The sequence below is a fragment of the Kitasatospora sp. NPDC050463 genome (assembly GCF_040655255.1).
In the GTDB taxonomy this organism is placed as follows: domain Bacteria; phylum Actinomycetota; class Actinomycetes; order Streptomycetales; family Streptomycetaceae; genus Kitasatospora.
Genome location: NZ_JBFAJO010000052.1, coordinates 1 through 55969 on the forward strand (window position 1 = coordinate 1; position 55969 = coordinate 55969).

Annotated in this window: 53 protein-coding genes (1 of these 53 cut by a window edge); 23 read left to right on the forward strand and 30 right to left on the reverse strand. The window is 69.7% G+C overall.

Translation table 11 applies throughout. The annotated features are described in order from the left end of the window. Nucleotides 1-89 precede the first annotated feature (89 nt). Together AB0J08_RS27920 and AB0J08_RS27925 are read right to left on the reverse strand one after the other, a co-directional pair. Nucleotides 90-338 carry a Txe/YoeB family addiction module toxin gene (locus AB0J08_RS27920; RefSeq protein ID WP_360640074.1) on the reverse strand — a complete coding sequence of 83 codons (249 nt, stop codon included), beginning with the start codon at nucleotides 336-338 and terminating at the stop codon, nucleotides 90-92. Next, the gene (locus tag AB0J08_RS27925) at nucleotides 335-616 is read right to left on the reverse strand and encodes a type II toxin-antitoxin system prevent-host-death family antitoxin (protein WP_360640077.1); all 282 of its coding nucleotides are present in this window, start codon (nucleotides 614-616) and stop codon (nucleotides 335-337) included. The genes AB0J08_RS27920 and AB0J08_RS27925 overlap by 4 nt, the downstream gene beginning before the upstream one ends. Nucleotides 617-1025: 409 nt before the next feature. On the opposite strand from AB0J08_RS27925, the gene AB0J08_RS27930 reads away from it, so the two are divergent. The 3 genes from AB0J08_RS27930 to AB0J08_RS27940 are packed head-to-tail and all read left to right on the forward strand — an operon-like array spanning nucleotide 1026 to nucleotide 2571. Further along, nucleotides 1026-1412, forward strand: coding sequence for a CPCC family cysteine-rich protein (locus AB0J08_RS27930; protein WP_360640080.1), 387 nt, complete (start codon nucleotides 1026-1028; stop codon nucleotides 1410-1412). Then, on the forward strand, nucleotides 1409-2203 hold the full coding sequence (locus tag AB0J08_RS27935; protein WP_360640083.1) for a HEAT repeat domain-containing protein: 795 nt from the start codon (nucleotides 1409-1411) through the stop codon (nucleotides 2201-2203). The genes AB0J08_RS27930 and AB0J08_RS27935 overlap by 4 nt, the downstream gene beginning before the upstream one ends. Then, entirely contained in the window at nucleotides 2161-2571 is a 411-nt protein-coding gene (locus AB0J08_RS27940) for a DUF6000 family protein (protein WP_360640086.1), read from the forward strand. Before AB0J08_RS27935 ends, AB0J08_RS27940 begins: the two co-directional genes overlap by 43 nt. A 25-nt stretch (nucleotides 2572-2596) precedes the next feature. Here AB0J08_RS27940 and AB0J08_RS27945 read toward each other — a convergent pair whose 3' ends face one another. The 5 genes from AB0J08_RS27945 to AB0J08_RS27965 all read right to left on the reverse strand — a co-directional run bounded on the left by AB0J08_RS27945 (nucleotide 2597) and on the right by AB0J08_RS27965 (nucleotide 10566). Further along, the gene (locus AB0J08_RS27945) at nucleotides 2597-4342 is read right to left on the reverse strand and encodes an ABC-three component system protein (RefSeq protein ID WP_360640089.1); all 1746 of its coding nucleotides are present in this window, start codon (nucleotides 4340-4342) and stop codon (nucleotides 2597-2599) included. Then, on the reverse strand, nucleotides 4320-4586 hold the full coding sequence (locus AB0J08_RS27950) for an ABC-three component system middle component 6 (RefSeq protein ID WP_360640092.1): 267 nt from the start codon (nucleotides 4584-4586) through the stop codon (nucleotides 4320-4322). The genes AB0J08_RS27945 and AB0J08_RS27950 overlap by 23 nt, the downstream gene beginning before the upstream one ends. Then, the gene (locus AB0J08_RS27955; protein WP_360640095.1) at nucleotides 4583-5527 is read right to left on the reverse strand and encodes an ABC-three component system protein; all 945 of its coding nucleotides are present in this window, start codon (nucleotides 5525-5527) and stop codon (nucleotides 4583-4585) included. Before AB0J08_RS27955 ends, AB0J08_RS27950 begins: the two co-directional genes overlap by 4 nt. A 258-nt stretch (nucleotides 5528-5785) precedes the next feature. After that, nucleotides 5786-6472, reverse strand: coding sequence for a hypothetical protein (locus tag AB0J08_RS27960; protein ID WP_360640098.1), 687 nt, complete (start codon nucleotides 6470-6472; stop codon nucleotides 5786-5788). Continuing rightward, a complete protein-coding gene (locus AB0J08_RS27965) occupies nucleotides 6469-10566 on the reverse strand; it encodes a CHAT domain-containing protein (RefSeq protein WP_360640101.1) in 4098 nt (1365 codons plus the stop codon). The genes AB0J08_RS27960 and AB0J08_RS27965 overlap by 4 nt, the downstream gene beginning before the upstream one ends. Before the next feature lie 670 nt (nucleotides 10567-11236). On the opposite strand from AB0J08_RS27965, the gene AB0J08_RS27970 reads away from it, so the two are divergent. Beyond that, the gene (locus tag AB0J08_RS27970) at nucleotides 11237-12286 is read left to right on the forward strand and encodes a ParA family protein (RefSeq protein ID WP_360640104.1); all 1050 of its coding nucleotides are present in this window, start codon (nucleotides 11237-11239) and stop codon (nucleotides 12284-12286) included. A 6-nt stretch (nucleotides 12287-12292) separates the two neighbouring features. Further along, a complete protein-coding gene (locus AB0J08_RS27975) occupies nucleotides 12293-12892 on the forward strand; it encodes a HEPN domain-containing protein (RefSeq protein WP_360640107.1) in 600 nt (199 codons plus the stop codon). Between the two features lie 127 nt (nucleotides 12893-13019). Here AB0J08_RS27975 and AB0J08_RS27980 read toward each other — a convergent pair whose 3' ends face one another. Genes AB0J08_RS27980 through AB0J08_RS28005 form a run of 6 tightly spaced genes read right to left on the reverse strand, consistent with a single transcriptional unit; the run spans nucleotide 13020 to nucleotide 17763 of the window. Then, nucleotides 13020-14156, reverse strand: coding sequence for a hypothetical protein (locus AB0J08_RS27980; RefSeq protein WP_360640110.1), 1137 nt, complete (start codon nucleotides 14154-14156; stop codon nucleotides 13020-13022). Between the two features lie 9 nt (nucleotides 14157-14165). Next, entirely contained in the window at nucleotides 14166-14840 is a 675-nt protein-coding gene (locus tag AB0J08_RS27985; protein WP_360640113.1) for a histidine phosphatase family protein, read from the reverse strand. 10 nt (nucleotides 14841-14850) lie between these two features. Further along, entirely contained in the window at nucleotides 14851-15846 is a 996-nt protein-coding gene (locus tag AB0J08_RS27990) for a nucleotidyltransferase domain-containing protein (RefSeq protein WP_360640116.1), read from the reverse strand. 34 nt (nucleotides 15847-15880) lie between these two features. Beyond that, nucleotides 15881-16783 carry a phosphotransferase gene (locus AB0J08_RS27995; RefSeq protein WP_360640119.1) on the reverse strand — a complete coding sequence of 301 codons (903 nt, stop codon included), beginning with the start codon at nucleotides 16781-16783 and terminating at the stop codon, nucleotides 15881-15883. Continuing rightward, complete coding sequence (locus AB0J08_RS28000; RefSeq protein ID WP_360640121.1) at nucleotides 16784-17488, reverse strand: ATP-binding protein; 705 nt, start codon at nucleotides 17486-17488, stop codon at nucleotides 16784-16786. After that, on the reverse strand, nucleotides 17485-17763 hold the full coding sequence (locus tag AB0J08_RS28005) for a hypothetical protein (RefSeq protein WP_360640124.1): 279 nt from the start codon (nucleotides 17761-17763) through the stop codon (nucleotides 17485-17487). Before AB0J08_RS28005 ends, AB0J08_RS28000 begins: the two co-directional genes overlap by 4 nt. A gap of 252 nt (nucleotides 17764-18015) precedes the next feature. Between AB0J08_RS28005 and AB0J08_RS28010 the strand changes: the two genes are divergently transcribed. Together AB0J08_RS28010 and AB0J08_RS28015 are read left to right on the forward strand one after the other, a co-directional pair. Beyond that, nucleotides 18016-19290 (forward strand): helix-turn-helix transcriptional regulator, encoded by a 1275-nt coding sequence (locus tag AB0J08_RS28010; protein ID WP_360640127.1) that lies wholly within the window; start codon nucleotides 18016-18018, stop codon nucleotides 19288-19290. After that, nucleotides 19287-19838, forward strand: a complete 552-nt coding sequence (locus AB0J08_RS28015; RefSeq protein ID WP_360640130.1) for a flavoprotein — start codon at nucleotides 19287-19289, stop codon at nucleotides 19836-19838. The genes AB0J08_RS28010 and AB0J08_RS28015 overlap by 4 nt, the downstream gene beginning before the upstream one ends. Nucleotides 19839-19926: 88 nt before the next feature. On the opposite strand, the gene AB0J08_RS28020 is transcribed toward AB0J08_RS28015, so the two are convergent. The 5 genes from AB0J08_RS28020 to AB0J08_RS28040 all read right to left on the reverse strand — a co-directional run bounded on the left by AB0J08_RS28020 (nucleotide 19927) and on the right by AB0J08_RS28040 (nucleotide 25590). After that, entirely contained in the window at nucleotides 19927-21660 is a 1734-nt protein-coding gene (locus AB0J08_RS28020; RefSeq protein WP_360640133.1) for a relaxase/mobilization nuclease domain-containing protein, read from the reverse strand. Nucleotides 21661-21665: 5 nt separating this feature from the next. After that, on the reverse strand, nucleotides 21666-22232 hold the full coding sequence (locus tag AB0J08_RS28025) for a MobC family plasmid mobilization relaxosome protein (RefSeq protein ID WP_360640136.1): 567 nt from the start codon (nucleotides 22230-22232) through the stop codon (nucleotides 21666-21668). 414 nt (nucleotides 22233-22646) lie between these two features. Then, nucleotides 22647-23522, reverse strand: coding sequence for a DUF2637 domain-containing protein (locus AB0J08_RS28030; protein ID WP_360640139.1), 876 nt, complete (start codon nucleotides 23520-23522; stop codon nucleotides 22647-22649). A 430-nt stretch (nucleotides 23523-23952) separates the two neighbouring features. Beyond that, nucleotides 23953-25251: a DUF3631 domain-containing protein gene (locus AB0J08_RS28035; protein WP_360640244.1), complete on the reverse strand. Its 1299-nt coding sequence runs from the start codon at nucleotides 25249-25251 to the stop codon at nucleotides 23953-23955. 138 nt (nucleotides 25252-25389) lie between these two features. Beyond that, complete coding sequence (locus tag AB0J08_RS28040) at nucleotides 25390-25590, reverse strand: helix-turn-helix domain-containing protein (RefSeq protein ID WP_360640142.1); 201 nt, start codon at nucleotides 25588-25590, stop codon at nucleotides 25390-25392. Between the two features lie 126 nt (nucleotides 25591-25716). On the opposite strand from AB0J08_RS28040, the gene AB0J08_RS28045 reads away from it, so the two are divergent. Beyond that, entirely contained in the window at nucleotides 25717-26214 is a 498-nt protein-coding gene (locus AB0J08_RS28045) for a helix-turn-helix transcriptional regulator (protein WP_360640145.1), read from the forward strand. A 24-nt stretch (nucleotides 26215-26238) separates the two neighbouring features. Beyond that, complete coding sequence (locus tag AB0J08_RS28050; protein WP_360640148.1) at nucleotides 26239-27363, forward strand: site-specific integrase; 1125 nt, start codon at nucleotides 26239-26241, stop codon at nucleotides 27361-27363. Nucleotides 27364-27470: 107 nt separating this feature from the next. Here AB0J08_RS28050 and ychF read toward each other — a convergent pair whose 3' ends face one another. Continuing rightward, a complete protein-coding gene (gene ychF, locus AB0J08_RS28055) occupies nucleotides 27471-28544 on the reverse strand; it encodes a redox-regulated ATPase YchF (protein WP_360640151.1) in 1074 nt (357 codons plus the stop codon). Between the two features lie 75 nt (nucleotides 28545-28619). Further along, entirely contained in the window at nucleotides 28620-29009 is a 390-nt protein-coding gene (locus AB0J08_RS28060) for a VOC family protein (protein WP_360640154.1), read from the reverse strand. 115 nt (nucleotides 29010-29124) lie between these two features. On the opposite strand from AB0J08_RS28060, the gene AB0J08_RS28065 reads away from it, so the two are divergent. Next, on the forward strand, nucleotides 29125-29835 hold the full coding sequence (locus tag AB0J08_RS28065) for a DUF6542 domain-containing protein (protein WP_360640156.1): 711 nt from the start codon (nucleotides 29125-29127) through the stop codon (nucleotides 29833-29835). A gap of 132 nt (nucleotides 29836-29967) precedes the next feature. Here AB0J08_RS28065 and ppgK read toward each other — a convergent pair whose 3' ends face one another. Further along, nucleotides 29968-30717, reverse strand: a complete 750-nt coding sequence (ppgK, locus tag AB0J08_RS28070) for a polyphosphate--glucose phosphotransferase (RefSeq protein ID WP_360640159.1) — start codon at nucleotides 30715-30717, stop codon at nucleotides 29968-29970. 133 nt (nucleotides 30718-30850) lie between these two features. Next, complete coding sequence (locus tag AB0J08_RS28075) at nucleotides 30851-31825, reverse strand: 4-hydroxy-3-methylbut-2-enyl diphosphate reductase (RefSeq protein ID WP_360640162.1); 975 nt, start codon at nucleotides 31823-31825, stop codon at nucleotides 30851-30853. Nucleotides 31826-31912: 87 nt separating this feature from the next. Here AB0J08_RS28075 and AB0J08_RS28080 point away from each other — a divergent pair, with 87 nt between their 5' ends. The 4 genes from AB0J08_RS28080 (at nucleotide 31913) to AB0J08_RS28095 (ending at nucleotide 35565) form a co-directional block, all read left to right on the forward strand. Next, nucleotides 31913-33256, forward strand: a complete 1344-nt coding sequence (locus tag AB0J08_RS28080) for an APC family permease (protein ID WP_360640166.1) — start codon at nucleotides 31913-31915, stop codon at nucleotides 33254-33256. Between the two features lie 51 nt (nucleotides 33257-33307). Beyond that, the gene (gene xseA, locus AB0J08_RS28085) at nucleotides 33308-34522 is read left to right on the forward strand and encodes an exodeoxyribonuclease VII large subunit (protein ID WP_360640169.1); all 1215 of its coding nucleotides are present in this window, start codon (nucleotides 33308-33310) and stop codon (nucleotides 34520-34522) included. 76 nt (nucleotides 34523-34598) lie between these two features. Further along, nucleotides 34599-34850: an exodeoxyribonuclease VII small subunit gene (locus AB0J08_RS28090; RefSeq protein WP_360640172.1), complete on the forward strand. Its 252-nt coding sequence runs from the start codon at nucleotides 34599-34601 to the stop codon at nucleotides 34848-34850. Between the two features lie 112 nt (nucleotides 34851-34962). Continuing rightward, entirely contained in the window at nucleotides 34963-35565 is a 603-nt protein-coding gene (locus tag AB0J08_RS28095; RefSeq protein WP_360640175.1) for a malonic semialdehyde reductase, read from the forward strand. Nucleotides 35566-35640: 75 nt separating this feature from the next. On the opposite strand, the gene AB0J08_RS28100 is transcribed toward AB0J08_RS28095, so the two are convergent. Continuing rightward, nucleotides 35641-36156, reverse strand: a complete 516-nt coding sequence (locus AB0J08_RS28100; RefSeq protein WP_360640178.1) for a DUF4245 domain-containing protein — start codon at nucleotides 36154-36156, stop codon at nucleotides 35641-35643. A gap of 236 nt (nucleotides 36157-36392) precedes the next feature. Between AB0J08_RS28100 and glpX the strand changes: the two genes are divergently transcribed. Further along, nucleotides 36393-37433, forward strand: a complete 1041-nt coding sequence (gene glpX, locus AB0J08_RS28105) for a class II fructose-bisphosphatase (protein ID WP_352289981.1) — start codon at nucleotides 36393-36395, stop codon at nucleotides 37431-37433. A gap of 224 nt (nucleotides 37434-37657) precedes the next feature. Here glpX and AB0J08_RS28110 read toward each other — a convergent pair whose 3' ends face one another. Then, nucleotides 37658-37999 carry a WhiB family transcriptional regulator gene (locus tag AB0J08_RS28110; protein WP_360640247.1) on the reverse strand — a complete coding sequence of 114 codons (342 nt, stop codon included), beginning with the start codon at nucleotides 37997-37999 and terminating at the stop codon, nucleotides 37658-37660. 309 nt (nucleotides 38000-38308) lie between these two features. Further along, nucleotides 38309-39049 carry a DUF1707 domain-containing protein gene (locus AB0J08_RS28115; RefSeq protein ID WP_360640181.1) on the reverse strand — a complete coding sequence of 247 codons (741 nt, stop codon included), beginning with the start codon at nucleotides 39047-39049 and terminating at the stop codon, nucleotides 38309-38311. A gap of 156 nt (nucleotides 39050-39205) precedes the next feature. Here AB0J08_RS28115 and AB0J08_RS28120 point away from each other — a divergent pair, with 156 nt between their 5' ends. Beyond that, nucleotides 39206-40873: a fumarate hydratase gene (locus AB0J08_RS28120; protein WP_360640184.1), complete on the forward strand. Its 1668-nt coding sequence runs from the start codon at nucleotides 39206-39208 to the stop codon at nucleotides 40871-40873. A 109-nt stretch (nucleotides 40874-40982) separates the two neighbouring features. On the opposite strand, the gene AB0J08_RS28125 is transcribed toward AB0J08_RS28120, so the two are convergent. Continuing rightward, entirely contained in the window at nucleotides 40983-41741 is a 759-nt protein-coding gene (locus tag AB0J08_RS28125; RefSeq protein WP_360640187.1) for a GntR family transcriptional regulator, read from the reverse strand. A 203-nt stretch (nucleotides 41742-41944) separates the two neighbouring features. On the opposite strand from AB0J08_RS28125, the gene AB0J08_RS28130 reads away from it, so the two are divergent. Beyond that, complete coding sequence (locus AB0J08_RS28130; RefSeq protein WP_360640190.1) at nucleotides 41945-42262, forward strand: hypothetical protein; 318 nt, start codon at nucleotides 41945-41947, stop codon at nucleotides 42260-42262. A gap of 120 nt (nucleotides 42263-42382) precedes the next feature. Here the strand turns inward: AB0J08_RS28130 and AB0J08_RS28135 are convergent, their stop codons facing one another. Beyond that, entirely contained in the window at nucleotides 42383-42655 is a 273-nt protein-coding gene (locus AB0J08_RS28135) for a hypothetical protein (RefSeq protein WP_360640193.1), read from the reverse strand. A gap of 195 nt (nucleotides 42656-42850) precedes the next feature. On the opposite strand from AB0J08_RS28135, the gene AB0J08_RS28140 reads away from it, so the two are divergent. The 3 genes from AB0J08_RS28140 to AB0J08_RS28150 all read left to right on the forward strand — a co-directional run bounded on the left by AB0J08_RS28140 (nucleotide 42851) and on the right by AB0J08_RS28150 (nucleotide 49215). Next, on the forward strand, nucleotides 42851-45829 hold the full coding sequence (locus tag AB0J08_RS28140) for a BTAD domain-containing putative transcriptional regulator (protein WP_360640196.1): 2979 nt from the start codon (nucleotides 42851-42853) through the stop codon (nucleotides 45827-45829). A 583-nt stretch (nucleotides 45830-46412) separates the two neighbouring features. Then, nucleotides 46413-47180 carry a class I SAM-dependent methyltransferase gene (locus tag AB0J08_RS28145; RefSeq protein ID WP_360640199.1) on the forward strand — a complete coding sequence of 256 codons (768 nt, stop codon included), beginning with the start codon at nucleotides 46413-46415 and terminating at the stop codon, nucleotides 47178-47180. A 79-nt stretch (nucleotides 47181-47259) separates the two neighbouring features. Continuing rightward, nucleotides 47260-49215 carry a SpoIIE family protein phosphatase gene (locus AB0J08_RS28150; RefSeq protein ID WP_360640202.1) on the forward strand — a complete coding sequence of 652 codons (1956 nt, stop codon included), beginning with the start codon at nucleotides 47260-47262 and terminating at the stop codon, nucleotides 49213-49215. 80 nt (nucleotides 49216-49295) lie between these two features. Here the strand turns inward: AB0J08_RS28150 and AB0J08_RS28155 are convergent, their stop codons facing one another. Continuing rightward, nucleotides 49296-51539 (reverse strand): MMPL family transporter, encoded by a 2244-nt coding sequence (locus AB0J08_RS28155; protein WP_360640205.1) that lies wholly within the window; start codon nucleotides 51537-51539, stop codon nucleotides 49296-49298. A 155-nt stretch (nucleotides 51540-51694) separates the two neighbouring features. Here AB0J08_RS28155 and AB0J08_RS28160 point away from each other — a divergent pair, with 155 nt between their 5' ends. Beyond that, nucleotides 51695-52321: a TetR family transcriptional regulator gene (locus AB0J08_RS28160; RefSeq protein ID WP_360640208.1), complete on the forward strand. Its 627-nt coding sequence runs from the start codon at nucleotides 51695-51697 to the stop codon at nucleotides 52319-52321. Between the two features lie 112 nt (nucleotides 52322-52433). On the opposite strand, the gene AB0J08_RS28165 is transcribed toward AB0J08_RS28160, so the two are convergent. Then, nucleotides 52434-53384 carry a LysR substrate-binding domain-containing protein gene (locus AB0J08_RS28165; RefSeq protein WP_360640211.1) on the reverse strand — a complete coding sequence of 317 codons (951 nt, stop codon included), beginning with the start codon at nucleotides 53382-53384 and terminating at the stop codon, nucleotides 52434-52436. A 186-nt stretch (nucleotides 53385-53570) separates the two neighbouring features. Between AB0J08_RS28165 and AB0J08_RS28170 the strand changes: the two genes are divergently transcribed. Then, nucleotides 53571-54122: a peroxiredoxin gene (locus AB0J08_RS28170; protein ID WP_360640214.1), complete on the forward strand. Its 552-nt coding sequence runs from the start codon at nucleotides 53571-53573 to the stop codon at nucleotides 54120-54122. A 5-nt stretch (nucleotides 54123-54127) separates the two neighbouring features. Next, nucleotides 54128-54670: an alkyl hydroperoxide reductase gene (locus tag AB0J08_RS28175; RefSeq protein WP_360640217.1), complete on the forward strand. Its 543-nt coding sequence runs from the start codon at nucleotides 54128-54130 to the stop codon at nucleotides 54668-54670. Nucleotides 54671-54777: 107 nt separating this feature from the next. Here AB0J08_RS28175 and AB0J08_RS28180 read toward each other — a convergent pair whose 3' ends face one another. After that, on the reverse strand, nucleotides 54778-55969 hold the 3' portion of the coding sequence (locus AB0J08_RS28180; protein WP_360640220.1) for an AI-2E family transporter. The gene runs 278 nt beyond the window's last position; the window shows 1192 of its 1470 coding nt (coding positions 279-1470); its start codon lies off the right edge, out of view; it ends in the stop codon at nucleotides 54778-54780.

The following is a 55969-nucleotide window of genomic DNA, read 5'->3' on the forward strand; positions in this document are numbered from 1 at the left end:
CCGCCGCCCTGCGCGTACCTCATGCCCCAGGGCTACCGGATCCACAGCCCCACCGTCAGGCGAACAGCCCCGACATCACCCAATCAAGTTCAGTAGCGGGCCGCCAGGATGATGATTTCCCGGTCAGTGACCAGGTAGACGAGGCGATGCTCGTCATCGATCCGCCGCGACCAGGCCCCTGGCAGGTGGTACTTCAGCGGCTCGGGCTTGCCGATCCCGGTGAACGGATCGCGCAGGACGTCCTCGATGAGCTTGTTGATCCTCGTGAGCGTCTTGCGATCGTTCTTAAGCCAGGACGTGTAGTCCTCCCAGCCCTGTTCTTCGAAGACGAGCCTCACTCGACACCCCGCCCGGCATCAGCCGAGTCGGGGTCGATGAGCGTGCGCTCGGAGAGCCCTATGCCGTTCAGCGCATTGTCGTACGCCTTCAGTAGGCGGCGCGCATTCACCGGCGAACGCAAGAGATAGGAGCCCTCGCGCAAGGAGGCGTAATCCTCGGCGGAGACGAGCACGGCATTTCCGTGCTTGGACACGATCTCGATGGCGTCATGATCCTCGTTGACCTTCTTGATCAACGGGAAGAGATCCCTGCGGGCCTCGCTCGCGGTGATGGACATGGCGCATACCCCCTTCGGCGAGTAGTACCGAATAACGTACCACTCAAGCGAGGGCTTCCGGGCGGATCAGCGGCCGATACGGACTCCCGCGAGTCCCACGTCAGCACGGGAATGAGGAGAGGGTCGGACTCCATGGATGGAGTCCGACCCTCTCCGACCTGCACGCTTGCCCAAAACAAGGGACATGCAGTGGCGAGCTGATCACACGTTGAAGCGGAATGTCTGCCCTCCGATCCTGACCTGCGGCGGAGCCGCATACAGCGCCCTGACCAGGCATTTCTCCGTTGGCGTGCGTTGGGGCCCGACGGTCGCTTACAGGTGTCCTGCGGACTGTCTGCGGACTGGCCGGGTACGCCGAAGCGGCGGAAATCCGTGGCACACCGACCGGCCCGTCGACGAGACTACGCAGGTGAGCCACCACTACCCCTGTCCCTGCTGCGGGCACCTCGTGCTCGACGAGATGCCTGGCTCGTACGAGATCTGCCCCGTCTGCTTCTGGGAAGACGACGGGGTCCAGTTCCGGTGGCCGACCATGGCCGGAGGGGCGAACAAAACCCCCCTGATCGAGGCCCAGCGCAACTACCGGGACTTCGGTGCCTGCGACCAGCGCAGCCGGAAGCAGGTACGTCCGCCGACGGCAAACGAGCCGCTCGATCCGGCCTGGCGTCCCATCGACCCGACGCGCGATTTCTTCGAGGACTGGGAAGCCGAGGAACGCGCCGCATGGCCGGCCGACCGCTCGGTGCTCTGCTGGTGGCTGCCGACCTTCTGGCGCCTGGACCACTCGGCATCATGACGTCCAACATCGAGGCACTCGTCCAGCAGTTGGACGGAGAGGCCGGCGCATCGTACGACGCCCGCGCGGAGCTGATCTGGGTCGGCCGCGCCGCCATCCCCGCAATCATCGACGGGCTGCCCGCCCTCGGCAGCTTCGGCCAGTTGACCGCCATCGAGGTCTTCGAAGAGGTCGCGGACCCTCAGTGCGGCCCGGCCCTGATCGGCCTGCTGGACAGCGAGAACCCCACCGTCCGTGAATGGGCAGCGATGGCCCTGGCCAACCTGGAGATCGACGGCGCCGTCGAACCCTTGCGCCGCGCCTACCGCGCTTGCCTGGAACGGGCGACCCCGCCGGACTGGTCCGAGCCCGTCGGCATCCGCTGGGCCCTGACCGATCTCGGCGCCCGCACCCCCGTCATACCCCCGCTCACCGCCCGCCTCCGCGCCGCTGCCGGCGCAGGCAGCCCCGGCTGGCCCACAGCCCACTTCGCAGAGATCATCAACGACCTCGCCGACCACGACCAGCTGATCCTCTACTCCCAGTTCTGGACCTGGGCGGGCGAGCAGACGTACGGGATCTCGGGCCCCGGCCTGGACTGGCAGCTCGACTGGACCGCGCCCTGGGAGGACCTGGTCGAGGAGGCCCGCGCGTGGTCCCTACTGGAGGCCACTGAAGCGCCCATCGGCGAGAACGTCTTCGTCTCACCCACGTGGATCGACCGCACGGACCTCCACCCTGAGCCCAGACACGCAAGAGAGGTGACGACATGCCGTTCCAGCACCCGGAGGAGCTCGGCTACGCCCACGTGATCAAGCGCTACGTGACGAGGAAGGACTCGGACCACCCGCGCTACCCCGAACTGAACGGCTCCCGCTTCCTGCGACCCGGGTGGCCACACGCCAAACGCTTTGGCCGACACCTGATCGACGACGCGGCCACGATCACCGACGCCGAGCTGGAAGCTCTTCTCGCCTACGAGTGGCGCGCACGCCTCACGGCCGCCTGGCTGATCGGCATCGGGCGGCGCGACGCATTCCGCCAGCGCATCGGCGGCCTGCTCCTGGACAGCGAGGTCTGCTACTCCGGCATGGGCTTTCGGTACCGGACCAAGGTTCTGCAGACTGGAAAAGGTTCCCTTGGAGCCGAGCGCCGCTCCAGCTGTCGCGATCAACCCTGACTCGCTATCACGCGGCAGCCGCGGGTCAGAACCGGAAGCCGAATAAGCCACCATTCTCATACGCGTCGGTCAGTCGCGGCTCTCGAAGATAAGGCCCGGCTTCGAAGCCCCGCAGCTGGGCCTTAGCCAGATCGTCCGAGTTCAGCGTGACGATGTATTGGAGTCCTTCGGCGTCTGCAACTTCGGCCGCTAGATTTAGTGCAGCCGTGAGCTGGCGGTCGTCTACTCCATCAAAGAGATGACTGTCGTGTACCAGGAAATCAGGTCCACGCCTGTGTCGCTTGGCGAGGACTGCAAGCATCAGGTCGAAGCAGAAGATCACCATATTGCCGATGCCGCGACTCTCGTCGCTGTCGATTCGCGGAATAACCGTCAGACTGTTCGACGCTGCGTCGATCGCAAGATATCCGCGGCGTCGATCTTGACCGTAAAGCCGCTGGGCATACTCAGCAAACAGGAGTGTGGCCTCGGCAGTCTGGAGCTGGCGGTCCTCGAGATCGACAGCCATTTCCTGCTGCAGTCGAGCGCGTTCTGCGGCAATCTTCCTGGAACTGCTTTCGAGGGCTTGCGCTGAAGCATAGCGACTTCGGAGAGCCTCAAGGGCGGCCATTTCTCGAGCGAGAATCTGCTGCAGGCCGGTGAGGGCCTGCAATGCTCCACCTTCCTGCAAGGTGCGGAGCACTTCAGTCAACTCTTCGCCGAGGGCAGCCCTCTCTTGCTTGCGCTGGGCAAGACGGCCGCGAAGCTCCGTAATCTCATCTTCCAGGTAGCGACGGCGATTACGGACGATTGAAGCATGGAAATTCTCTACTTGGTCGAACCGCTTCCTGACCTGCTCGCCTAGGAGAATTCCCAACTCCTCGTACACAGGCTCCAGATAGGCGACCTCGGTGTCAGCTGTCTCATTGACGGCGCGCTCGAGCTCGTCGAGGTTGCGAACATCGATGACGTCCTGTTCGCCCAAGCGCTTGATGAGACGGTCGATCTCGTCAGCGCGTGCTCTGTGTTCTTCGTAGGCGGGGACGATCTGGAAGTCGCCAATCCGCTCAGTCAGGCGTGCGACTTCAGCCTCTGCCAGGACAATCTGCCCACGCAAATCTGCTGTGCTGCCCACGATCTGGCCCCACGCAGGATCGTTAACCGCTTTCCGCAGCTGGCGTCGGGTGGCTTCCTTCGCCGCGAGGATTCGGTACTCAGATGCCAGTCGTGAGTCCAGACCAAGGAGGTACGCGAGGTTGGTAGTAGCGTCGGGTTCGCTTTGCTGACGATGCGTTCTGACGGCTTCGTTAAAGCCATGAGCGGAGACTCTGCGCATTAGAAATGACAACAATGTGCGTCCGCTGACGCCGGGGTGGGGCCCACGAAGTCCAAAGAGGTCCCGCTCGATCAGCTCCTGCCACTCGGAAAGGTGAACCGCTCCCTGACCCGGAACTGGCAGCCTCCCCGAGGCGGCTACTGAAATGTCTGGGTCCAGGTTCACGACAGTGGGTCGAGCCCCTTGGCGCTTCACAGTTAGGCCGTCAGGGCAATGAGGCCAGTCCAGTTCCAGAGAGAACATGATATTGCGCAACGCTGGCCGCGTAGCCAAGTGCTTGGACGCTTGCGCACCCAAAAGGAAGTGCAGGATCTCGACCAAGCTCGACTTACCGCTGCTGTTGCGACTGTCTGTGAGCGTAGAGTCTGCGGTGGTGTCCGCTACGACAAGGTTCAGCCCGGGAGAAAAGGTGACTGTCCTGAATCGTGCATCGTCAGCCGACAGTCGTCGCAGCATGGGCCCTCCCCCGCACGATCAGGTCTTGTTCCATGCGGACGGTACCAAGGGCGTAGAGAACGTCCAGGGCGAGAACGAACCAGCCGAAGGACAGGGGCGACCGGTGATCATGGGCTTCGCGCCACGACCTCAGCCGAGCCCACGCCTGGCTGACGGTGAGCGGTTCATCCAGTTGCAGCAGGATCTGCGCGCCCACAGCCAGCAGAGCTCGGTCCGGCGCGATGCCCTTGGTCGGTGTGATCACGCGGAGCCCCCTGCCATGGTGCTGGAGACCCAGCCCGCCGGCGGGGCCTCGAAGATGTCGCAGCGCTCAAAGAAGTGTGCCAGCACCACCCAGGCCGCTGACAACTGCCGGGGCAGCGGCATGCCGTTACCAAGGATGAACTCGAGGAGTTCGAGCAGAATCACCTCAGGGTCGGAGGTTTGAGCCCTGAACTCGCCGTAGTAGGCCTTGAAACGTGCCGCAACCTCGTCGTGCTCGGCGATCTGCGAGATGCCCCCGTAGTACAGGTCGACAAGATGGCTGGAGCGCAGCCCCCGGACCAGGTACTCCAAGAGCTCCCCGTCGATACCGTTGTAGTGCAGCTTCTGCTCGCTTACCTCAGCGAGACTGATCATCGCGTTGGCAGGGACTCGATGCTGCTTGAGATGCTCCAGCAGCGGCGTCAGGTCTTCCAACCCGATGCCGTACACCAGATCCGTGATCGGTATCTCGCAACCGAGCAGGGTCTCCGCACTCACCAGGTCCAATCGAACAAACCTCTGCCAAAGTCCAACCGGATCTAGGACCTCAAATTTCAACGTGGGGTGGGTCTTGGCTGCAGTGGTCAGCAGGGTGGCCACCTCGGGGTGAACGGCACCTCTGGCGTCGTTCAACACGAAGACGAAGGTTGTGAACTGGCCTTTGCGCTTCTCCAATGCCTTCGCAAGGTCGGAACGGAACTTCGTACGGATGTCTGCTACAGAGCCTGTCTGAGAGGAGTAGCAAGCGTAAATTTTGCCATCATGCAGAGTGAAGCCGTCGGAGCCCTGGTCACCGATGTTGCCATGGGTTCGAACAGCCACGAAGTCGGGCGACACCGCACGCATGAGCGCATGGAAGAAGTCCTCAAAGCTCTCGCCGTGGACCTCGGACAGCTTCTCTTTGAAGAGCACATGCGCGTAGGCCCGCTGCACGAACTTCACCTGGCACCCCCTAGATCCATGCCGTGGGCAACGTTCCCACGAAAGCGCTGCTGCCGACAAGGACGGAGAGATCGATAGGCTGCCGCGGGGCGCCCTTAGGCCGCCGGGCTGCAGGCCGGGGCCCCTCAAGGGAACCGCTGATGCCCGCTCCCACCGGGTCCGCGGTGGCTGGCCGACGGATTCTATCCGAGGGCTGCGGCTCGCTCGTCCGAGCCGACGGCAACTGCGGACCGCGAGCAGAACCTCCGGTAGCCACCATCACCGGAGATCGATTGTCCGTAGCGCCGGGGGCAGGTCCGCGCGATAAGGAAGCAGGCCGAGGCGTCGCTGCTTGACAGTGGCCGCCACCGAGACATGTGCCCGGACGGGCGAGCCAGAAGGAGTCTTGACGACGATGCTCAGTGTCTCGTCTCCGATCAAGGGGACAGCGCTCGTGGCGCGAAACCTCCACTCAGGGTCGCTGTCGCGCTCGCCCATGCCCACCAGGAACAGCTGCTCTCTCTGCTGGTCGGGAGTGATGTCCAAGCTGGACTCGACGATAGCGAGTTTGGCGGTCAGCGTGATCCGCCCCATCCGACCTGCGGGGGCAAGACGCTTCTTGGGCGCGATGGACCACGCGATTGGCTGCCGGTCGCTTGGTTCGTCAGGTGCCTCCAGCCGGATACCCACACCGGCGTCGACGAACGGGTCGTCGTTGTCGGCGGGCCGGAAGGCGCAGACCAGGCTGAGAAGCAGATAGTCGCTGTGCGCCGATTCCGACTCCAGGAAGTCGCGCCAGCCTTCATCCCCTGCGGCAGCCTCCTCAGCGCTGAGTCGACGCACTACGGCCGCGCCCAAGGACACCCGCCCCCGCAGGCGAGCCGATGGCGCCGGCGCGTTCAGCCGAGGGACGGGCAGCAGGTCGATGTCCTGCAGGCTGACTACATCGCTGTCGAGGTGGTTCACTGCACTGCTCCTTGAGTCGTATGGGCGGTACGCCAGTCGCCGATGAAACAGAATGAACCCCAATCCCGGTATGCAGGATGCTTGTTGCGCGTATGGCGCTGAGCGGTCCGGAAGGCGGCACGCAGGTCGGAGCCACTCGAGAGCTGTTCATAGAGCTTGCCGAAGAAGTCGGTGGCCACGTCCGGATGGACCGGCCACAGGCATCCGATGACGGCCGACGCGCCGGCTGCAAGGAACGCGGCTGGTAGACCGCGCAGGTTGTCGTTCGCATCGAACCGGCCCAGCGCCGACTCGCATGAACTCATGGTGACGAGCTCAACGCCGCGCAGGTCGGCCCGGAGGATGTCGTGTGCGAATACCCTGCCGTCGTTGTCAGGGTCGGGTGCCAGGAACAGGCACTGATACCAGGGGGCCCACTCGTTGTGTGCGCCGTGCGCCGCCACGTGTACATAGCGGGCATGGTCGAGTTCGCGGAGAAAGCGACGAGGCGTGGCAGCACCTCCCAGCACGGCTTTGCCATCCATAGCGCCCGCGACCGCCGCCGCATGGCGCTCCAGGGCCTCCTCAGCGATCAGTCCGTGCTCGGCTCCTCCGGCTGCCGATCCGAACGCGACCATGTCTCGGCCTGCCACGTGCGGTGTCCCCTTGGCCCCGGTCGATCGGAGCGAGCCCAGGCTCGGGATCTGGGTGACCGTCCAGTCGTCCGCGATGAGTCCCTCTTCGGTGGGCAGCAGCGGGAAGGGCACGAAGTGCAGTGGTCCGTTCGGCCAGATGCACAGGTGGCGTTTCCCTTGGGCGTGCCAGCGGCCCAGTAGCTTCGTGAAGCCCGCCAGACAGTGAGCAGCGGCACCCTCGAGTTCGGCTTCCGCCTCGCGACTCACCATACGGTGCAGGGGGTCAGCGGTGACGGCTTGGCGGAGTAGGGCGATGGGGCCGGCTGACGGATGCATCAGAAGCGTGTGCCCGCCACGGGTGAGACGGAGCAGTCCGCCATCAACGTCCTTCAGCACCATGCTCCGCAGGCTCACCTCTTCGCGAGTCACCGCCAGGCCCAGCATTCCGCTGTGGACATCTTCCTGGCTCGCACTCTGAAGATGCCCGAGGAAGAGCGACAGGAGCACGGTGTCCTCGGGCAACAGCGCCTGCACCTCATCCAGCCCCAAGAGGTCATTGCGCGAGAAGTTCCGAGTCAGGTGGAGTTCTTGGCTGATCCGACGGTCGGCGGCTCGCTGCAGGTTGCGCTGCCACGCGTCGAGGTCGCTCTCGGGCTCGGCCTCACCGGAGCCGACGTAGTAGAGCATGATGGCCTCGGCGCCGAACGGATCTTCAGCATCCGGTGGTTGGGAGGCACTGGTCCTGATCCTGTCGAGCAGCCCTGCGAGTCCACTCGACGGAACGAACGGACCCAGACGCTCTGTGGCGATCGTGAAGTCCATCCCTTTGGCTGCCTGGTGGAGAAGGAACGCGGCGCCGGCATCGACGCTGGTACCGGCATACAGGGTGTAGCCGAGGGACTGGTAGAGGTCTCGGAGCTTCCAGCCGATCCCCTCCTCTGTGCTCGCCCGCAGCGAAGTCGATCCCTGGACCAACGCGTTGGCAGCCCGACTCGCTGCCGGACCATCACACCGCTGCACGCAGCGCAGTCCGGCGTCGAAGGTATCGAGCGCCAGATCGTCCTGTGCGCAGATCACATACTGGGCGCCGGCCATGGCGAAGTACTCGGCAGCCGCCTCCCAGTCCTGTCCGCTCTCGGCGCGTACGGCCAGGTCGTACGCCAGGCGGGCGTACAGGTAGGCCGATGCCTCGATGTGCTCGTCGAACCACTCCGTGGCCGTTCGAGCGGCCTCCGTGATCAGCCTGCGGCCCAGGTCCTGTTCGTCGTCCTCGCCGGAGTGGGCGGCGAGGTGGACGAGGGTCGCCGCGCGCTCGGCCGGCTGCCACGCCTCGGCTTCCATCACTGCCCGCAGCTGCACCTCGACCGCCCGGGTGCCTTCCGGAGGGGGACAGTCGAGCCGGTTCTCGCAGAGGAGGTGCACCTCGCTGCCCCATCGCAGCCTGAGCTGAGCAGGTTGCCGGAGCCGGAGCCCCGTACGGTCAGCCTCGTCGAGGAGTTCGGCCTCCAGGTCACGGCGTCCGGCGGCTGCCGCGAGGGTCAGTGCTTCAGCGAAGAGACTCGCGGCCTCCTGCTCCCCGTGCTGGTCCCGAACCTCATCAAGCGGTACCGGGAGCAGGCCGTCGAGCTCGCCCGGCAACGCCAGTTCGCCGACCATGAACAGGACTCTCAGCAGATACAGGTAGCCGAGCGGATCACGCAGCGAATCCAGCGCCTCGATCGCCTCTCGAGCCGCAACCGTGATCTCCCGATCGTGCGACTCCCCTGTCAACCCGGCCAGCAACGAGAGAGCTTCGGCGAGAGCCTTGAGGGCACGACCACGCTGATGGCCCTCGGAGAGCCCAGCCGCCTCTCTCAGCCGGACGACCGCCTCCTCCACTGCAGTTCGTGGGTCCGGCATCGCGGAGCCCTCCCGATCAGCGGCATGAGCGGCCCGCTGCCGAGCCTCACGGTCGAGCCAGAGCTGCTGGGCTGCTGCGAACGACAGGTCCGCCAGTTCCCCGGTGTACGGAGTTACGCACAGCAGCCCGTCAGCGAACAGGGTCTCCGCGAGTTCCGTCGCGTCCTCGGCGGCATCGCTGCGCCGCAGTGCGTCGATCTGCCGGCCGACCACCTCGCGTGCACGGTCCAACAGTGCACCGTCCGGCAGCTCGACCAGGGCCAGCCGGGCGGCCTCGACATAGGCGTCGGCCACCGGCCACCAGGGGGTGTGCCGGTCCGGCCCCCACCGCCGATGCGCGGCCTCCAGGGCGAGAGTGAGCAGCGTGACCGCGCGGCGGGGCGAGCCCGAGCGGACCAGGTCCAACGCGGTGGCCACGACCGCGTGCACAGCGAGTTCCGACAGCTCGAACGACGGCTCACCGACCTGCCGCAGCGCCTCATCCTCGGCGACCACTCGCTGGGCCACCTCCCCACCGAGGTCGATCAGTGCGCGCGCCTGCACCCTGACCTCGGGCCGCAGCGGCGCCTGGGCTGCCTTCTCGTCGGTGTCCTCGCCGCTGTCGTAGACAGCCGCCCTGGCGCGGCTCAGCCGGAGGGACCTCTCCAGGAGGAGACCAGTCGCCTTCGCCAGGTTGGCAAGCTCCCGCCTCCGGCCGTTTTCCAGGTCAATGTCGGCCGCCCTCCGCAACCAGACAACTGCCTCTCCCAGCAGGGCGACGGCATCGGCCGGTTCGCGGTCCGCCAACTCCGCCTGACGTCCGAACACCACCCCGATGCCAGCCATCGCCCCCGCCTGCTCAGCCGACCCCGACACGGCCTTCTCCAGCGCTCGACGGAACGAAGTCGCCGCGACGGCCAGATCCCCAGGGAATGCGGAGACCTCGAACCGGCAGGCCTGGGCACCACCGAGCGTCAACAGACGTTGGGCGGTGCGCAAAGCGGATGGCCCAGGCAGTGCCGCCACCCGGCTTAACAGGTCGACGGCGCGGTCCGCATCGGCTTCCCGCGCGATGGGAGACCGGTCCATCGACGTCGCCCGATGCTGGTGCGCCAGACCCAGCAACGTGTCCTGGTAGGCGCCGTCTCCGCTGCGGGGCAGAGCTTTCAGGAGCTCGACGGCCTGATCAAGGACACGCCAGTCCAGGTGCTCCTCGAAGTCCAGCACCAAGTCCGCCGCACGCTCGAGCGGATCGGCCCACGGATCGTGACCGGTATCCTGCACCAGCCTGGGCCAAAGCTCACGGGGAACTCGTCGGCGATCCGCAAGGAACAGCAAACCGAAGACATGGATCGCCGTTTCGTACTCCCCCGAAGCAAGCTCGCTCTCGCCTAGAGCAACTGCCCGGGCCCAATAGAACGCGGCCACTCTGTACAGAGCGTCGGTGTCGACCGTGCGAGTCTCCTCCGTCCCCTCAGCAACGAGGCCAAGGAGCCGCATGGCCGCCTCATGCCCTGCCGCATCGAGCAGCGCGTCCGTCATCGTGTGATGAACGAACTCGGCCAGCCGAGCGTCCAAGTCCTCCATCAGTGCGTCCCGCATGACTCCCCCGTGACGTTCGGCCCCACCATCCTGCCACTGCTGGCCGCATCCCTGACTGCATCTCAGTACGGCTGCTCACGCAGGTGCTACCAAAAGACAGCACCCCCGGGGCGATGAACGATTCGGGGTGCTGCGCTGCGGTTCAGGGGGCAGTGTGACCGCCGCAAAACAGGTGTACCGCCGGTACTCGAGCGCTGAACCTACGGACTAAAAGATCAAGCCGGAACCTGATCCGACCGGTTGCGATCGGTTACTCAGTGTCATTTCTGCAGTCTGGCAGGTCGCCTGATGGTGCCGGTTCCAGCTTCGGGGCAGCGCTGACGTGCAGTCCGCTCATGCAGGTCGACTCCCGACTCGGTGCCTCAGCCCGGCCACCATGGCCTTCGCTGAGGCGCGGATGACAGCCCACTACCTGCGCCCGGTCGGCCCAACCGCACCCAGGCGCAGACCCTGCCCAAGGAAGGAACACACGGGCCGGCCAAGCGGAAGCCGACCTAAATCGTCGTCATGGCTCCTCCCGGACAGGCGAGCGGATACCGTGATCGCCAGAGGTCTGGCAGTCCACACGCTAGGTGATTGGCCATCAGCTCCGGCCGCCACCTAGCCTGTCGATGAACGAACCTGCTAGTCCAGCCACCTGCTCCAGCATCCCCTACCCTGGGAATAATAAATGCAGAAGATCGCACTGTTCAACCATAAGGGCGGCGTCAGCAAGACAACATCCGCCTTCAATCTTGGATGGATGCTGGCCGAACAGGGCAAGAATGTCCTAATGGTGGACTCAGACCCACAATGCAACCTCACTGGCATGGTGCTCGGCTTCCGCGGCGCAAATGATCTGGAGCAATTCTACGAGACCCAGGGGGGGAATACCCTCCGATCGGGAGTCACCCCCGCTTTTGAGGCTCAGCCGCGCTCGATTCAAGCGGTTGAGCCAGTCCCTGTGAATGGTCGCCCTGGCCTTCACCTACTGGCGGGCGACCTGCGACTCGCCGAGTACGAGGTAACACTTGGGATCGCTCAAGAGCTCTCGGCAGCAATCCAGGCTCTCCAGAACCTGCCCGGAAGTCTCAACTTCCTCATTGATGAGACTGCAAGGTCGATCGGAGCTGACTACGTTCTGATTGACATGAGCCCAGGGCTCGGAGCTATCAATCAGAACCTCGTCACTATCAGCGACTATCTCCTTCTCCCAACCTCACCAGACATCTTCTCCGTTATGGCGATCGACTCACTCGCCAGAATTCTCCCCCGCTGGCAGGCCTGGGCGACCCAAGCCAGCAAGATGCCCGTTCTTCGCGATGCCGCATACCCATTCCCAGAGCCAAACCTCAAAGTACTGGGAACGGTAATTCAGAAGTTCCGTCCCAGGAAGGGCGGTCCCACCAAGGCATTTCAGCAATGGATCAACCAAATTAACAGTGCCGTAGAGAATCACCTCCACCCGGCCCTGGAGGGTGCGGATTTGCTTCTCGATCCGGCAGTCTACGCCGCATCCGGTGTCACCAAGTCGTTGAACCTGGCTATGATTGCGGACTTCAACAGCCTCATTTCTCGCTCGCAAGAACATTCAACCCCCGTATTCTCCCTCACCGAGGAACAGCTCAGCGCGGTCGGAGACGTGCTGGATAACTTTGTCGCTTCCCGGGACTCCTTCCACGCAGACTTCAGCAATCTCGCCACTCGCATCGACAAGCTGATCCAAGACTCGCAGGCGTGATATTCAATGCCAGCCGCAGAGATCTCACTCTTCAAGCAGAACACCTCCTACGCTAGAGACCTAATTGCCACGGCCGCTGCCCTGCGAGCTACAGTGACAGCGGCGATCAGCACAGATGATTTGCTGCGATCCGCACTAGTTCAAGGAGTCAGCGCGTTCGACCATTTTGTCCATGAAGAAGTGCGCGCGAGGATGATTGAAACCCAACTTGGCAATCACCGGAAAGCCAAGGGGTATGACAGGTTTCGCGTAAGCCTTTCATCCGTCAACTCTGCACTAAGCAATGGCGGAGCCTCCTGGCTGGAGGAGGAGATCAGGGAACAGCATGGATACTTGAGCTTTCAGCAGCCAGATAAAGTCGCAGACGCTTTTCGGTATGTGACAGACGCCTCGCTCTGGGCGGACGTTTCAGCTCACATGGGCAAGAAGCCGGAGGATGTCAAGCGCCAGCTAAAGCTAATCATCGACAGGCGAAACAAAATCGCACATGAGGCCGATACCGATCCAACCCCTCCTCGCTCGCGTTATCCGATTAGCGACGCCATGGTCCGCGATAGTCTCGATTTCCTTGAGCACGTAGTAGATGCGATTTATTCGGTTACGTAGATTTACTAACCGGAGTGAACTTGGTCGCGCCTCAATGCGTAGTTACTCACTCCTTCCTGGCGCGACGTCCAGGAGGGTGCACTCCCGACCAGCTTCCATGCCCAGGGTGGTGGGCGGCAGGTCCGTGTCAGCTCTCCGGAGTGCGGTCGGGGCCCAGTGCTTTCCGTGTGGCCATCACGGTGGCCAGCTCCGGCTTGTTCATGATCCAGCCGGCGTCACCACTCGCAACAGCGTGCCGAATGGCGTTGATGATGGCTTCGTCGGCCTCGGCGGGCTGGACCATGTGTGCCCGCATGTAGTGCTTGAAGAGCGCGGGAAGCTGCTGCGGTCGAGTCGCGGTCTTCTCCTTCAGGGAGATAAGAGGGAGGAACCACGTCTCGAACGCTGTCTTCGTCCCGGGGCTCGCCTTGTAAGCCTCATACACCGTTCGGAGGTCCGCTGTGTGGTCATAGGGGAGATGTCCGTGCAGGGCATATTGCAGCCGAGTGCCGAGGTGCTCTCGGAAGTGCTGTCCGTGGGCTGCGACGTGGTTGGCCGCGTTCTGGGTGATGGTCATCACGACTGTGTCCACCTGATGCCTTCGTGCTGCAGCAAGGACGGTGGCGTGGATGCCGACCCGTGGGTCGAGGACGAGGCCGGCGAGCCCGAGCGGTGAGAGATCGATGCCGTGGTCGCGGGTTCGGCTGAGAATCAGGCGCTGGGTGACGTTGCTGGCGGTGTTCTGTAAGTGCTTGGGCTGCTGACGGTAGATGGCGTGGATGTCCGAGCGGTCGAGGACTGGGCGGTCCTTCGCGAGCTCGGCGACGAGGTGCAGGCCGGTGCGGGGTTGAGTCTCGGTGCTGCCGCAGGCGTTGCAAGGGTGAGAGCCACCGCCGGTCATGTGGCCGCAGGCCCCGCACGTGGGGACGGTCTCGCGGCTCACCACGAGGGCGCCAGCTCGCAGGTTGCTCTCGATCATTTCCAGGGCCAGGCTGGCCACTTCGGCGTCAGCGTCGGTCAAGGTGCCGGCTACCGGTGACTGCCCAGGCGGGTACTTGGCTGCTATGAGGTCGGCCTCGAACGCCTCGCGGGCCTGCGTCCCGTCCGCCTGGCGGTGCCGCAGGTCTCCTGCGAGGGTCACCGTGTTCCACAGGTGGGGCACAGGTGGTGCGCCGATGATGGCGTTCAGGGCTGCGGCGAGTCGGATGCCGACGGCCTTGCCCGGCTTGGTCTCGAAGGTGAAGGGCCCGTTCTGGACGGGTCCGTTGAGGAACAGGTGTCGCACAGGCTCCTCCTAGATCGGCGGGATGGTCGTTCCCGTCCGGACGAACCGGCCGTCTCGCAGGTCGTAGTGGAGGATCGCTGCGTTGCGCATCTTGCCCTTCCTCTCGTCCGCAAGGATCTCGGGGAGGGCGCGGTCTTCGAGCAAGGAGCGGAGTGCGACAGCGGCGGTCTGGTGAGTGAAGGCGACGACCGTGCAGGGCGTCTGGAGTTCGGAGTGAGCCAGGGCGGCGAACTCGGCAGCCCGTTTGCTCACGGCTTCGGCGAGGGACTCGCCACCGCCAGGCGCGGTCCAGATGTGCTTGCGCTGTCGGCGGTCCTCGGCCAGGTCGGGGTAGGTGTCGAACAGCTCGCGTTTGGTCATGTAGGTGGCGTCCCCGTAGTGCTGTTCGTCAAGGAGCGCCGTCTGCTGGGGCCACCCGTCCGGGAGTTCGGGGAGGGCGATCAGCGCGGTGTCGATCGCCCTCCGGTAGGTCGAGGTGTAGACGTGCGGCTCGTGATTCATGAGGCCCGGGAGCACCTCGGCGAGCCACTGGGCTTGCCGGAAGCCGCGCGGGGTCAGGCCGACGATGCTGCGGGAGATGCTGTGGGCGGCGATCCCGCTGTAGGGACGCGGGTCCTGGTAGAAGCCGCTGTACTTGTCGGCGTTCTCGACGGACTCGGCGTGACGGACGATGAGCAACATCATGGGCACGCTCCTATCCGGCCAGGTTGGCGACGTAGGAGCCGCTGACGGTCCATGGCGTGAGCTCGATGCCGAAGCCGCTGCGCTCGCCGTCCTGGGTGTGGACGAGCTTGCCGGACAGGTGCACGGTGTCTCCGGTACGGAACGCGCCGGTGTAGGCGCCGAGATACGAGCGCATGTGGGTGATCCTGCGGGCGAAGGAGTCGGGCTCGTCGATGGTCGAGCTGAGGATGGTCTTGACCTTGATCCCGTAGACCGCCGGGGTGGTCAGGCCCTCGGTGTGATCGGTGATCTTTGCGAGGAGCGAGACCTCGCCAATCTCCTTGGAGGTCACCCGGGAGAAGGTCTTGTCGCGGTCGGAGCGGATGGGCTCGCAGTTGATGTGCGCGCCGGCGTTGGCGGTCAGCCCCTGGAGCTTGCGCCTCTCCTGCTTGATGAGCGCGTCGAACGAGCTGCCCTCCATGTACTTCGCCCGCCGGATGTAGAGCCGTGTCAGGTCGTCCCCGTCGTACGGCCTGATCAGGTCGGGCTGCTTGAACAGCTCCTGTGCGGCCTCGTAGCCCTCCGGGCCGTAGCAGACGAGGTCGATGTCCGAACGCTCGTTGAAGCAGCCAACGAGGAAGGACCCGGTGACCCCGATGAGGCCCTGCGCGCCGTTCGATGCGACCCACTCGGTGATCGCTAAGAGGTCCTTGCCCGCAGGGTTGTCGGCCACGGCACCCGGCTCCTCGTGGATGGCCACAAGCGCCTGGCGGCAGGAGTAGTGGACCGCGATGTCGTCGCGCGGGATGCCGGTGATGACGCAGCCGAGGGTGTCGGAGTAGACGTAGCACTCCGGCCTGCCCGCCAGGATGCCGAAGGACTTCGACACCACGCTGTTCTGCCGGTAGGTCTGGCCGAATAGTCGGCGGTCGCCCTTGTCGTCGGGGTGGTACTTGACGTATCCGAGGTAGTGGCTGCCGGGGTGGCTGTCGCCGATGACCTTGAAGACGACGCCGTGATGGTCCATCAGGTAGTCGCGGTCCCGAACGGCGGGAACGGGCCTACCGGTGCTCAGCAGTGAACCGTTCCAGAGTGGGGAAGGTGTCGGTGTCGATCGTGTTGGACGACTCATACTGATCAAGTCCCATCGTGAAGAGGGTGCGGCGGTACTGCCACTTGATGTGCTTGTCGTGCCGTGCGGGGTCGGTGGGCCGCATGAGGGCGAGGAAGAAGAAGCACTTGACGAGCAGGAAGTCGCCCAGGTGCTCGCTCACCCGCTGCCCGATCAGGGAGGCGGTGGTCTCGTCGAGCGCGGCGACATAGGCGGCGCGCTGTTCGGGGCTGATGCTGTAGCCCTTGCCTCCTCCCTTGAAGGCGACGATGTCGAGCGCGGGGTAGACGTCGTAGCCGAGTGGGATGGGGCCGTGGTGTTGCCAGTCGATGACGCCGGCCGCCAGGACGTTGGGCAGGCCGAAGTCGAGGTGCCCGTGAACCGTGGGCAGCAGTGCCATCCGGTCGAGGGCTCGCTTGACCGTGCCGTGGACTCGCGGGGTGTCGAAGTCCGGGTTCTCATCGAAGACGTCCTTGGCGAAGGCGGCCTTCTCGAACCAGGGCGAGGCGGGCAGAGGGTGCCTGGCCTGGGCTTGCATGAGCTTGGCCGAGACGGCTGCCGCCGTGCTGATCACCTGGTAGCTGACCTGTCCGTCGCGTAGAGCGTCAGCCAGGGCCTCCTCGTGCAGCGAGGCGCTGCCGAGGGATCGCTCGATGACGTAGTAGCTCCCGTTCTCCGACCCACTGTCGACGATCTCCGGGACCGGGTAGCCGAGGCCGGCGGCGAGTCGCTGAAACTCAGTCTCCTCGCGCAGGTCGTCGCCACCGGTCCGCTTGTAGAGCAGGCCGTCTGTCGACTTCCACACCGCGCCTTGCGTGGCGGTTCTGTCCTTCACGAAGTCCCAGTCGCTCATTCATCCATCCTTCCGTAGGCCCGAGTTCAGGTGGAGCATGCGCGGCTGAACCCAGCGGGTTATGCGAGGGTGAGGCCAGCCGCTCCCGGGGGAAAGAGCGGCCGGCCCCGTCACCGCCCGGCCTGTGTGCCTGGACCAGTACGGGCGGAGTAGGTGGGCGCGCGGGGCTCGGTGTTCAGAGAACCACTGATACGCGCGGGGTCGGGTGGGTCGATGGGGGCGCGGCCTGGGGCGATCGGCACGGACCATGCTGGCGATCAGGGCGGCTCGGCGCTCCGAGCGAGGGAGCTCGGGCACCACGACGGCTGGGACGGCCAGCTCGGCCCAGACCTTCTTCCCATGGGTGGTCGGCTCGGCACCCCAGCTCTCCGACAGGCTTTCGATCATCAGCATGCCTCGGCCGCAGGTCAGTTCGCTGTTGCCGAAGTTCGCGGCCCCGGTCGGCATCCTGCGCGACGGGTCGTAGACCTCGATCACGACCCGGTCGCCATCCGGGGAGAGATAGACCCCCGCCAGCAGCCGTCCGGGGGCGTGGATGACCGCGTTGGCAAGCAGCTCGCCGGCAACCAGGGCGATGTCGTCCAGGCCGTCCCCGGTGATTCCCCACGATCGGGCGATGCCGACGACGGCTTCCCGGGCTGGTGGGATGTCTTCCCGCCTGGTGCCGTTGAAGGCGATGCGCCGCGCGAGGGAGGGTGCGGTCATCGGTCACCGTCGCATGCCTGGACCGCGTCGGCGACGGTGTTGCACGGCCAGACGCCGCAGCCGTGACTGCACTGGCCGTCGGCAAACCGGTGACGGCCCAGTACCTCCCGGGCGTTGGCGCTGGCAGCGGCGAGGCGCTCACGGCGCTCGGTGGCACGGCTTGGGAAGGCCGCCACTCCGCTGATCATCTGCTCGCCGACCGGTACGAGGGGAAGGGCCACGGCGTCCCGCTGGTGCGCGGTGTTGTCTCTCTGCACGTCCGAGCGGAAGGCCATCGGCGCTTCTCCTTTGCCACTGGGTAGAGCCGCGCTCGCCGGAGACCACGGATGGGCCTCGGGCGTGCGGGGGTCGGGAACCGCGAGCTCCAGGGGTGGGTGAGCTGCTGACACCAAGACAACTCCATGGCAGAGCCGAGTGGTTAGGTAACACGTCGGGTGCGCATGATCCATGCAGATCGTGCATACCGAGTTGTCCTGGTGCGGCTACGCTCGGCCCACCAGGCAGGATCAGCATTGGCAGGAGAAGCCATGTCGCCGACGGCCAAGGGACACTCCGCAGCGGGCGGGATCGGAGAAGTGATCCGCCGCGCACGAGTGTTGAGCGGCCGGACGCAAGAGGATGTGGCCACCGAACTGGGCTACCACCAGTCGAAGATCAGCCGGCTTGAGCGCGGCACGGGGACGCAGGACATGGACGTTCTGCGGGCTGTCGCAGCCGTGCTCGACATCCCACTGGGGAGCCTCGGCCTGTCCTCCCATACCAGTGCGGACAGCAGGGCGGACGACATGCACCGTCGGAACTTCTTGGCCGCGAGTGTCGTCGCGCTCGCGGCCCCAGCAGCCCCGCCCAGCGTGGGCATGGAGCTTGTGCAGGCACTCCTGCCTGGACCGGTTCCGGCCAGCGCTCCCCCACAGTCCCAACCCGCGCTCACCGCTCGACTCTCCCAGGCCCGCAGGCTCTTCTACGCCTGCCGGTACGCCGAGCTGGAAGAAGCTCTGCCGTCGCTGATCGCCGACCTACGCCAGGCCCAGGACGCTGTCCACGGCGGCAACCCCGCGCTGGCTGGTCTGCTCGCGACGGCCTACCAGACCGCGGTGAGCCTGCTCCTCAAGCTGGGTGACCACGGCAACGCCTGGCTCGCGGTCGGCCGGGCGATGGCCGAGGCCGAACGGAGCGGCGATCCCGTCGTCATGGCCTCCAGCGTCCGTGTCCAGGCCCACGTGCTCGCCCGAGACCGGCACACCAAACCGGCCGTCACCCTCATCCGCCACACTGCCGACCAACTCGCCGGCAGCTACGATCAGCGGTCTCCCGCCTACCTCGCAGCGCTCGGCCTCATGCTTCTTCGTGGAGTGACGGCCGCGAGCGCGGGCGGCGATCGTGCCACAACCGCAGAGTTCCTCACCGAAGCCCAGGAGGTCGCGCGCTACGTCGAGCTCGACGCCCCGGACGCCTGGGCGAACTTCAGCCCGACCAACGTCGCGCTGCATTCGGTGAGCGCGTCCGTCATCCTCGGCGATGCGGGGGCGGCACTCGATGCCGCTCAGCCCCTGATGCGCCGTCGCATCCCCGTTCCTGAACGCCGGGCGGCACTCTGGGTGGAGGCTGCACGGGCATACAGCCAACAGGGCAGACTGGCCGAGGGATACAAAGCGCTGAGGATCGCGGAGAGCTGTGCGTCGGAGGATATCCGCCGACGCCCTGCCGTGCTGGAGCTGGCCGGCGACATGGCCGCCCGCGACCGGCGCGGTGCTATCCCTGAGCTTCGCCGTTTCTGCCAAGAGTTGGGAGTCCAGGTTTGACCGATCAGCGCGAGCCGTTTCTCTACGTCGTCGTCTGCGCTTCAGGCGTCGCGGACGATGTGGGCACGCTCATCACCGCCGCTCACGACGAAGGCTGGAAAGTCGGCGTGGTGGCCACCCCCAGCGCGCTCGGCTTCATAGACCAGGAAGCCATCGAGACGCAGACCGGGTACCCCATCCGTTCGGCCTGGCGCACGCCCAGCGTCCCGCAGCCGCTGCCGTCGGCCGACGCCATCGCGGTCGCACCCGCCACGTTCAACACCATCAACAAGTGGGCCGCCGGTATCTCGGACACGCTCGCGCTCGGCATCCTCTGCGAGGCGTACGGACTCGGCATCCCCGTGGCCGTCCAGCCGTACGTCAACTCCGCCCAGGCGGCCCACCCCGCGTACGACGAGAGCCTGGCCCGACTCCGTTCGATGGGCGTCCTGATCGGCGACTACGTGCCCCACAAGCCCAAGGCGGGTGGAGGCCGCGACCACTACAGCTGGACCCACGTCCTCGACCTGCTCCGCCCAGTCGTGAAACCAGACTCGGGACGGGATTAGCCCAGCGGCAGGTAGGCAAGAAGGCGAACGGTGGTCCGGCACCACAAGGCTCTTGGTGCCGGACCACCGTCATATGCGTCACGCCTCGTTAGCGGCGATGCTGCTGGCGGCGGTCGACAGCGGGAGCCGCGAGCGGGACCGTGGGCTGGTCGCCTCGCCGCTGTTGGACGGGGAGTGATGCCGTAGCCGGGGATCGCCTGCGGGCCGCTTCGGCTATCGGGTTGGGTGCGGGGTGGTAGCTGGTGTGCTGGATGCGGCTGATGAGGACCTTGGCGGGCAGGTGGGCGGTGGCCAGTTCGCGTCGCGCGGCGGCCTCGGCGAGGAGTTGGTGGGGCTGATGGCCGCCCGCCTCGGCATCAGCAAGGACGGTGGCCAGGGCTGGCCAGTTGGGGTCGGCGAGAATCCGCTCGGCGTGCTCGGGGACAGCCGCGCGGACATCGTGAGCGAGGGTGTTGCTGGTCTCCTCCTTGGGCTGGCGGCGGCTGAGGGCGGCGAACTGCGGTGCGGCTGCCTGGTCGTAGGCGATCTGCAGGTGCCGGACGGCCTGGCTGGCGGCTTCGGCCTGCTGCTGGTGGCCTCGGGCCTGATGCCAGCGTCCGGCGAGGATCGCGGCCCAGACGAGTGTGGCGAGTAGGACGGCGAGGGTGCTGCCGTCGGGTCCGTCTCCGGCGCGCACGATGTCGCGGGCCGCGTGACGAAGCCCGGCTGCGGCCTGGTGCTCGGCGCGGACCTGAGAGCGCTGGGCGCGCGCGAACACGCGAGTGGCGGCTCGAAGTTCGCCGCGCAGATCGGCGGGTGCAGCCTGGGCGGTGGCCTCGATCAGTTCGCCGAGCGCGGCGATCTGGGCTTGGGCGCGGGAGCCGTCACCGCTCTCGCCGTCAGCCAGGTGGTCGTAGACGGTGTCGAGGGCGTCGGTGGCGCGCTGCCACGTGGTGCTGGGTCGGTTGCGGCGCGCGGTCGGGTGCTCGGTCGGCTGCCCGTCTTCGAGGAGGGCTTGGAGCTTGGGCAGGGAGAGGTCGGGGGAGATCTTCCCGCCGGGGAGGTAGATCTGCCTGCCGTTCTTGTCGAGGTCGCCGGGGCGGCCGACGGAGTAGCCCTGGAGGTCGCCGGACGGCAGGCGGCGGATCTTCACCTCGACACCGTCCGCCTGGAGGTAGGCAAGGAACTGCTCGGCGTTGGCTGCGTGGGGGATGGCGGCGCGGATGCGCTCCTGCAGCCACTGCCTGCTGGTCTGTTCCCAGCCGAGGCGCTGGGCTTTGTGCATCTCGGCCTGGGTGGGCCGCTTGTCGGCGGTGCCGTCGCCGGTGCCGAGCTGGCGCAGGCCGTAGTCCTTCTCGATCTCGCGGCACTCGGCCCCGGCGCGTCGGCCGCTGTTGTTGAGCTTGGGGCGGCGGCCGTCCTCTCGGACAGTGGTGGCGAGGATGTGGATGTGGTCGTCGGCGTGGCGTACGGCGATCCAGCGGCAGGCCAGTTCGTCGCCTTCGGGGGCGATGCCGGTGGCGTGGACGATGCGTCGGGCGATGTCGGCCCACTCAGCATCGGAGAGTTCGCGGTCCTCGGGTGCGGCGCGTACGGGGCAGTGCCAGACATGGCCGGTGATCTTCTGGCCGGCCTCGCTGTTACGCAGGCGCACTGGCTCGTCGAGGTGGCGGGCGAGCTGGGTGAGCGTGATTAGCGGGTCGCGGCTGGGGTCGGGCATGCCCAGCATGGCGAAGCTGGCGACGATGTGCGGGTCGTGGTGTTCGTCGTGGCGGCCGGGCCCGTAGAGGTAGGCGAGCAGTCCGCGGGTGTTGGATCCGGGGTCCTTGATCGGCGCGATCACGGTGTTCAGGCCTCCTCGACGTTGGCGGGTGGACGCAGGGCCTCGGCGATCTGGGTCAGCAGGGTGTGCAGCTCGTCGATCTTCTGGCGGCTGTCGGCAGGCGGCTGGTACCCGCCGTTGAGGGCGCGGGCGATCTGGTTGATGTTGTGGCCGATGCCGTTGAGGGCGCGCAGGACCTGGACGCGGAAGACGTGGGTGTGACGGCGCTCCTCCGCCAGCGGCAGGTCAATGAAGAACTGGCCGTCGATGAAGGCCAGGACGACATCGGCGGCGAACCCGGACTCACCCCAGTAGTCGTTGGCGGCCGTGGCCACCTGCAGCCGGATGCGCTCCTCGGGTGTGAACCGCAGCGGACCGACGCGCTCGGTGCGCTTGTCACCGGTGAAGCGGCGGATCGCCGGCTGGACGCTCTGCACGGGGGCCACACTGTCGTCGGCGTCGGTGCTCGCTGCGGCGGTGCGGGTGGCGGCGAGGATCTCTTGCTGGACGGCGAGGAGTTTGTCCGGGTCGCGGTCGCCCACGACCTCGACCTCCTGGCCCGGCGCGCCCTCGCGCTGGGCCTCCTCCGCCACCCCTGGGGCGGAGGATCCCCGAGTCCGGCCGCGAGTCGGACTCGGGGGACTACTGGCTCCGCCAGGTGCTGCTTTTCCGAGCGCCCGCCGCAAAAGGCCCTTCACTGTATGGGACTTCGTGGGCTCGTCGGGGCCTTCGTCGGCGTTGTGCTGGTCATGTGTCACGGCTTGGCTCCCGTCAGAGCGATTGGTGGGCCGAGCAGGTCGTGGACTGCTCGAGTGGTGTGCGGGTGATGGTCCCGGCGGCTTGCGGTTTGGCCGTGCCGGGATCTCGGTGTAGTGCGGCGGCGGACGGCGTTCGCGGATGTCGGCTGACGGCTCGGTGGACTTCCGCGAACGGACCGTCCGCCTGGTGGGAGCCGCCCGCCCGGTCCGGTCAGAACGGACGGGCGGCTTCGAGGATCGGATGGGCGGTCAGTCGGCGGCCGGATGTGCGCGGGCCCGCTCGTTCTGTGGACCGGTCTGTTCGGCGCGCAGGAGCCTCATCAGCTTGGTGAAGCGCGCGCTGCTGATCGGGAGGCCGGCCTCGCGGATGGCCTGCTGGGCCACGGCGACGGTGGCGCCGTGCTGGGCTACGGCTGGGCGGGCAACCGCCAGCAGCTCCTCGTAGCTCGCGCGCGGTGGACGGCCGGTGCGCTTTCGCGGTTCGGTGGGTTTGCGGTCCGCGCGTGGGGCGTCGGCGGAGGCCGACTGTTCAGCCTGGTCGTCGTCGCCGACCGGCGCGGGATCCGATCCCGGCTCGGCGGCACGATCGCCCGACTGGGCCGCGGCCTTCGCGGCCTCGACGGAAGGGCTGTTGTCGGCCGTGGCGGTGGTGGCGGCGGGCTCGCGCTCGGCTCGGCTCGTGGTGTGGCGGGAGATGATGATGCCGAGGTGGACGGATCCGGCGAGGGCGAGCGGGGCGATCATGGAGAGCGCACCGACGGGCGTGTCGCCGAGGTGCAGCCCGAGGCCGATCGGGCTCTGGTCGTTCAGGCGGACGGCGTGCAGGATGTTGGCCCAGACGCTGGCGGCGGTGGAGGCCAGAAAGAGGCCCCACACGTAGGCGCGGGCGGTGAAATGCGCGGTCCGCAGGACGAGCAGGGCGCGGACGCCGTAGGCGATGAACCCATCGATGATCAGCGGGAAGACATAGGTGAGCGGGCCCCGGACGTGGATCGCCTGGGCGGTCTGGCGCAGGGCGTCGTAGGAGAGCGCGAAGCCGGCCAGGGCGAGGAGGCCGATGATGGCGTGGTCCCAGACGGTCACGCGGCTGGAGGCCGACCCGGTCGGCGGTGCGGTGGCAGGCATGGTGATGGGGTCCTTGTGGTGTGCGGGATGGTGGGGGTGTCTCTGAGACCCGTCTTTGCCGTCTTGGCCGTTGAAACCGCAGGTCAGAGCCGGTACGGCAGAGGCAGGATCGGGTGGCCTGTGGCGTCTTGATCGCGGCCTGGTGCCGTCTTGGTTCGGCTACCGCTTCCGTCTTAAGGACGGGTATCCGTCTTGGCGGCAAGCCCTGTGACCTGCGGTTTTACGGCTGGGACGGCACAGACGGCACAAGACGGATGTAATTGCCGTCCCGGCCCCGCCTGCCGCCGAGGGCGGTCGGTGCGCTCGGCAGCAGGGCAGGGGCGATGTCGGCTGGTGTGCCGTCTTGGGCCTGGTTGCCGTCTTGGCCGCACGTGGCGTGACCTGCGGTATTACGGCAGGGACGGCACGGACGGCAACCGGGGAGGGGTGATCAGCCCTCGCTGGGCTCCCTGGCGGCAAGGGGGTGGACGGCGGGGCAGTAGCGCTTCCAGGCGTCAGCGAACTTGTTGCGCGTGTAGCCCTTGCGCTGGATCTCGCCGACGCGCACGTTGCCCGAGGAGATCCCGAACTCGCGCAGCATCGCGCCGAGGCCGCGCGCGGTCAGGCCGCCCCGTCCCCACTCGCCCCACGGGGCCTCGGGATCGCCGTTGAGGGCGAACAGCAGGTCGTCGGTGCTCAGGGTCTCGACGTCTCCCCGGCCGAAGAAGATCCGGCGGATGTCAGCCAGGATCCTCGCCCCGCTGGGGTTCTCCTCCTCAGCCACGACCTCGGAGGCGACCATGCGGGCGCACGCCTGCCGGGCCAGGCGCGGCCAAGCGCCACCAGCGAGGTCGGCGGTGATCACCAGAGGCTCCCAGGTGTCGGCGGCGCGGTCCTCGACCGGCATCTCGGGCTCCAGGTGTACGGCCTGATCGGCGAGCAACTTGGTCCAGAGTGCGATCTTGGCGCGGATCTCGTGCAAGACCTTCTGGTCCCGCTTGGTGCGGTATGGGGAGACGCGCTCGCCCTCGGCGCGGCGGCGCATGCGGATCACGATGGACCTGTCCATGATCGTGTCGGGCAGGTCGCCGATCCCGGCGATTGCCGCCATCGCGAAGGTGGGGAAGGCGTGGGGCTTGTGGTCGTTGCCGACCACCCGCAGCACGGGCCTGTCGCGCTGGTGCCCGGCATTGAGCAGGCCGCGCATCTCCTCGTTCTTCTCCGCCATCTTCGGGGTGCCGAAGATGGTGTCCGCCTCGTCGACGATCAGCGTCGGGGGCTCCTCAGTGATGGAGCGGAAGACGGCCGCCGGAGTGGAGTTGACCATGATCACCGCCTGGTGGACGGTCTCGGTCAGCACGTCCAACAGGCGGGACTTGCCGCACCGCTTCGCGGGACCGACCACCGCCAGGCGCGGGGCATGTTGCCACGCGGGCTGAAGGTGGCTCGCCGCGACCCACAGCGTGGTGGCGTCCAGCGCCTCCTCGGAGGGCAGGATCACGAACCTGGCGATCAGGGCCTTCAGTTGCGCGAGCAGCTCAGCCCCAGCAGTCGCCGGAGCGTCCGGCCTCCCGTCGAAGCCTGACGGCTCGCCAGGCTCGGTCGGCGCGACAACCGCCGACTCTCCACAGGCTGTGGGCACCGACTCCTCCTGGGCCTGGCGATACTGGCCAGGCTGGCCGGGCTCCGCGACGGGCGGCCATGCCGCCTTGAGGGATGCGCCAGTGGCATGCGGGGACGTAGGCTTCAACGCGGACTCCTCTTGGTGGAGCGTGCGGGCTGGCAGGCCCTGCTCCACCGGTTCGAACGGCTTAGTACGGATGGGGTGTTCATCGAGCCCTCGGCGTTGGCGCGCCGGGGGCCGTTTTGTGGCCGGACGTTGGGCGCATCACGCCCCCAGGACCCAGTTGTCGCCGCCCTGCACCTTCAGCTCCTGGTCGAAGCGGGCGAGCTCGGACTCCAGGTAGAGGACGCGGCGGCCGACCTTCACGCCCCGAGGGCCGTAGCCGGTGTGCCTCCAGTACCGGACCGTGCTCTCGGCGGCGCGGTATCGCTTGGCGACCTCGGACGTGGTGAGGTAGCGATCCATGAGGCTTTCCCTTTCGACTAGCTTGCGTTCCCTGATGCATAGGTTGTACCGTACGACCAGCAGCTAGTCAAACGGGAAAGGTCGTGGTTCAATCGGGATAGCAGACGAGATGCGATGGAGGGCCGAATGTCCGAAGAGCCGAGCAGGGGCGAAGCTCCACTGCTCTACAGCGAAGGCAACGCGGCGGCGCGCGTCGGGCTGGAGCGCGAGGTCAGAGGGTGGAGCACCACCGAGCTGGCAGCACGCATGACCAAAGCCGGCGTCCCGATGAATCAGACGGCGATCTGGCGCATCGAGAACGGCAATCCCCGCCGCAAGATCACCTTGGACGAGGCCCTCGGCTTCGCCCGCGTCTTCGAGCTCCCCTTGGAGGAGCTCATGTCGCCGCCGCTCGAAGGCGTTGACATCGAAGGGAGACGCGTCGTCCAGGAGGCCGTCGAGGCGTTCTACGAACTCCGCGAGGCGGAGGACCGGCTGCACCACGCCGTCGTTGCCGTCGCCGAATACATCGCTGGACACCCCGACAGCTCGAAAGGCATCCACGAGCAGGGCCTCCGCCTCATGGGCGAGGAACGCGATGCCCGCGCCCTCACGGAGTACATCGAGGGCGGTGGTTACCACTGACAACCGACAAAGGAGAGAACCGAGTTGGCGAACGTCCAGAAGCGCCCCAACGGCAAGTGGCGTGCCCGATACCGCGACCTCGACGGCAAGGAGCACGCCCGCCACTTCGACCGCAAGATCGACGCCCAGCGATGGCTCGACGAGGTCACGGCCAGCGTGGTCACCGGCCAGTACGTGGACCCCCGGTCGGCCAAGAAGAACTTCAAGGAGTACGCCGAGGAGTGGCGCGCCCGACAGCCCCACCGGCCCTCGACGGCCAAGGCTGTTGCCCAGCATCTGCGCTGCTACGTGTACCCGGCCTGGGAGAAGCGAGCGCTGGGTGCGATCAAGCCGGGCGATGTCCAGAGCTGGGTGACCGGTCTTACGACCACTCACAACCTGGCGGCCAGCACGTCACGGACCGTCTTCAACACGGTCAACGCGGTCTTCCGGGCGGCCGTCCGCGACCGCATGATCCCCCACAGCCCCTGCGAGGACGCGAAGTTGCCCTCGGTGCCCCGCAAGCGGATCGTGCCACTGCCGGTGGATCAGGTCCGCCGTCTGGCAAAGGAGATGCCTGCCCGCTACAGGGGTCTGGTCCTGCTGGGCGCTGCCACCGGACTTCGTCCCGGTGAACTCTTCGGGCTCCAGCTCCGGCACGTCGATCTGCTGCATGCGACGGTCTCGGTGGAGCAGCAGATCCAGCAGGCGGCGAAGCACGGGGTGTACGTCGGACCGCCGAAGACCACGCGCTCGTATCGCACCGTGCCTTTGCCGAGGGTCGCGGTCGACGCTCTCAAGGCGCACCTGCGGGACTTCCCCGTCAACGCCCCGGAGGGCTGGCTCTTCACCGCTCCCCAAGGCGGCCCCGTGGTCTACACCCACTTCATGGACGGCTCATGGCGACCCGCCTGCCAGAAGGCCGGCATATCGAAGGGCACCGGTCCACACGCCCTGCGGCATCACTACGCCAGCCTGCTGATCAAGCACGGCGAGTCGGTGAAGACCGTCTCCGAGCGGCTCGGTCACACCAATGCGGCCATGACGCTCAACATCTACACCCACCTCTGGCCCGACTCCGAGGAACGGACCCGGGCCGCCGTCGATCGCGCGTACGGCGGCGACGGCGGCGCGGACCAAGGTGATCTCCCGACCGCCGAAGCGGCGTAGCAGCACCGGTCGCGTTGGCCGGAGTTGGCAGCCTTGCGGACTCCCTGCGGACCGAAAGGCCGCCCAACCCGCTCCGCCGCAGGTCAGACGGCCTTCCGTTCAGTCGATTAGACGTTGAAGCGGAACTCCACGACGTCGCCGTCCTGCATGATGTATTCCTTGCCCTCGATGCGGGCCTTGCCCTTGCTGCGGGCCTCGGCGATGGAGCCGCAGGTGACCAGGTCGTCGAAGGAGATGACCTCCGCCTTGATGAAGCCCTTCTGGAAGTCGGTGTGGATCACACCGGCGGCCTCGGGGGCGGTGGCGCCCTTCTTGATCGTCCAAGCCCTGGTCTCCTTGGGGCCCGCGGTGAGGTAGCTCTGCAGGCCGAGGGTCTCGTAGCCGACCCGGCCGAGGGTGGCCATGCCGGTCTCCTCCTGGCCCATGGACTGGAGGAGCTCCAGCGCCTCGTCCTCGTCCATGCCGATCAGCTCGGACTCGATCTTGGCGTTGAGGAAGATCGCCTCGGCGGGGGCGACCAGGGCGCGCTGGGCCTCCTTGAACTCCTCGTCGACCAGCTCGTCCTCGTCGACGTTGAAGACGTAGAGGAAGGGCTTGGTGGTGAGCAGGTGCAGCTCGCGCACCGAGGAGGCGTCGAAGCCCGCCTCGAACAGGGTCTTGCCGGTCTCCAGGATCTTCTGGGCGGCCTCGGCGGCGGCCAGCGTGGCGGCCGACTCCTTCTTCAGGCGGGCCTCCTTCTGGAGCCGGGGCAGCACCTTCTCGATCGACTGGAGGTCCGCGAGGATCAGCTCGGTGTTGATGGTCTCGATGTCGTCCTTCGGCGAGACCTTGCCGTCGACGTGCACCACGTCCGGGTCGACGAAGGCCCGGATGACCTGGCAGATCGCGTCCGACTCACGGATGTTCGCCAGGAACTTGTTGCCCAGGCCCTCACCGACCGAGGCGCCGCGCACGATGCCCGCGATGTCGACGAAGTCGACGGTGGCCGGGAGGATGCGCTGCGAGCCGAAGATCTCGGCGAGCTTGGCCAGCCGCGCGTCCGGAACGCCGACGACGCCGACGTTCGGCTCGATGGTGGCGAACGGGTAGTTGGCCGCCAGCACGTCGTTCTTGGTCAGGGCGTTGAACAGGGTCGACTTGCCGACGTTCGGCAGGCCGACGATTCCGATCGTGAGCGACATGAAGCGCAGTCCCGTGGGCTTGGAGGAGTTGGGTCGGCACCGTACGGGCCGATCCCCCAGTCTACGGGCAGCGCATCAGACCCCGGCTGCCGGCAGCGGCTCCAGGAACTCCACGCGGTTGCCGAGGCGGTCGCTGGAGTGGAAGCGGCGATGACCGGGCAGGTCGTCGTCCCAGACCACCTCATGACCGTGTGCGGTGAGCCGCTCGGCGAGCGCCTCCAGCGCCCGCACCTGGATGCCCGGGTGCCCCTTGCGGGCCGGCCGGAACTCCGGCACGACACCCAGGTGCACCTCGACACCGCCGCCACGGAACCAGCAGCCGCCGCGCGCCCGCAGCACCGGGGGCTTGACCAGCTCCGTCATGCCGAGCACGTCGCGCCAGAAGGCGCGGCACTCGTCCTCCGCTCCCGCCGGGATGTCGAGCTGGACGTGGTGAAGGCGTTCGAAGGCGAATCCGCTGGTCATGCATCCCCCTGGAGGAGTTGAGCGACGATCACACCAGTACTCCGTCCGGAGACACGGAGCAAGGTCCCGTGGCCCATTACACAGTGTGGCGATGATCGGACCGTACGTTGGGTGGGTGGACCAGCGCATCCGAACCCAGCCGCCAGGGCCCAGACGCCGACCGCCGAACGGCGCGGCCGGGGCCGCCGTCCCCGGGCCCGGGCGGGCCCCCGAGTCCGCCGAGGCCTCCGCCGCCCCCGCCTCCCGACTACGCCCCGTGGCCGGCCTGCCCGAGCGCGGCCGCCCCGGCGGTGCCCGGCCCCGGCTGCGCCTGCCGTTCGGACCGCGCCCCGGCGAGCGCGACGACGCCCACGAGGACGCCCGCAGTGGCGAGCGCAGTGGCGAACGCACCGGCGATCGCGGTGGCGGCCGCCCGAACGGCCGCCTCTACGGGCGCCGGCGCACCGGGCGGCCCACCCGGCTGACCGCGATCGGCACCGGGGTGGCCGCGACGGTCGCGGCCGTGGTGCTGGCGGGCGTGGACCGGATGCTCTTCGGCGGCCTCGGGGTGCTGTTCGGCATCGGCTACCTGGTCATCTGCTTCCAGTTGGCCGTCCGGGTCCGGTTCGCCGACCTGCTGGCAGCCCCGATCAGCGGACCGATCGCCTTCGCCGTCGCGCTGCTGCTGCTCGGCCCGGTCACTTCCTCGGGCGTGACGGCCCAGGTGGTCGCGCTGGCGACGGGCCTGGCGATGCGGGCCGGCTGGCTCTTCACCGGCACCGGCCTGGCCTCGGCCATCGTGATCGCCCGGTTCGTGGCCCAGCGGCGGATCCACCGCGCCCGCTGAGGAGTGGGACGTCGGACCGGCCGACTTCCCACTCCCCACCGCCGTACACCCCACCGCCGAACACCCCGCTCCCCACCGCCGCAAGCCCCCTCCCCGACCCGGCACCGCTCGGAGCGAGGGCCCGCCGACGGCTCAGACGGAGGAGGCCCGGGCGGCCGCCATACCCGCTCCGACGATCCCGGCGTCGTTGCGCAGCTCGGCCGGAACGATCCGCGCCTCACGGCCGCGCAGCAGCGGCAGGAACTTCTCGTGCTTGCGGCTCACCCCGCCGCCGATCACGATCAGCTGCGGCGAGAACAGCATCTCCACCAGGTCGAGGTACTCGTCGACCCGCACCGCCCACTGCTCCCAGCTCAGCCCGTGCCGCTCCTTGGCTGCCGAGGAGGCCCGCCGCTCGGCGTCCTTGCCGCGCAGCTCCAGGTGGCCCAGCTCGGTGTTGGGCACCAGCGTGCCGTCCACGAAGAGCGCGCTGCCGATGCCGGTGCCGAAGGTCAGGACGAGGACGACGCCCCGCTGGGCGCGGCCGGCCCCGTGGACGGTCTCGGCGAGCCCGGCCGCGTCGGCGTCGTTGAGCACGACGGCCGGCAGGTCGAGCGCCTCGCGGAACAGGCCCGCGGCATCCAGGCCGATCCAGCCCTTGTCGACGTTGGCGGCCGTTCTGGTCTGTCCGTTCACCACCACACCGGGGAAGGTCAGCCCGACCGGGCCGCGGTGGTCGAAGTGCCGGACCACCTCGCGGACGGCGGCGACCACGGCCTCCGGTGCCGAGGGCTGCGGGGTGAGGACCTTGTGCCGCTCCCGGGCGAGCACGCCCCGGGCCAGGTCGACGGGGGCACCCTTGATGCCCGAACCGCCGATGTCCACACCGAATACCGCCGTCATGACGACCGCCCTCCGCCGAAACCGTTGTCCACAGCCTGTGCATACCTGCGCACAAAACTACGAGAGCCCACCCGGCCGCGCACAGCGGAGAACCCGGCACCCCCTTGAGGGGCACCGGGTTCTCCGGGGTTCGCTACAGCTTGCCCGCGGCCTCGGCGCGCAGGTCGCGGCGGAGTTCCTTGGGCAGCGAGAAGATCAGGTGCTCCTCGGCGGTCTTGACGGTCGACACGTCGCCGTAGCCGCGCGCGGCCAGCCACTCCAGCACGCCCTCGACCAGGATCTCCGGCACCGAGGCGCCACTGGTCAGGCCGACCGTGGTGACGCCCTCCAGCCAGGACTCCTGGATCTCGTCGGCGAAGTCCACCAGGTGGGCGGCCTTGGCGCCGTACTCCAGGCCGACCTCGACCAGGCGGACGGAGTTCGAGGAGTTCTTGGAGCCGACCACGATCAGCAGGTCCGTCTCGGGCGCCATCTGCTTGACGGCGACCTGGCGGTTCTGGGTGGCGTAGCAGATGTCGTCGCTGGGCGGGCTGACCAGCAGCGGGAAGCGCTTCTTCAGCTCGCCCACGGTGGCCATGGTCTCGTCCACCGAGAGCGTGGTCTGGGAGAGCCAGACGACCTTGGACTCGTCGCGGACCTCGACGCGCGCGACGTCCTCGGCACCGTCCACCAGGTGGATCCGGTCCGGGGCCTCGCCCATGGTGCCGACGACCTCCTCGTGGCCCTCGTGGCCCACCAGCAGGATGTCGAAGCCCTCGTCGGCGAACCGGACGGCCTCCTTGTGCACCTTGGTGACCAGCGGGCAGGTGGCGTCGATGGTGGCGAGCCGGCCGGCCTCGGCCTCGTCGTGGACGGACGGCGCGACGCCGTGCGCGGAGAACACCACGATCGAACCCTCGGGCACCTCCTCGGTCTCGTCGACGAAGATCGCGCCCTGCTTCTCCAGGGTCTGCACCACGTACTTGTTGTGGACGATCTGCTTGCGGACGTAGATCGGCGCCCCGTACTGCTCCAGGGCCTTCTCCACGGCGATCACGGCGCGGTCGACGCCCGCGCAGTAGCCCCGGGGGGCGGCGAGCAGGACACGGCGCTGCGCGGTGTTGGACATGGCTCCATCGTAAGGGCGGCGGCGGGCCGCGCCGACGGAAGGCGCTTTCGGGCCGTGTCCGGTCACCGGTGCTCAAATGTGGAAGTTATGAGTGAGCGAGTCGACGCCGGAGGTCTGCGGCGCAGCCTGAGTGTCCGCGACCTGATGGTGTACGGGCTGCTGTTCATCGCCCCGATGGCGCCGGTCGGCGTGTTCGGCGTGCTGGATGCCAAGAGCCACGGGGCGGTGGCGTCGGTCTACCTGGCGGCGACGGTCGCGATGGGATTCACCGCCTTCTCGTACGCCCAGATGGTGCGGGCGGTGCCGCAGACCGGCTCGGTGTTCGCCTACGCGCGGGCCGGTCTGGGCGAGGGGCCCGGGTTCGTCGCCGGCTGGATGGCGATGCTGGACTACCTGCTGATCCCGGCCGTGGCGTACCTGTTCTCGGGCATCGCCCTGAACTCGCTGGTGCCGGACGTGTCGCGCTGGCTGTGGACGGCCCTGGCGGTGCTGGTCACCACCGCGCTCAACCTGGCGGGGGTGCGGACGGCGGCGGTGGTCGGCCTCGGGGTGCTGGCGCTGGAGATCGCGGTGCTGGCGGTGTTCGTGGTGGCGGCCGTGGTGGTGCTGGCGCGCGACGGGGCGCAGCGCGGCTGGGACACGCCGTTCACGGCGGTCGGCGGCTTCTCGCCGACGGCGGTGATCTCGGCGGTCTCGGTGGCCGTCCTGTCGTACCTGGGCTTCGACGCGATCGCCACCTTCGTGGAGGAGGCGGTCGGCGCCTCCGCGGCGGTGGCCCGGGCGGTGCTCCGGTGCCTGGTGCTGGCCGGGGTGCTCTTCGTGGCGCAGACGTACCTGGCGGCGCTGCTGGAGCCGCTGACCCCGCAGCAGCTGGCGGCGGATCCGGCCGCACAGGGCTCGGCCTTCTACGACACGGTGGAGAGCGGCGTCGGGCACTGGCTGCACGTGCTGGTGGCGGCGAGCAAGGCGATCGGGGCGGCCTTCGCGGCGCTGGCCGGGCAGGCGGCGGCCGGCCGGCTGGTCTTCGCGATGGGCCGGGAGGGGCGGCTGCCGCGCTTCCTGGCCGCGGTGGACGCGGACTCGGCGGTGCCGCGCCGGGCGCTGCTGGTCGCGGCGGTGATCACGATGGGCGCGGCCGTCTGGGCGGCGAACCGGGACGACGGGCTGGACCAGCTGACCTCGGTGGTGAACATCGGCGCGCTGACGGCCTTCGCGCTGCTGCACGCCTCGGTGATCGGCTGGTACGTGGTGAAGCACGGCTCGCGGGACTGGCTGCGGCACCTGGTGGTGCCGCTGCTGGGCATCGCGGTGATCGGCGCGGTGGTCTACGAGGCCTCGCGCACCGCGCAGCTCACGGGGGCCGTCTGGCTGGGGGTCGGCCTCGTCGTGCTGCTCGTCCAGGGGGCCTCCGCCACCGGCGTCCGCCGCTAGCCCGCTGCCGGCCGCCGGTCCCTGTCGGCATCCGCCGCTAGCCTCGTACGCATGGCCAACACCAGCTCCCCCGAAGCGCCGCTCCCGGTCGGCAAGGTCTCCGCGCTGATCGGCGGCTGGATCGACCGGCTGGGCGCGGTCTGGGTGGAGGGCCAGATCACCCAGCTCAGCCGGCGGCCGGGCGCGGGCGTGGTCTTCCTGACCCTGCGTGACCCGCAGGCCGACGTGTCGCTGACGGTGACGTGCTTCCGCTCGGTCTTCGACGAGGTCGCCGACGCGGTGCAGGAGGGCTCGCGGGTCGTCGTGCACGCCAAGCCGGAGTGGTACGCGGCCCGCGGCCAGCTCTCGCTGCGGGCGGCCGAGATCCGGCTGGTGGGGCTCGGCGAGCTGCTGGCCCGGCTGGAGCAGCTCAAGCGGCGCCTCGCCGGGGAGGGCCTGTTCGCGGCCGAACGGAAGCGGCCGCTGCCGTTCCTGCCGCAGTGCATCGGTCTGGTCACCGGGCGCGGTTCGGCGGCCGAGCGGGATGTCCTGGAGAACGCCCGGCGGCGCTGGCCGGCCGTCCGCTTCGAGGTGCGCAACGTACCGGTGCAGGGTGTCAGCGCGGTGGAGCGGGTCGGCGCGGCGGTGCGCGAGCTGGACGAGCACCCCGAGGTGGACGTGATCATCGTGGCCCGGGGCGGCGGCAGCGTGGAGGACCTGCTGCCGTTCTCGGACGAGGCGCTGGTGCGGCTGGTCGCGGCCGCCCGGACGCCGGTGGTCAGCGCGATCGGGCACGAGCCGGACCAGCCGTTGCTGGACTTCGTCGCCGACCTGCGTGCCTCCACCCCGACCGATGCCGCCAAACGGGTGGTGCCGGACGTCGGCGAGGAGCTGACGAAGGTCCTGACCCTGCGCGACCGGGCCCGGCGGCAGGTGCTCGGCCGGGTCGACCGGGAGCAGCACGGGCTGGACGGGGTCCGCAGCCGCCCGGCGCTGGCCGTGCCGCACCGGATGCTGGACGGCCGCGGCCAGGAGGTGGGGGCCCTGCTGGAGCGGGCCCGGCGCACCCTCGGGCACCGGTTGGACCACGCGCAGAGCGACCTCGGACACACCCTGGCCCGGGTGGTCGCGCTCTCCCCCGCCGCCACCCTGGAGCGGGGCTACGCGGTGCTGCAGCGCGCGGACGGCACGGTGGTGACCGATCCGGCGCAGGTGGCGGCCGGCGACCCGCTGCACGCCCGGGTCGCGGGCGGCGGCTTCGACGTGACGGCCGACCCCCGGGCGTAGGAGCGTCGGCGGGAGAGCGGGACGTCTTCGCCCGGCTGCGGCCGGTCTGTCGGCGTCAGCCCCTACGCTGGCTCCCATGGCTGAGCAGGAGCAGGTGGAGGCGGCGCCGCGGACGCCGGACGACGCGCTGGGGTACGAGCACGCCCGGGACGCGCTGCTGGAGGTCGTCCGGCAGCTGGAGAACGGCGGCACGTCGCTGGAGGAGTCGCTGGCGCTCTGGGAGCGCGGCGAGCAGCTGGCGAAGGTCTGCCAGCGCTGGCTGGACGGCGCCCGGGCCCGACTGGACGCCGCGCTGGCCGCCGAGGAGGGCGGGGCCACTCAGGAGTGATACGCGTCACAGCAACCCGGGGAACAGTTGAAAGTTCACTTATGTTGGGATCAAGTGATCGGCGCCGCCGGTCGACCAGACGAACCCCGTCCCGCATGAGGTGCAGACAAGCATGACCACCGACGCCCTGGTACTCGACGCCGCCGCTCAGGACCTGCTGTTCCGCGACGCCCGCACTGCGAACACCTTCACCGACGAGCCGGTCTCCGAGGAGCAGATCCAGGCCATCTACGAGCTGGTCAAGTTCGGTCCGACCGCCTTCAACCAGCAGCCGCTGCGCGTGGTCCTGGTCCGCTCCGCCGAGGGTCGCGAGCGCCTGGTCCAGCACCTGGCGGACGGCAACAAGGCGAAGACCGCCGCCGCCCCGCTGGTCGCCATCCTGGCCGTGGACAACGAGTTCCACGAGGAGCTGCCGACCCAGCTGCCGCACTTCCCGCAGGCCAAGGACCTCTTCTTCACCGAGCGTCCGGTCCGCGAGGCCTCCGCGGTGCTGAACGGCGCCCTCCAGGCCGGCTACTTCATCATCGGCGTTCGCGCCGCCGGCCTGGCCGCCGGCCCGATGACCGGCTTCAACGCCGAGGGCATCAACAAGGAGTTCTTCGCCGACGGCGAGCACTCGGTGCTGGCCGTGGTCAACATCGGCAAGCCGGGCGAGGACGCCTGGTTCCCGCGTTCGCCGCGCCTGGCCTACGACGAGGTCGTCACCACCGTCTGACCGCGGCACGCAGGAAGGGCCCGCACCGTTCGACCGGTGCGGGCCCTTCCGCATGTTCCGCCGCCGCGGCGCGCGCTACTTGAGCGCCTGCGCCAGCTCGGCCAGCTCCTCGTACGAGGCGGTGCCGGTGAGCACCGTGGTGCCGCGGTCGCCCTGGAGGACGAGCGCGCGGGACTTGTCTCCCTGGACCCGCTCCCAGGCCTGCCCGGCCACGTCGGAGCTGCCGTCCGGCTTGCCGTCGGCCACCAGCGAGCGGACCAGCGCGTCACGGGCGACGTCGCTCTGCTCGACCGCCGCGTACTGGCCGGCGGGGGTCACGAAGCCCAGGTGCCAGGTGTTGCCCCGGCCGCCGCCCAGCGCCGCCGGGTCGTACTTGACCGAGGTGGCCCGCCACTTGTCGGAGAGGCCCTCCGGGGCGAGCAGCGGGTACGGTGCGGCGCGCTTCGCCGAGGCCGCGGCCACCTTGTACTCGACCGTGCGCACGCCGTCGCCGCCGGCGTCGTGCGGCAGGAACAGGTACCCGACCCAGACCACCAAACCGACGGCCAGCATCGACAGGACCATGTCCCGTACCGACTGCCGGCTCCTCATGCCCTTGCTCTCTCCAGCCACCCCCACATGGTGACTCATCCGCCACGCGGCACCGGTACCCGGGGTGCCCACGTCCGGGTGATCCGGGGCGAACAGGCCGATTCCGACCGGGGGTGGCGACCCGCGCCACAGACAGTCATCTCGTGGGCAGATACGATCGCAGGACCCTCACCACGGCGTTCGACCTGGCAGTAGTCGGGCGCTTACTGGCCGTCGCGTACAGAGAGGTAACGACGATGACCACGCAGTACCCGCACAATCTCCCCAGCGCCCTTGAGGTCGCGCCCGAGGCTCCGGACCGGAACCTCGCGCTCGAACTCGTCCGGGTCACCGAGGCCGCCGCGATGGCGGCCGGCCGCTGGGTCGGCCGTGGCGACAAGAACGGCGCCGACGGCGCCGCGGTCAAGGCCATGCGCACCCTCGTCTCCACCGTCTCCATGAACGGTGTCGTCGTCATCGGCGAGGGCGAGAAGGACGAAGCGCCGATGCTCTACAACGGCGAGCGGGTCGGCGACGGCACCGGCGCCGAGTGCGACGTCGCGGTGGACCCGGTCGACGGGACCACCCTCACCGCCAAGGGCATGAACAACGCCGTGGCCGTGCTGGCGGTGGCCGACCGGGGCACCATGTTCGACCCGAGCGCCGTGTTCTACATGGACAAGCTCGTGGCCGGCCCGGAGGCCGCCGAGTTCGTCGACATCACCGCCCCGGCGGCCGTCAACATCCGCCGGGTCGCCAAGGCCAAGGGCAGCGCCGTCGAGGACGTCACCGTGGTCATCCTCGACCGGCCGCGGCACGAGGGCCTGGTCCAGGAGATCCGCGAGGCCGGCGCCCGGATCAAGTTCATCTCCGACGGCGACGTGGCCGGCGCCATCATGGCGGCCCGCGAGGGCACCGGCGTCGACCTGCTGATGGGCATCGGCGGCACCCCCGAGGGCATCATCGCGGCCTGCGCCATGAAGTGCATGGGCGGCGTGATCCAGGGCCGGCTGTGGCCCAAGGACGAGGCCGAGCGCCAGAAGGCCCTCGACGCGGGCCACGACCTGGACCGGGTGCTCACCACCGACGACCTGGTCAGCGGCGAGAACGTGTTCTTCGTCGCCACCGGGATCACCGACGGCGAGCTGCTGCGCGGTGTGCACTACCGTCAGGAGACCGCCACCACCAGCTCGCTGGTGATGCGCTCCAAGAGCGGCACGATCCGGGAGATCCACTCCACCCACAAGCTGTCCAAGCTGCGGGCGTACAGCGCGATCGACTTCGACCGGGCCAACTGAGCCGACCCGGCCGTCGCGTTCCACCGCCCCGCGGCTTCGGCGAAATCCCCCTTCGCCGAAGCCGCGGGGCGTTCGCGTACCGCGGGGCGTTCGCGGATGGCGAGCCGTTCGCCCGCCGTGCGTCGCGGGGCCGCCGACGGGCCCCGCTCGGCCCGCGCCCGGGCCCTGCTCAGGCCCTTCTCAGGCCCTTCTCAGGCCCCGCTCAGGCGCTGCTCAGGCCCTGCTCAGCCGGCGATCCGGCTGCGGGCCGCCGGAATCCGGGCGGCCTCGTGGAGATCCGTCTCCCGGCGCCGCCGGCGGGCCAGCACCACCCGGCGCTCGGCAGCCGTCAGCCCGCCCCACACCCCGTACGGCTCCGGCTGCGCCAGCGCGTGCTCCCGGCACTCCAGCAGCACCGGGCAGCGCGCACAGACCTGCTTCGCCTGTTCCTCGCGCGAGAGCCGGGCCGCCGTCGGCTCCTTGGAGGGGGCGAAGAACAGCCCCACCTCGTCCCGCCGGCAGGCCGCGCCGGTGTGCCAGGGGTTGTCGTCGCCCTGCGACTGGGCGGCCGGCGGGCGCTCCAGCACCTGGGCGGCGGCGACGGGCGAAGTGGTGCGGGACTCGATCGGATGCAGCACGGCCGTACTCCTGACGAGGCTCTCGGACACGGGGAAGCTCGCTCCCCTTCCCGGCTGCGAGCCCCCGCTCTTCACCCCCCGAGCCGGCCTCAGGCCGCCTCCGGTGCGCAGCCGTGCAAGAAGCGATGTGCGAGAGGAACTACCCCGCCGCGCCGCGATTCATGCACACTGCACGCAATCGACTACAGCCTGCACTCGCCGCAACGCCGAGTGCCCGGGCGGGAGTTACCCCCACCCGGGCACTCGTCCCCGGCGGCCCTAGTCGGCGCCGAGCTGCTTGCGCACCCATTCCTTGAGCTTCTTGCCCTTGCGCGGCTTGGCCTCGCAGCCCCCGAACACCGCGACTCCCTTGACCCGGACGACCGGCGCGTACGGGTCGGCGGCGGTCTGCTCCTTGACGTCGAAGCCGCCGAAGATGCCGACCCCGCTGCCGTGCAGGCTGACGTTCTCCGGCACCTTGATCTCGACGCCGCCGAACATGGCGATCACCTCGATCTCCACCTCGGGTGACTCGAAGACGGCGTCGGTCAGGTCGATCTCGACCCCGCCGAACGCCGCGACCGCCCGCAGGTGCGAGCCGACCCGCCAGCGGCCCCGACGGGACGCCCCGCCGAAGATCGCCACCATGGTCGGCGCCTCCTGACGGGCCGGCAGCCGCACCGGGCCGGACGGCCGGTGGTGGTCCTGGGCGCCCAGCGGGGCCTTCTCGAAGGAGATCGACCGGTGCGCGGGGAGGTCGCGGGTGAGCGGTACGAGGTCGCCGAGCGTCTTGGCCCCGTACGCGGCCTCGATCCGCTCGGCGTGCTCGTCCACGTTCAGCCGGCCCTCGGCGTAGGCGTCGCGCAGCAGCTCCGCGACCCGCTCGCGGTCGGCGTCCGAGGCCCGCATCTCGGCCTCCGCGACCGGGGCCCGGTCGGTCCGGACGGGAGCCTCGGCCCCCGGCTTGGTCATGGGTACGGGCGACTGCCCCTGGTCGTCCTGCGACGGCGAGTTGTCCACGGGCCAAGCCTAGTCAACCGGGCAAGCCCCGTACGCGTGTCCGAGTGACCCCGGTCACGCAGGCTGACCTGTCCGCGTGCGACGTTTCGGCGGGACCTACCCTTGAGGGTGCTTCGCCGACGCAGCCGGATCACTGGAACACTAAGGACCGCCCCCATGGCTCCCACGCCGGATTTCGAGTACAGCGACCTGCTCCCCCTGGGCGCTGACCCGACCCCGTACCGCAAGCTGACCTCCGAGGGTGTCTCCACCTTCGAGGCCGGCGGTCGCACCTTCCTCCAGGTCGAGCCCGAGGCCCTGCGGCTGCTCACCGCCGAGGCGATGCACGACATCTCGCACTACCTGCGCCCCGCCCACCTCGCCCAGCTGCGACGCATCCTGGACGACCCGGAGGCCAGCCCCAACGACCGCTTCGTCGCGCTGGACCTGCTGAAGAACGTCAACATCTCGGCCGGCGGCATCCTGCCGATGTGCCAGGACACCGGTACCGCGATCGTCATGGGCAAGCGCGGCCAGTCGGTGCTGACCCGGGGCGGCGACGAGAGCGCGATCGCGCGGGGCGTCTACGACGCGTACACCAAGCTCAACCTGCGCTACTCCCAGATGGCCCCGGTGACCATGTGGGACGAGAAGAACACCGGCAACAACCTGCCGGCCCAGATCGAGCTGTACGCGACCGACGGCGACGCCTACAAGTTCCTCTTCATGGCCAAGGGCGGCGGCTCGGCCAACAAGTCGTACCTGTACCAGGAGACCAAGGCGATCCTGAACGAGGCCAGCATGCTCTCGTTCCTGGAGCAGAAGATCCGCTCGCTCGGCACCGCCGCCTGCCCGCCGTACCACCTGGCCATCGTGATCGGCGGCACCAGCGCCGAGTTCGCGCTGAAGACCGCCAAGTACGCCTCCGCGCACTACCTGGACAACCTGCCGACCGAGGGCAACGCCCGTACCGGCCACGGGTTCCGCGACCTGGACCTGGAGGCCAAGGTCACCGAGCTCACCCAGAAGATCGGCATCGGCGCGCAGTTCGGCGGCAAGTACTTCTGCCACGACGTGCGCGTCGTCCGCCTGCCGCGCCACGGCGCCTCGCTGCCGGTCGCGATGGCCGTCTCCTGCTCGGCCGACCGCCAGGCGCTGGGCAAGATCACCGCCGAGGGCGTCTTCCTGGAGCAGCTGGAGACCGACCCGGCGAAGTACCTGCCGGACACCACCGACGATCACCTCGACGACGATGTGGTGCGCATCGACCTCGACCAGCCGATGTCCGCGATCCGCAGCGAGCTGTCCAAGTACCCGGTCAAGACCCGGCTTTCGCTCACCGGCACGCTGGTGGTCGCGCGCGACATCGCGCACGCCAAGATCAAGGAGCGCCTGGACGCCGGCGAGGGCATGCCCAAGTACCTCCAGGACCACCCGGTCTACTACGCCGGCCCGGCCAAGACCCCCGAGGGCTTCGCCTCCGGCTCCTTCGGCCCCACCACGGCCGGCCGGATGGACTCCTACGTCGACCAGTTCCAGGCGGCCGGCGGCTCGATGGTCATGCTCGCCAAGGGCAACCGCAGCAAGCAGGTCACCGACGCGTGCGCCGCGCACGGCGGCTTCTACCTCGGCTCCATCGGCGGCCCGGCCGCCCGCCTGGCCCAGGACTGCATCAAGAAGGTCGAGGTGCTGGAGTACGCCGAGCTGGGCATGGAGGCCGTCTGGCGCATCGAGGTCGAGGACTTCCCGGCCTTCATCGTGGTGGACGACAAGGGCAACGACTTCTTCCGCGAGACCACCGAGGGCCCGCTGATCACCAGCCTGCGGGTGCGCTCCAAGGAGTAGTCCGCACCGGCTCCGCCACACACCGCACCGCACCGCCACGCACCGCACCGGCCGCGAACTCCGCGACCGGGGCGGTGCGCCTCGGGCACCCCGGCGGGCGCTCAGGCGCTCAGGCGTCGAAGTCGTACTCCAGCACGTAGGACGCCGCGTCGAGCGTCATCTCGTTGAGCTCGACGACCTGCCCCTCGTCGGCGAAGGCGGTGCGGCAGATCAGGATGACCGGGGTGCCCGCCGACAGCTCCAGCCGGGCGCCCTCGTCCGCGCTGGGCATCCGCGACCGGACCTCCTCCCGGAAGTGCACCGGCTTGGCGCCGATCTCGGCGAGGCGCGCGTAGGTGCCGCCCGGCCCGGTGTCCTCACGGGTGATCGCCGTCCCGGCGACCAGGCCGGCCGGCAGGTAGGACGTGGACAGCAGCACCGGCTTGCCGTCCAGCACGAACCGTCTGTGCCGCACGCACATCGGTGCCCCCGGGTCGACCCCGAGCACCCGTGCCACGTGCTCGGGCGCCCCCTGCTCGGTGACCGACACCTGGTCCACGACCAGCGTCCGGTTGTCGATGTCCGCCGACCATATCGACCGCCCCGACCCCCACTGACCCTGGGCGAGCCGCTGGATCCCGCGCCGCCGCAGCGGCCGGAAGTCCCGGACGAAGACGCCCGCGCCCTTGCGCGCCTCGGCGATGCCCTCGCTCTGCAGGACGCCGAGCGCCTGGCGGGCGGTCATCCGGGCCACGCCGTAGGCGTCCATGAGGTCGTTCTCGCCGGGCAACCGGTCGCCTGCGCGGTACTCGCCCGTGTCGATGGCCGCCTTGAGCGTGTCGGCGATCCGCTGGTACTTGGGCTGTTTCCCGCCGCTGCTGCCGACCATCGCCTGCTCCCTCGTCCTCGCCAGAATCGTAGGCGCACCCGCGGCCGCCGGTAAGCCGATATGACCGGTCAGGCCGTTGACATCTCTAGAGATATTAGCTTCTCTAGAGATGCCGGGTAGTCGCCGAGCAGAACACAGGCACCGACAGCGACCCGGGCCGGCGCATCCACCGCCGCGTCCGCAGCAGAGCAAGGAGCACTGCGGTGAGCACCCGTAAGCGCAATGCCGCGGCCTACCGGCCGCGTGTGGGTGAGCTCGTCCTCGACACCAGGACCGGACGCACCGGCATCTACATGGACACCCTCGGCGGAGAGCACTACCTGCGGCCCCCGGGCGGCGGCCGGGAATGGACCGCCCCGCCCGACCGCGTCGGCCCGGCGCCGGAGCCGTCCCCCGAGGAGCCGGGGTCCGACCCCGGCCCCGATCCCGACCGCCCCGCGCTGGAGAACCGGGCCCGACTGCGCGCCCGGCTCGCGGCCCGTAACCGGGATTCGCGCCTCAACGAGAGCCGGGTCGCCTGACGGGCCGCCCGCCGGCCCCGGCGCGAGCCGCCCCGGCGCGAGCGGCCGGAGCGCCGGGGAGAACGACGAGCGCCCCGCACCCCACGGAGTGTGGAGTACGGGGCACCGGCCACCAATCGGCTACGGGCGGCTGGCGATGACGCCCTGGGGCTCGTACGGCCCGTCGTGCCCGGTCTTCGGCGCGGCCGGCTCGACGATCCGGTCGGCCTCGCCCCCGAACAGGTCGTCCTCCAGGTCCGCCTTCCGGTCGGTGGTCGGCTCGGCGTACTCGGCCTGGTCCGGGGACGCGGCCACCGCGCCCTCGACGGCCTTGCCCGCCTCCGCAGCGGCCTCCGTGGTCGGCGCGGGGGTGTCGCGCTGGTCGTTGGCCATGAACGGCCGCCTTTCGGTCATCAAATGTCTTCTCGCCCCACCGGCTTGGTGCGGGCACGTCGTCAGTATCGTAGGACTGATTAAATGTCCGATAAACATCGTGCGGCTTGCCGGTTCGTCCGGCAGAGTCGGCCCTCCGCCTAAGCTGAAGCCACCACACGGCGGACCGCCGAGCGCCCTTCACGGAATCGACAGCACAGGCCATCGGGGGATTTCATGGAGTTTCGGGAGACGCCGCCCGCACCGGCGCTGCGCTTCCAGGTACTCGGTCCCGTACAGGCCTGGCTCGACGGCGGGCCGGTGCCCCTGGGCTCGCCGCAGCAACAAGCCGTCCTCACCGCACTGCTTCTGCACGCCGGCCGGCCCGTCACCACCCAGGATCTCGTCGACGGGCTGTGGGGTGATCGGTCACCGGCACAGGCTATTGCCGCATTGCGGACATATATCTCCCGTCTTCGCGCCGTCATCGAGCCGAAGCGCGAAATTCGCCGCCCCGCCGAACTACTCGTATCGGTCAGTGACGGCTACGCGCTGCGTATTCCGCCCGAAGCCCTGGACGTCACGGTCTTCGAGAGCCGGGCGTCCGAGGCCACCGCGGCCCGCGCGACCGGGGACCTGCACGAGGCGCACCGTCTCCTGGTGGACGCGCTCGACCTCTGGAGCGGCCGGGCGCTCACCGGCGTTCCGGGCCCGTACGCGGAGGCGCAGCGGCTGCGACTGGCCGAACGGCACGTCACGGTCTCCGAGGAGCGGTGTGCGGTGGCCCTCGACATCGGCCTGCACGCCGACATGGTCGGCGAGTTGAGTTCGCTCACCGCCGAGCACCCGCTCCGCGAGCGGCTGCGCGAGCTGCTGATGCTCGCGCTCTACCGGTGCGGCCGCCAGGCGGAGGCGCTCGGCGTCTACACGGACACCCGGAAACTGCTGATCGACGAACTCGGCGTCGAGCCAGGCGCCGGGCTCTCCGCCATGCACTCCCGCATCCTCGCCGCCGACCCGGCCCTCACCCTCCCCGCCGTCGCCTCGATCAGCGCCGCCACCAGGGAGGACGCGCCGCTGCCGGTGACCCCGCCGGCCCAGCTGCCCGCCGACGTCTCGGACTTCAGCGGTCGCACCGAGCTGGTCTCCGACCTCTCCGCCGTCCTGATGAACGCCACCGGCCAGGCCGTGGTCGTCACCTCGCTGGCGGGCATCGGCGGCGTCGGGAAGACCACCCTCGCCGTCCACGTGGCGCATCGGGTGCGCGCCGAGTTCCCGGACGGGCAGCTGTACGTCGACCTCCGGGGCGCAGGCGCCTCGCCCGCCGACCCGGCCGTGGTGCTCGGTGACTTCCTGCACGCGCTCGGCGTCACCGAGACCCCCGACTCGCTGGACCAGCGCGCGGCGCTCTACCGCTCGCTGCTCGCCAGCCGGCGGATGCTGATCCTGCTGGACAACGCGCAGGACGCCCAGCAGATCCAGCCGCTCATCCCCGGAGTGTCCGGCTGCTCGGTGCTCGCCACCAGCAGGTCCCGGCTCGCCGGGATCCCCGGCGCCCACCTGGTCGATGTCGAGGAGCTGACGCCCCAGGAGGCGCTCACGCTCTTCTCGGCCATCGTCGGCGAGCAGCGCGTGGCGGCCGAACCCGAGGCGGCCATGGCCGTCGTCACCGCCTGCGGCTTCCTGCCCCTCGCCGTCCGGATCGCCGCCGCCCGGCTGGCCAGCCGGCCGCGCTGGAGCGTCTCCGACCTCGCTCGGCGGTTAGCCGATCAACGACGCAGGCTGGACGAACTCCAACTCGGCAACCTGGCCGTGGAGACCACCATCGGGCTGGGTTATGCACAGCTCTCCGCCCCCGAGGCGCGGGCCTTTCGGCTGCTCTCCCTGATCGACTCCCCGGACCTCCCGCTCACGTCCGTGACGGCCCTGCTGGGCGTCGACGAGAACACCGCCGAGGACCTCGCCGAGGCGCTCGTCGAGGCGAACATGCTGGAGTGCTTCGCTCCCGGCCGCTACCGGTACCACGACCTCCTGCGGCTCTACGCTCAGCGCAGGAACGAGCGGATCGGCGACATCGAGGAGCAGCACGCCGCGGTGCGCCGCCTGCTCGACCTGATGCTGCCGACCGTTCGCAACGCCGCCCAGGCGATCGAGCCGGACGACCAGCTGCCGGAGCCGCTCAACGGCCTGAGTTCCCCCGGTCTGAACCTGTCGGACGGCGAATCGGCCCGGGAGTGGCTCCGCAGCGAGATCGCGCTGCTGCTCAGCCTGGTCGAGGCGGCCGTGCGCGGGCCCGGCGAACTGCTGCGCCCCGGCGTCGACCTGCTGATCGTCCTGGACAGCCTGGTCGAGGACCCGACCCACGGGCCGCGGGTGCGGCGGATGCTGGAGATCGCCGACCGCAACTCCGAGTCGTACCAGGACTCCGCGGTACTGGCCCGGGTGCACTTCGCCCGGGGCACCCTGCAGTCGGTCACCAACGACTTCCAGAGCGCCGAGCGTTCGCTGCTGAAGAGCCTGAGCCTGCAGGACAGCGACGACATGACCATCCTGCGGTCGATGGCCACCAACACCCTGGGCATCATCCTCAGCGTCGCCGACCGCTCCGCCGAGGCACTGCCCTTCTTCGAGCAGGCCCTCGCCATCAGTCGGGTGGTGGGCGCCCCCATCGGGGAGGCCCGACTGCTGGGCAACATCGCCCGGGCGCAGCTCGACGTGGGGGACGCGCGGTCCGCCGTCCGCTCCGCCACCGACGCCGTGGCCAGCGCCCGGGCCTCGAAGAACGGCCCCTGCCTGGCCGACACGCTGTACCAGCTGGGCGTCGTGCTCTCCTCCGGCGGCGCGCCCGGCACCGCCGTCGCGCACCTCCACGAGGCACACGGGCTCTACCGGTCCCAGCGGAACCGCCTCCGCGAGGGGTACACCCTGGCCCGCCTCGGGGTGAGCCTGCTCGCCGCCGGCCAGCACGCCGACGCGGCCGAGGCGGCCGAGGAGTCGCTGGCGATCGGGCAGGAGATGGACTCCGCCTACTGCCAGGGCCTGGCCAACGCCGCGCTGGGCGAGGCGCTGCTCGGCCTCGCGCAGCCCGCGCGCGGGCTGGCCTGTCTGCGTGAAGCCCACGCGATCTTCATGCGGCTCGGTGTGCCGGAGGCCTCCCCCGTGGCGGACCTCATCTCCCAGCAGCACACCGAGCCCTTCCCTCCCCCCGCGCCGTAGGCCCCGCACTCCCCCGTGCTTCCCCCGTGGAGGCCTTCCCCCGTGCGTTCGGTGCTCCCGCAGCCCCCCGGCTGCGGGAGCACCCTCAACGCTTCCCCGGCGCTGGACTCCACTGTGCACCGGGCCGATTGACGTTCGATAAACGTCGGCTTGTCAGCTCGCGGGCGGGCGGAACCGCAGGTCACGGGCGTGCTCCGAGGCGCCGTGCGGCGTGCGGCCACCCACCGCACCACCCCGCCCCGCACCCTCGTGCTTCCGCAAGCCGGGCCACAGCACCCCAACCGTCACGAGTTGGCCGGAAAGGGACCCCACGGCGTAGTGATCACGCATATTCTCAGATGCCAGTACACACACGAGTGCACTTGTCCGGCGGGGCATCCGGAAACCGGAAACGGCAGCGCGGCGGCGCTCCCACAGTGCAGAGTGTCTCTGTGCAAAGTGTCAGCGTGCAGTCAGTGTGACGCGGGGAGCGTGACGTACCGCCACCGGCAGCGGGCCGGCGGGGCAACGCGGGCGCCGGGAGGACGGCGGACCGGCCTCGTCCGGTCGACCGGAGGCCCGGGTGGAAAGGTGCCTCTCAATCGTGACGACCGGACAGATATCCGACCCGTTCCCCCTCGACGAGGATGCGGACGGCGACGACGGGCCCGACGTCCTGCGCCGTCGTGCCGAGCGGGCCCTGCAGGCCGTCGCCTTCGACAGCATCGGCGCCGGCTACGGCGAGGCCTTCCCCGCCAAGGGCGGCCAGCTCGCCTGCGGCCGCCGACTGCTCGCCCGGCTCGAACCGGGTGCCGCCGTGCTGGACGTCGGCTGCGGCACCGGCGACCCGACCGTCCGGCAGCTGACCGCCGCCGGCATGCGCGTCACCGGTACAGACCTTTCGGACGTCATGCTCGGCCTGGCCCGCGAGGCGGCGCCCAGCGGGCCGTTCGCCCCCGCCTTCCACCGCATCGACATGTACGACCTGGCCACCGAGCGCGCCGACCGGGCCTGGAACGTCCCCGCCCTGGGGCCGCGGGGCCACGGCGGGTTCGCCGCCGTCACCGCCTTCTTCTCCCTCATCCTCCTCCCCCAGGAGGAGATCCCCACCGTGCTGACACGGCTGCGCGCACTCCTGCGGCCCGGCGGGCTGCTGGCGCTCGGTATGGTCGAGGCGGACCTGGATCACGTTCCGCTGCCGTTCCTCGGGCGGGAGCTGCGGATCAGCGGGTATCTGCGGGAGGATCTGGAACGGGTCCTGGTGGAGTCCGGGTTCGCCGTCGAGGAACAGTCGGGGCACCCGTACGCGCCGGCCAACACCTCGCTGCCGCCGGAGGAGCAGCTGTTCCTGTGCTGTCGACGCGTCGGCTGACCGTTCGCCACCCCCTCCGACAGACCGTCCAGCAGACCAGAAGAGCCACCACTCCCCACCGATCCCAGGACAGGCAGCCGTGCGCGACCAGCTCAAACCCGAGGCCGGACAGGCGCCTGCCCTCCCGGGCCGGCGCCGCCCGCCGCCGGCCCCGCAGGCCGGCGACGAGCCGCCCGGCGACGAGCAGCCCGGCCCCCGGCCGAGCCCGGTCGAGCGGCTCGGCACCGCGCAGGTGACCGTCGGGCAGAGCACCGTCGCGCCGGGCGCCGCCGGGCGGACCGCCACCGGACAGGTCGCCGAACGGCTCGCCTACCTCGACTCCGCCACCCGGCGGATCAACAGCGCCCTCGACCTGGCCGCGACGCTGCGCAACATCTGCCGGGTCCTCGTACCGACCCTCGCCGACGCCGCCGTCGTGCACCTGCGCGACCCGCTGCCCAACGTCGAGCGCGAGCCCGGCTTCCCCGACGAACTGCGGATCCACCACAGCCTCGGCACCCGGCTCGGCCGCCGCGGTCGGCCGACCACCGGCTCCGACCACCGCGGCTCCCGCTACGGCACCCGGTACGGCTCGCGCTCGACCGCCGACACCGGGCCCGCCACCCCGGTCACCCGGGGCGGGGCGCTCGCGCACACCCTGCTCAGCCGCCGCCCCGCCGAGGCCGCCGTCCTCGGCGGGGCCGCCACGCCCGCGGCCGGCAACGACCGGACCACCGAGCTGCTGCGCGAGCTGTACGGCGCGCGCGGGCTGGCCCGACTGGCTCCGGGCTCCTCGGTGCTCGCCCTGCCGCTGCGCGGGCGCAAGGCCGTCCTGGGCCTGCTGGTGCTGATCCGCCGGCCGCCCGAGAAGACCGGCCGCCCCAGCTTCGACGCCACCGACACCGCCACCGCCGCCCACCTCGCCACCCAGGCCGGACTCGCCGTCGACACCGCCCTGCGGTACGCCCGCGAGTGGGAGATAGCCAACGAGCTGCAGCGCAGCATGCTGCCGCTGCGGCTGCCCCAGCCGCACGGTGTCCGGCTCGCCCAGCGCTACCTGCCCGGCGAGCGCGGCGCGCAGGTCGGCGGGGACTGGTACGACGCCGTGCCGCTGCCCGGCAACCGGGTGGCGCTGATCGTCGGCGACGTGATGGGCCACTCGCTGACCTCGGCCGCCATCATGGGCCAACTGCGCACCAGCGCCCAGACCCTGGCCGCCCTCGACCTGCCCCCGCACGAGGTGCTCTACCACCTGGACGAACAGGCCCAGCGACTCGGCCGCGAACAGCACCTGGCCACCTGCGTGTACGCGGTCTACGACCCGATCGCCAACCGGGTGGTGCTCGCCAACGCGGGACACGTTCCGCCGGTACTCGTCCAGCCGGACGGCACGGCCGAGCTGCTGGAGCTGGACTCGGGCGCACCGATCGGCGTCGGCGGGGTCGACTTCAACTCCGTGGAGCTGCCCGCCCCGCCCGGCTCCGCCCTGCTGCTCTTCACCGACGGCCTGGTGGAGACCCGCAACCGCCCGCTCAGCGACGGCCTGGAGCTGCTCCGCGCCCGGCTGGCCGCCACCCAGCGGCACACCCCCGAGCAGCTCTGCCAGGAGGCGCTGCGGATCCTGCCGCCGGGCGACCGCGGCGACGACATCGCCCTGCTGGCCGCCTGCTTCGACGGCATCCCGGCCGGGGACGTCGCGCACTGGTACCTCCAGCCGCGCAACGAGACGCCCGGCCGGGCCCGCCGGCTGGCCGCCCACACGCTGCGCCGCTGGGGGCTCGAAGAGCTCAGCGAGGCAACCGAGTTGATGGTCAGCGAGCTGGTCACCAACGCCGTCCAGCACGCCACCCGGCCGGTCACCCTGAGCCTGGTCCGCACCTCACGGCTGCGCTGCGAGGTCGGCGACGACAGCCCGCTGCTGCCCCGCCCGCGGCGCACCGGGCCGGAGGACGAACGCGGGCGCGGGCTGCAGATAGTGGCCAGGTGCGCCGAGCGCTGGGGTGCCACCCGGCTCGGCACCGGCAAGGTGGTCTGGTTCGAGCAGCGGCTGCCGTAGGGCTCCCCGGACCCCGGACCCCGGACCGCGGACCCGAGGGGCGCCCGGCCGAGGGCCGGGCACCCGCTCGGCAGGCCTGATCAGACCCGCTCCGGCTCCTTCGCCGGCTCGGCGCCGCCCACCGCCGGGGTCCGCGCCCGGCCTCCGTCCGCGCCCTCGCGCTCGGACCGCTCCGCGTCCAGCCGGGCCATCAGCTGCTCGCCCTCCATGTCGACCCGGGGCACCACCTTCTCCAGGCGCTTCGGGAACCACCAGGCCGCCTTGCCGAACAGCGCCATCGCGGCCGGCACCAACGCCATCCGCACCACGAAGGCGTCGACCAGCACACCCACCGCCAACGCGAAGCCGATCGGCTGGACGATCGGGTCGTGGCCGAAGACGAAGCTGCCGAAGACCGCGACCATGATCAGTGCGGCCGCCGTGACCACCCGGGCACCGTTCTTCACCCCGGCGACCACCGCGTCCCGCGGCGCCATGCCGTGCACGTGGTGCTCCTTCATCCCGGAGACCAGGAACAGCTCGTAGTCCATCGCCAGCCCGAACAGCACCGCGATCAGCAGGATCGGCACGAAGCTCACCACCGGGCCCACCCTGGGCACGTCGATCAGCCCGTCCAGCCAGCCCCACTGGTAGACGGCGACCACCGCGCCGAGCGAGGCCGTGATGCTGAGCAGGAAGCCGGCCACCGCCTTGAGCGGCACCAGGATCGAGCGGAAGGCCAGGCCCAGCAGCACCAGTGCGATGCCGCCGATCACCGCCACGAAGGGCGGCAGCGCGTCGCCGAGCTTGGCGGAGACGTCGATGTTGGCGGCCGTGGTGCCGGTGACGTCGATCCGCGCGCCGGTCGAGGCCCGCAGCCCCGCGCGCTGGTCGCGGATCTCCTCGACCAGCTTCCTGGTGTCGGCGTGGTCCGGGCCGGTGGTCGGGATGACGGTCAGCAGAGCCGTGCCGCTCGGCCCGTCGAGGGTCGGCGGCAGCAGCGTCCGCACCCCGTCCAGGGTGCCCAGCCGCTCGGCCACGCCCTGCACGGCCCGCTCCGGCTGCGGCGTGCCTCCGGCGTCGACGACGACCACCAGCGGCGCGTTGAAACCGGGGCCGAAGCTCTCACCGATCCGGTCGTACGCGGTGCGGGCGTCGGTGCCGGCGGCCTGCGAGCCGCCGGACGGCAGGCCGAGGCTGAGGCTCGCGGCCGGTACCGCGAGCGCGGCCAGCGCGGCGAGCCCGGCGAACAGCACGGCCAGCGGGCGGCGCACCACGAACGTCGCCCAGCGCTCGCCCAGGGTCGTCCGGTCCGGGGCCTTCAGCGCCCGCCGCCAGACCGGCAGCCGGTCGATGGCGCGGCCGGCGAAGCCGAGCAGCGCGGGCAGCAGGGTGATCGCGACGAGCACCGCCACCACCACGGCGCCGGAGGCGGACAGACCCATCACGGTCAGGAACGGCACGCCCGCGACGGCGAGCCCGGCGAGCGCGACCACCACGGTCAGACCGGCGAAGACCACCGCGCTGCCGGCCGTGGCGTTGGCCCGGGCGGCCGCCTCCGCCGGCTCCAGGCCCTCGGCGAGGTGCCGGCGGTGCCGGGAGAGGATGAACAGGGCGTAGTCGATGCCGACCGCGAGGCCGACCATCAGGGCCAGCACCGGCGCGGTGGTGATGATCTCGAACGAGCCGGAGAGGGCCAGCAGGGCGGCCATCGCCACACCGACGCCGAGCAGGGCGGTCAGCAGCGGCAGCCCGGCGGCGACCAGCGAGCCCAGGGTGATCACCAGGACCGCCCCGGCCACCATCAGGCCGACCGCCTCACCGCCGTCGACCTGTGCCATCCGGTTGTACGCGTCGCCCCCGAAGGCGACCGTCAACCCGGTGGCGCCGACCGGACCGGCGGCCGCCCGCACCGCGTCGCGCTGCTGATCGGTGACGTCCGCGAGCGGGCGGTCGAAGGAGACCAGGGCCAGCGCGACCCTGCCGTCCGGGGAGATCGCACCGGTGGCGTACGGGTCGGGCACGGCCGCGACACCGGGGACGGCGGCGATCCGGCCGACCGCCCCCGTGACGGCCCCGGCCGCCTCCGCGGTGGTGATGCCGCCGGACTCCGGGGCGGTGAAGACCACCTGTGCCGAGCCGTAGCCCTGCTCCGGGAAGGTGCCCTTGATCCGGTCGAGGGTGGTCTGCGCCTCGGTGCCGGGCACCTTGAACTCGTCGCTGGTCTTGCCCGCGAAGGCACCGGCGGCGCCACCGACCGCGATCAGTACGGCGATCCAGACGGCGAGGACGGCGCGCCTTCGACGGAAGCAGAAGCGGCCCAGACGGTACAGGTACGTGGCCATGAGTGAACCCTCGATCACGTCGGTCGGCGGGCAGGTGCCCGAACAGGTCGGACCCCACCGTACGGCCAACTTTGTCACCTGACAAAGTTGGGCGACATAATCCACCGACAGATTCGTCCGACCGAGTTACTTGACCGTGGCGCTACCCTGGCCCAATGGCACACGTCCCCGCCTCCGAAAGACGCCCGCAACTGGTCCGGGCCGCCATCGACCTGATGACCCGCGAGGGCGTCGCCGCCGGCAGCACCCGGGCGATCGCGGCCGAGCTCGGCGTGGCACAGGCGACGGTGCACTACACCTTCGGCACCAAGAAGGACCTCTACCGCGCCGTGGTCGAGCAGCTGACGGACGACTTCGTCGGCCAGGTGCGCGACGCCGCACCGGGCGACGGGCCCTTCGGCGAGCAGATCCGGGCCATGGTGCACGCACTCTGGGCCGGCGCCACCGGCGAGGAAGGGCGCTGCGTCCTGCTCGACGAGTTCGCGGCACTGGCGCTGCGCGACCCCGATCTGCAGGAGATCATGCGCGCGCTGCAGCACGAGATCGAGAGCACCGCCGCACAGATGCTCGAAGCGCTCGCCGACGCCCACGGGCTGGAGCTGGCACTGCCCGCGCGCGACATCGCCACGCACTTCCTGACCGGCTTCGAGGGGCTGACCGGCCGCTACCTGGTGCTGCGCCGCACCGGCGAACAGCCGGACGCCGAGGCGCTGCGGGCCCTGGACCTGCTGGTCGCCACCACGATCGGGCTCTGCCTGGGCTCGGCGGCGCCGATCGGCTGACCCGGGGCCGCGAACTCCGCGAACGCCGTCCGCGCTGTCCGGCCGACCGCCGGCCAGCGCCCGCCGACCGGCCGACCGGCCGGGTACGGGACCGCCCCGGCGCCCGGCCGGGCTACTCGACGATCCGGACCGGCAGCTCCGCCAGCACCTCGCGCAGCGAGGCCGCGAAGCGGTCGTACTCGGCACTGCGGGCCGAGCCCGGCCGGGTGGCGAGCCCGATCCGGCGCCCCGGCGGCGGGGCGGCGAAGCGGACGGCGGCCAGCCGGTCGGTGCGGCCCGCCTCGACGTCCAGCGCGGTGGCCGGCAGCAGGGTGACGCCGAGGCCGCCGGCCACCAGTTGGACCAGGGTGGAGAGCCCGGCCGCCCGGGTGGTGGAACCGCCGGGGTCGGCGCCGACCTCGCGGCAGATGTCCAGGGCCTGGTCGCGCAGGCAGTGGCCCTCCTCCAGCAGCAGCACCTCCAGGTCGAGCAGCACGTCACGCGACACGTCGATCCGCCCGGCGAGCGCGTGGCCGGGCGGGGTGACCAGCACGAAGTCCTCGTCGAACAGCGGGATGTCCCGGGTGGGCGAGGCCCCGCCGGCCGGGAGCGCGAGCAGCAGGACGTCCAGCCGGCCGGCGGCCAGCCCCTCCAGCAGCGAGGGCGTGCGCTCCTCGTGGACGTGCAGCTCCAGCTCCGGATAGCGGCCACGGACCAGTCGCAGCACGGTGGGCAGCAGATAGGGGGCGACGGTCGGGATGACGCCGAGGTGCAACGGGCCGGTGAACGGGCGGCGGGCGGCCTCGACCTCCTCGGTCAGCGACTGCAACGAGGCGAGCACCCGGCGCGAGTGTTCGAGCACGCGCTCCCCCAATGGAGTGACGATCACCTTGCGTGTCGTACGCTCGACCAGCTGCGCGCCCAGCGACTCCTCCAGCGCCGCGACCGCCCCGGACAGGGCCGGCTGGCTGGTCCCGGTGGCGGCCGCCGCCTCCCGGAAGTGCCGGTGCTCGGCCACCGCGACGAAGGCCTTGAGCTGCGCGACCGTTGGCGTACGGAGGCTCCGTGGTGTGGCGCTTCCCACAACGGCTTCGGGTTTGCGCGCGGCACCCTTGCGGGGCCTGGGCCGGGAGGGTGGCGTGGGGGTATTGATAACTCTCTCCGATCAGACACATCGAGTGTAGCTATTTCCCTGATCAGTCCACGATGTGGAATCGTGGAAGCCGTTCCGCAATCCGGACAAACCCCTCTCACTTCAGGAGAAGCGAACGTGCTCACGATCGGTGACAAGTTCCCCGAGTTCGAACTCAACGCCTGCGTCGACCTGGACGCCGCGAACGCCTTCGCCGAGATCAACCACAAGTCCTACGAGGGCAAGTGGAAGATCGTCTTCTTCTGGCCGATGGACTTCACCTTCGTCTGCCCGACCGAGATCGCCGCCTTCGGCAAGCTGAACGAGGAGTTCGCGGACCGCGACGCCCAGATCCTCGGCGTCTCCGGCGACTCCGAGTTCGTGCACCACGCCTGGCGCAAGGACCACAAGGACCTCCGCGACCTGCCCTTCCCGATGCTGGCCGACGTCAAGCACGACCTGATGCGCGCCTGCGGCGTCGAGGGCGCGGACGGCACCGCCCAGCGCGCGGTCTTCATCGTCGACCCGAACAACGAGATCCAGTTCGTCATGGTGACCGCCGGCTCCGTCGGCCGTAACCCCAAGGAGGTCCTGCGGGTGCTGGACGCCCTGCAGACCGACGAGCTGTGCCCGTGCAACTGGACCAAGGGCGAGGACACCCTCGACGCCCAGGCCCTGCTGGCGGGCTGACCGACATGGCTCTCGACGACCTGAAGTCCGCCCTCCCGGACTACGCCAAGGACCTCAAGCTCAACCTGAGCGCGGTCATCGGCAACTCCGACCTCCCCGCCCAGCAGCTCTGGGGCACCGTGCTCTCCTGCGCGATGGCCACCCGCAGCCTCGCCGTGCTGCGCGAGCTGGAGCCCGAGGCCAAGGCCAACCTCTCCCCGGAGGCGTACAACGCCGCCAAGGGCGCGGCCGCGATCATGGGGATGAACAACGTCTACTACCGGACCACGCACCTGCTCTCCGACAAGGAGTACAGCAGCATGCGGGCCGGTCTGCGGATGAACATCATCGGCACTCCGGGCGTCGAGAAGATCGACTTCGAGCTCTGGTGCTTCGCGGTCTCCGCCATCAACGGCTGCGGCCAGTGCCTTGACTCCCACGAGGGCGTGCTGAGCAAGGCCGGTGTCGCGCGCGAGGTCATCCAGGCCTCCGTGAAGATCGCCGCCGTGCTGCAGGCCGTGGCCGGCGTCCTCGACTCCGAGGCCGCCCTGGCCACCGTGAACGCCTGACCCCACGCCACACCACGCGGGCCCCCGCCGGACTTCCGTCCGGCGGGGGCCCGCGTGCGTTCCGGCGGCCCGCTCCGCGTACGTCGCGGCGGTGCGGGCCCGCCGCCCTACTCGGCCGCGACCGGCGCGCCCGCACCGCCCGGCGCCGCGGCGCCGGCGGCCGCGGCGGACGCGGCGGACGCCGTCCGGGCGACGGCCGCCTCCCGCGCGGCCTCCAGCGCGGTGAAGACGGCCTGCCCGGCCTCGTTGCGGCGGCGCAGGTGGGCGACCACGGTGTTGGTGACCGCGATCAGCGGGACGGCGACGATGGCACCGCCGATGCCGCCGATGATGGAGCCGGCGGCCACGCCGAGCACCACACCGAGCGGGTGCACCCGGACGGCCCGGCCGAGGATCAGCGGCTGGAGGATGTGGCCTTCGAGCTGCTGGACGGCGATCAGCACCACCAGCACCATCAGCGCGGTCCACGGGGAGGTGGTGACGAGCGCGATCAGCACCGCGACCGTCCCGGTGACCAGCGCGCCGACCAGCGGGACGAAGGCACCCAGGAAGATGATCACCGCCAGTGGCAGCGCCATCGGCACACCGAGCAGCTGGATCCCGATGCCGATGCAGACGGCGTCGATGAACGCCACGCAGACGGTGCCGCGGACGTACGCGGTGAGGGTGGCCCAGGCCTTCGGTCCGGCGCCGGCCATCGCGTAGCGGGAGTGCCGGGGCAGACCGCGCAGCGCCCAGCTCCAGATCCGCGCACCGTCGTAGAGGAGGAAGAAGGTGGTGAAGAACGCGAGCAGGACGGCAGTCAGCACCTCGACGGCGATCTGCGCGCCGGTGAGGCCGACCGAGGTGAGCTGATCGGTGTTGGTGCTGATCGCCTTGGTGATCTGGTCGGCGAAGTCCTTGATCTGCTGCTCGGTCAGGTGCAGCGGGCCGGTGATCAGCCAGTCCCGAAGGGTCGCGACACCGTCCTGGACCTTGCTGGTCACGTCGGACAGATTGGTGGTGACCTGCCAGACCACGAACCAGCCGACCAGTCCGATCCCGGCCAGGCCGCTCATGAACACCCCGCCGGCGGCCAGCGAGCGCGGTACGCCGTGCCGGCGCAGCCAGGAGACCGTGGGCTCCAGCAGCGCGGAGATCAGCAGCGAGGCCAGCACCGCGAAGGCCACCAGCCGCAGCATGTCGACGACCATGAAGACCACGTAGAGCGCGGCGCCGAGCAGCAGCAGCCGCCAGGTCGACTCGGCGGCCACCCGCAGACCCCAGGGCACCGCCTCGGCCGGGGTGGCGGGCCGTCCG

Excerpts from the sequence above, each read along its gene's own strand:
- AB0J08_RS27925 (WP_360640077.1), bottom strand. The coding sequence starts at position 616 with ATGTCCATCACCGCGAGCGAGGCCCGCAGGGATCTCTTCCCGTTGATC.
- AB0J08_RS27935 (WP_360640083.1), top strand. The coding sequence starts at position 1,409 with ATGACGTCCAACATCGAGGCACTCGTCCAGCAGTTGGACGGAGAGGCC.
- AB0J08_RS27940 (WP_360640086.1), top strand. The coding sequence starts at position 2,161 with ATGCCGTTCCAGCACCCGGAGGAGCTCGGCTACGCCCACGTGATCAAG.
- AB0J08_RS27945 (WP_360640089.1), bottom strand. The coding sequence starts at position 4,342 with ATGCTGCGACGACTGTCGGCTGACGATGCACGATTCAGGACAGTCACC.
- AB0J08_RS27965 (WP_360640101.1), bottom strand. The coding sequence starts at position 10,566 with ATGCGGGACGCACTGATGGAGGACTTGGACGCTCGGCTGGCCGAGTTC.
- AB0J08_RS27970 (WP_360640104.1), top strand. The coding sequence starts at position 11,237 with ATGCAGAAGATCGCACTGTTCAACCATAAGGGCGGCGTCAGCAAGACA.
- AB0J08_RS27975 (WP_360640107.1), top strand. The coding sequence starts at position 12,293 with ATGCCAGCCGCAGAGATCTCACTCTTCAAGCAGAACACCTCCTACGCT.
- AB0J08_RS27985 (WP_360640113.1), bottom strand. The coding sequence starts at position 14,840 with ATGATGTTGCTCATCGTCCGTCACGCCGAGTCCGTCGAGAACGCCGAC.
- AB0J08_RS27990 (WP_360640116.1), bottom strand. The coding sequence starts at position 15,846 with ATGGACCATCACGGCGTCGTCTTCAAGGTCATCGGCGACAGCCACCCC.
- AB0J08_RS27995 (WP_360640119.1), bottom strand. The coding sequence starts at position 16,783 with ATGAGCGACTGGGACTTCGTGAAGGACAGAACCGCCACGCAAGGCGCG.
- AB0J08_RS28000 (WP_360640121.1), bottom strand. The coding sequence starts at position 17,488 with ATGACCGCACCCTCCCTCGCGCGGCGCATCGCCTTCAACGGCACCAGG.
- AB0J08_RS28005 (WP_360640124.1), bottom strand. The coding sequence starts at position 17,763 with ATGGCCTTCCGCTCGGACGTGCAGAGAGACAACACCGCGCACCAGCGG.
- AB0J08_RS28010 (WP_360640127.1), top strand. The coding sequence starts at position 18,016 with ATGTCGCCGACGGCCAAGGGACACTCCGCAGCGGGCGGGATCGGAGAA.
- AB0J08_RS28030 (WP_360640139.1), bottom strand. The coding sequence starts at position 23,522 with ATGCCTGCCACCGCACCGCCGACCGGGTCGGCCTCCAGCCGCGTGACC.
- AB0J08_RS28040 (WP_360640142.1), bottom strand. The coding sequence starts at position 25,590 with ATGGATCGCTACCTCACCACGTCCGAGGTCGCCAAGCGATACCGCGCC.
- AB0J08_RS28045 (WP_360640145.1), top strand. The coding sequence starts at position 25,717 with ATGTCCGAAGAGCCGAGCAGGGGCGAAGCTCCACTGCTCTACAGCGAA.
- ychF (WP_360640151.1), bottom strand. The coding sequence starts at position 28,544 with ATGTCGCTCACGATCGGAATCGTCGGCCTGCCGAACGTCGGCAAGTCG.
- AB0J08_RS28060 (WP_360640154.1), bottom strand. The coding sequence starts at position 29,009 with ATGACCAGCGGATTCGCCTTCGAACGCCTTCACCACGTCCAGCTCGAC.
- ppgK (WP_360640159.1), bottom strand. The coding sequence starts at position 30,717 with ATGACGGCGGTATTCGGTGTGGACATCGGCGGTTCGGGCATCAAGGGT.
- AB0J08_RS28075 (WP_360640162.1), bottom strand. The coding sequence starts at position 31,825 with ATGTCCAACACCGCGCAGCGCCGTGTCCTGCTCGCCGCCCCCCGGGGC.
- AB0J08_RS28080 (WP_360640166.1), top strand. The coding sequence starts at position 31,913 with ATGAGTGAGCGAGTCGACGCCGGAGGTCTGCGGCGCAGCCTGAGTGTC.
- xseA (WP_360640169.1), top strand. The coding sequence starts at position 33,308 with ATGGCCAACACCAGCTCCCCCGAAGCGCCGCTCCCGGTCGGCAAGGTC.
- AB0J08_RS28090 (WP_360640172.1), top strand. The coding sequence starts at position 34,599 with ATGGCTGAGCAGGAGCAGGTGGAGGCGGCGCCGCGGACGCCGGACGAC.
- AB0J08_RS28095 (WP_360640175.1), top strand. The coding sequence starts at position 34,963 with ATGACCACCGACGCCCTGGTACTCGACGCCGCCGCTCAGGACCTGCTG.
- AB0J08_RS28100 (WP_360640178.1), bottom strand. The coding sequence starts at position 36,156 with ATGAGGAGCCGGCAGTCGGTACGGGACATGGTCCTGTCGATGCTGGCC.
- glpX (WP_352289981.1), top strand. The coding sequence starts at position 36,393 with ATGACCACGCAGTACCCGCACAATCTCCCCAGCGCCCTTGAGGTCGCG.
- AB0J08_RS28120 (WP_360640184.1), top strand. The coding sequence starts at position 39,206 with ATGGCTCCCACGCCGGATTTCGAGTACAGCGACCTGCTCCCCCTGGGC.
- AB0J08_RS28125 (WP_360640187.1), bottom strand. The coding sequence starts at position 41,741 with ATGGTCGGCAGCAGCGGCGGGAAACAGCCCAAGTACCAGCGGATCGCC.
- AB0J08_RS28135 (WP_360640193.1), bottom strand. The coding sequence starts at position 42,655 with ATGACCGAAAGGCGGCCGTTCATGGCCAACGACCAGCGCGACACCCCC.
- AB0J08_RS28140 (WP_360640196.1), top strand. The coding sequence starts at position 42,851 with ATGGAGTTTCGGGAGACGCCGCCCGCACCGGCGCTGCGCTTCCAGGTA.
- AB0J08_RS28155 (WP_360640205.1), bottom strand. The coding sequence starts at position 51,539 with ATGGCCACGTACCTGTACCGTCTGGGCCGCTTCTGCTTCCGTCGAAGG.
- AB0J08_RS28160 (WP_360640208.1), top strand. The coding sequence starts at position 51,695 with ATGGCACACGTCCCCGCCTCCGAAAGACGCCCGCAACTGGTCCGGGCC.
- AB0J08_RS28175 (WP_360640217.1), top strand. The coding sequence starts at position 54,128 with ATGGCTCTCGACGACCTGAAGTCCGCCCTCCCGGACTACGCCAAGGAC.